The sequence below is a fragment of the Limibacillus sp. MBR-115 genome, assembly GCF_040549425.1.
GTDB lineage: Bacteria > Pseudomonadota > Alphaproteobacteria > Kiloniellales > CECT-8803 > Limibacillus > Limibacillus halophilus.
Window position 1 is genome coordinate 227,702 of the sequence record NZ_JBEPTJ010000005.1, and the last position, 57,671, is coordinate 285,372.

Annotated in this window: 52 protein-coding genes (2 of these 52 running past the window's edge); 40 read left to right on the forward strand and 12 right to left on the reverse strand. The window is 53.5% G+C overall.

The annotated features are described in order from the left end of the window. A protein-coding gene (locus tag ABIE63_RS12350; RefSeq protein ID WP_354504786.1) for a phytoene/squalene synthase family protein crosses the window boundary here: on the forward strand, window positions 1-152 show its end. Its footprint begins 712 nt before the window's first position; only the last 152 of its 864 coding nucleotides appear in the window; its start codon lies off the left edge, out of view; it ends in the stop codon at window positions 150-152. A gap of 1 nt (window position 153) precedes the next feature. Here ABIE63_RS12350 and trmFO read toward each other — a convergent pair whose 3' ends face one another. After that, window positions 154-1,524: a methylenetetrahydrofolate--tRNA-(uracil(54)-C(5))-methyltransferase (FADH(2)-oxidizing) TrmFO gene (gene trmFO / locus ABIE63_RS12355; protein WP_354504788.1), complete on the reverse strand. Its 1,371-nt coding sequence runs from the start codon at window positions 1,522-1,524 to the stop codon at window positions 154-156. A 107-nt stretch (window positions 1,525-1,631) separates the two neighbouring features. On the opposite strand from trmFO, the gene ABIE63_RS12360 reads away from it, so the two are divergent. Then, a complete protein-coding gene (locus ABIE63_RS12360) occupies window positions 1,632-2,888 on the forward strand; it encodes a Zn-dependent hydrolase (protein ID WP_354504790.1) in 1,257 nt (418 codons plus the stop codon). Between the two features lie 96 nt (window positions 2,889-2,984). Beyond that, window positions 2,985-4,157, forward strand: a complete 1,173-nt coding sequence (locus ABIE63_RS12365) for an aromatic ring-hydroxylating dioxygenase subunit alpha (RefSeq protein ID WP_354504792.1) — start codon at window positions 2,985-2,987, stop codon at window positions 4,155-4,157. Here the strand turns inward: ABIE63_RS12365 and ABIE63_RS12370 are convergent. Together ABIE63_RS12370 and uvrA are read right to left on the reverse strand one after the other, a co-directional pair. Beyond that, the gene (locus ABIE63_RS12370; RefSeq protein WP_354504794.1) at window positions 4,154-5,353 is read right to left on the reverse strand and encodes an adenylate/guanylate cyclase domain-containing protein; all 1,200 of its coding nucleotides are present in this window, start codon (window positions 5,351-5,353) and stop codon (window positions 4,154-4,156) included. The two genes, ABIE63_RS12365 and ABIE63_RS12370, sit on opposite strands and share 4 nt — an antisense overlap. Before the next feature lie 55 nt (window positions 5,354-5,408). Then, the gene (uvrA, locus tag ABIE63_RS12375) at window positions 5,409-8,294 is read right to left on the reverse strand and encodes an excinuclease ABC subunit UvrA (RefSeq protein WP_354504795.1); all 2,886 of its coding nucleotides are present in this window, start codon (window positions 8,292-8,294) and stop codon (window positions 5,409-5,411) included. Between the two features lie 216 nt (window positions 8,295-8,510). Between uvrA and ssb the strand changes: the two genes are divergently transcribed. The 8 genes from ssb (at window position 8,511) to ABIE63_RS12415 (ending at window position 16,554) form a co-directional block, all read left to right on the forward strand. After that, window positions 8,511-8,987 carry a single-stranded DNA-binding protein gene (ssb, locus tag ABIE63_RS12380; RefSeq protein ID WP_183416385.1) on the forward strand — a complete coding sequence of 159 codons (477 nt, stop codon included), beginning with the start codon at window positions 8,511-8,513 and terminating at the stop codon, window positions 8,985-8,987. A 15-nt stretch (window positions 8,988-9,002) separates the two neighbouring features. Then, complete coding sequence (locus ABIE63_RS12385; protein WP_354504797.1) at window positions 9,003-9,452, forward strand: GNAT family N-acetyltransferase; 450 nt, start codon at window positions 9,003-9,005, stop codon at window positions 9,450-9,452. A 187-nt stretch (window positions 9,453-9,639) separates the two neighbouring features. Continuing rightward, window positions 9,640-12,450 carry a DNA gyrase subunit A gene (gene gyrA / locus ABIE63_RS12390; protein ID WP_354504799.1) on the forward strand — a complete coding sequence of 937 codons (2,811 nt, stop codon included), beginning with the start codon at window positions 9,640-9,642 and terminating at the stop codon, window positions 12,448-12,450. A gap of 3 nt (window positions 12,451-12,453) precedes the next feature. Further along, window positions 12,454-12,969, forward strand: a complete 516-nt coding sequence (gene coaD, locus ABIE63_RS12395; RefSeq protein WP_183416387.1) for a pantetheine-phosphate adenylyltransferase — start codon at window positions 12,454-12,456, stop codon at window positions 12,967-12,969. A gap of 768 nt (window positions 12,970-13,737) precedes the next feature. Beyond that, window positions 13,738-14,259, forward strand: coding sequence for a TadE/TadG family type IV pilus assembly protein (locus ABIE63_RS12400; protein ID WP_183416388.1), 522 nt, complete (start codon window positions 13,738-13,740; stop codon window positions 14,257-14,259). Next, on the forward strand, window positions 14,256-14,705 hold the full coding sequence (locus tag ABIE63_RS12405; protein WP_183416389.1) for a TadE/TadG family type IV pilus assembly protein: 450 nt from the start codon (window positions 14,256-14,258) through the stop codon (window positions 14,703-14,705). Before ABIE63_RS12400 ends, ABIE63_RS12405 begins: the two co-directional genes overlap by 4 nt. Next, entirely contained in the window at window positions 14,686-16,167 is a 1,482-nt protein-coding gene (locus ABIE63_RS12410) for a pilus assembly protein TadG-related protein (protein WP_354504800.1), read from the forward strand. The genes ABIE63_RS12405 and ABIE63_RS12410 overlap by 20 nt, the downstream gene beginning before the upstream one ends. A gap of 174 nt (window positions 16,168-16,341) precedes the next feature. Continuing rightward, the gene (locus ABIE63_RS12415; RefSeq protein ID WP_183416391.1) at window positions 16,342-16,554 is read left to right on the forward strand and encodes a hypothetical protein; all 213 of its coding nucleotides are present in this window, start codon (window positions 16,342-16,344) and stop codon (window positions 16,552-16,554) included. Window positions 16,555-16,583: 29 nt separating this feature from the next. Here ABIE63_RS12415 and ABIE63_RS12420 read toward each other — a convergent pair whose 3' ends face one another. The 3 genes from ABIE63_RS12420 to ABIE63_RS12430 form a co-directional block, all read right to left on the reverse strand. Further along, a complete protein-coding gene (locus ABIE63_RS12420; protein ID WP_354504801.1) occupies window positions 16,584-17,777 on the reverse strand; it encodes an MFS transporter in 1,194 nt (397 codons plus the stop codon). Between the two features lie 124 nt (window positions 17,778-17,901). Continuing rightward, window positions 17,902-18,762, reverse strand: a complete 861-nt coding sequence (locus ABIE63_RS12425) for a D-amino-acid transaminase (protein ID WP_183416393.1) — start codon at window positions 18,760-18,762, stop codon at window positions 17,902-17,904. A gap of 92 nt (window positions 18,763-18,854) precedes the next feature. Then, window positions 18,855-19,568 (reverse strand): S24 family peptidase, encoded by a 714-nt coding sequence (locus tag ABIE63_RS12430; protein WP_354504803.1) that lies wholly within the window; start codon window positions 19,566-19,568, stop codon window positions 18,855-18,857. Window positions 19,569-19,692: 124 nt separating this feature from the next. On the opposite strand from ABIE63_RS12430, the gene ABIE63_RS12435 reads away from it, so the two are divergent. The 23 genes from ABIE63_RS12435 to ABIE63_RS12545 all read left to right on the forward strand — a co-directional run bounded on the left by ABIE63_RS12435 (window position 19,693) and on the right by ABIE63_RS12545 (window position 40,746). After that, window positions 19,693-20,073: a hypothetical protein gene (locus ABIE63_RS12435; RefSeq protein WP_354504804.1), complete on the forward strand. Its 381-nt coding sequence runs from the start codon at window positions 19,693-19,695 to the stop codon at window positions 20,071-20,073. Beyond that, window positions 20,073-20,876 (forward strand): hypothetical protein, encoded by an 804-nt coding sequence (locus ABIE63_RS12440; protein ID WP_354504806.1) that lies wholly within the window; start codon window positions 20,073-20,075, stop codon window positions 20,874-20,876. The genes ABIE63_RS12435 and ABIE63_RS12440 overlap by 1 nt, the downstream gene beginning before the upstream one ends. A 400-nt stretch (window positions 20,877-21,276) precedes the next feature. Continuing rightward, window positions 21,277-21,399 (forward strand): hypothetical protein, encoded by a 123-nt coding sequence (locus tag ABIE63_RS12445; RefSeq protein WP_354504808.1) that lies wholly within the window; start codon window positions 21,277-21,279, stop codon window positions 21,397-21,399. Next, complete coding sequence (locus tag ABIE63_RS12450) at window positions 21,396-22,967, forward strand: hypothetical protein (RefSeq protein WP_354504810.1); 1,572 nt, start codon at window positions 21,396-21,398, stop codon at window positions 22,965-22,967. Before ABIE63_RS12445 ends, ABIE63_RS12450 begins: the two co-directional genes overlap by 4 nt. A gap of 22 nt (window positions 22,968-22,989) precedes the next feature. Further along, a complete protein-coding gene (locus tag ABIE63_RS12455; protein WP_183416399.1) occupies window positions 22,990-23,196 on the forward strand; it encodes a hypothetical protein in 207 nt (68 codons plus the stop codon). 135 nt (window positions 23,197-23,331) lie between these two features. Then, window positions 23,332-24,948 carry a portal protein gene (locus ABIE63_RS12460; protein ID WP_354504812.1) on the forward strand — a complete coding sequence of 539 codons (1,617 nt, stop codon included), beginning with the start codon at window positions 23,332-23,334 and terminating at the stop codon, window positions 24,946-24,948. Further along, the gene (locus ABIE63_RS12465) at window positions 24,941-25,234 is read left to right on the forward strand and encodes a hypothetical protein (protein WP_183416401.1); all 294 of its coding nucleotides are present in this window, start codon (window positions 24,941-24,943) and stop codon (window positions 25,232-25,234) included. Before ABIE63_RS12460 ends, ABIE63_RS12465 begins: the two co-directional genes overlap by 8 nt. After that, complete coding sequence (locus ABIE63_RS12470) at window positions 25,224-26,060, forward strand: hypothetical protein (RefSeq protein ID WP_354504814.1); 837 nt, start codon at window positions 25,224-25,226, stop codon at window positions 26,058-26,060. Before ABIE63_RS12465 ends, ABIE63_RS12470 begins: the two co-directional genes overlap by 11 nt. 394 nt (window positions 26,061-26,454) lie before the next feature. After that, window positions 26,455-27,333 (forward strand): phage capsid protein, encoded by an 879-nt coding sequence (locus tag ABIE63_RS12475; RefSeq protein WP_183416403.1) that lies wholly within the window; start codon window positions 26,455-26,457, stop codon window positions 27,331-27,333. A gap of 93 nt (window positions 27,334-27,426) precedes the next feature. After that, window positions 27,427-27,636, forward strand: a complete 210-nt coding sequence (locus tag ABIE63_RS12480) for a hypothetical protein (protein ID WP_354504816.1) — start codon at window positions 27,427-27,429, stop codon at window positions 27,634-27,636. Window positions 27,637-27,677: 41 nt separating this feature from the next. Beyond that, window positions 27,678-28,235 carry a hypothetical protein gene (locus tag ABIE63_RS12485; protein WP_183416405.1) on the forward strand — a complete coding sequence of 186 codons (558 nt, stop codon included), beginning with the start codon at window positions 27,678-27,680 and terminating at the stop codon, window positions 28,233-28,235. 1 nt (window position 28,236) lies between these two features. Then, window positions 28,237-31,143, forward strand: a complete 2,907-nt coding sequence (locus ABIE63_RS12490; protein ID WP_354504818.1) for a hypothetical protein — start codon at window positions 28,237-28,239, stop codon at window positions 31,141-31,143. A 3-nt stretch (window positions 31,144-31,146) separates the two neighbouring features. Further along, window positions 31,147-31,581: a hypothetical protein gene (locus tag ABIE63_RS12495; RefSeq protein WP_354504820.1), complete on the forward strand. Its 435-nt coding sequence runs from the start codon at window positions 31,147-31,149 to the stop codon at window positions 31,579-31,581. Next, window positions 31,582-32,040, forward strand: a complete 459-nt coding sequence (locus ABIE63_RS12500; protein WP_354504821.1) for a hypothetical protein — start codon at window positions 31,582-31,584, stop codon at window positions 32,038-32,040. Between the two features lie 29 nt (window positions 32,041-32,069). Then, window positions 32,070-32,708: a hypothetical protein gene (locus ABIE63_RS12505; protein ID WP_354504823.1), complete on the forward strand. Its 639-nt coding sequence runs from the start codon at window positions 32,070-32,072 to the stop codon at window positions 32,706-32,708. 4 nt (window positions 32,709-32,712) lie between these two features. Beyond that, window positions 32,713-33,306, forward strand: a complete 594-nt coding sequence (locus tag ABIE63_RS12510) for a hypothetical protein (protein ID WP_354504825.1) — start codon at window positions 32,713-32,715, stop codon at window positions 33,304-33,306. A gap of 39 nt (window positions 33,307-33,345) precedes the next feature. After that, window positions 33,346-35,355 carry a hypothetical protein gene (locus ABIE63_RS12515; protein WP_354504826.1) on the forward strand — a complete coding sequence of 670 codons (2,010 nt, stop codon included), beginning with the start codon at window positions 33,346-33,348 and terminating at the stop codon, window positions 35,353-35,355. Window positions 35,356-35,359: 4 nt separating this feature from the next. Continuing rightward, window positions 35,360-37,342 (forward strand): hypothetical protein, encoded by a 1,983-nt coding sequence (locus ABIE63_RS12520; protein WP_354504827.1) that lies wholly within the window; start codon window positions 35,360-35,362, stop codon window positions 37,340-37,342. Window positions 37,343-37,489: 147 nt separating this feature from the next. Next, window positions 37,490-38,218, forward strand: coding sequence for a hypothetical protein (locus ABIE63_RS12525; RefSeq protein ID WP_354504829.1), 729 nt, complete (start codon window positions 37,490-37,492; stop codon window positions 38,216-38,218). A gap of 76 nt (window positions 38,219-38,294) precedes the next feature. Continuing rightward, entirely contained in the window at window positions 38,295-38,606 is a 312-nt protein-coding gene (locus ABIE63_RS12530) for a hypothetical protein (protein ID WP_354504831.1), read from the forward strand. Continuing rightward, complete coding sequence (locus ABIE63_RS12535) at window positions 38,557-39,039, forward strand: D-Ala-D-Ala carboxypeptidase family metallohydrolase (RefSeq protein WP_354504833.1); 483 nt, start codon at window positions 38,557-38,559, stop codon at window positions 39,037-39,039. Before ABIE63_RS12530 ends, ABIE63_RS12535 begins: the two co-directional genes overlap by 50 nt. Continuing rightward, entirely contained in the window at window positions 38,987-39,487 is a 501-nt protein-coding gene (locus ABIE63_RS12540) for a 3TM-type holin (protein ID WP_354504835.1), read from the forward strand. Before ABIE63_RS12535 ends, ABIE63_RS12540 begins: the two co-directional genes overlap by 53 nt. Before the next feature lie 290 nt (window positions 39,488-39,777). After that, complete coding sequence (locus ABIE63_RS12545) at window positions 39,778-40,746, forward strand: crotonase/enoyl-CoA hydratase family protein (protein WP_354504837.1); 969 nt, start codon at window positions 39,778-39,780, stop codon at window positions 40,744-40,746. Between the two features lie 48 nt (window positions 40,747-40,794). On the opposite strand, the gene ABIE63_RS12550 is transcribed toward ABIE63_RS12545, so the two are convergent. The 4 genes from ABIE63_RS12550 to gpmA form a co-directional block, all read right to left on the reverse strand. Then, window positions 40,795-43,530: an ATP-binding protein gene (locus ABIE63_RS12550; RefSeq protein ID WP_354504838.1), complete on the reverse strand. Its 2,736-nt coding sequence runs from the start codon at window positions 43,528-43,530 to the stop codon at window positions 40,795-40,797. Window positions 43,531-43,741: 211 nt separating this feature from the next. Then, the gene (locus ABIE63_RS12555; RefSeq protein ID WP_354504839.1) at window positions 43,742-45,325 is read right to left on the reverse strand and encodes an ATP-binding protein; all 1,584 of its coding nucleotides are present in this window, start codon (window positions 45,323-45,325) and stop codon (window positions 43,742-43,744) included. Between the two features lie 239 nt (window positions 45,326-45,564). Beyond that, the gene (locus ABIE63_RS12560) at window positions 45,565-45,843 is read right to left on the reverse strand and encodes a hypothetical protein (protein WP_354504841.1); all 279 of its coding nucleotides are present in this window, start codon (window positions 45,841-45,843) and stop codon (window positions 45,565-45,567) included. Next, window positions 45,836-46,591, reverse strand: coding sequence for a 2,3-diphosphoglycerate-dependent phosphoglycerate mutase (gene gpmA, locus ABIE63_RS12565; RefSeq protein ID WP_354504842.1), 756 nt, complete (start codon window positions 46,589-46,591; stop codon window positions 45,836-45,838). The genes ABIE63_RS12560 and gpmA overlap by 8 nt, the downstream gene beginning before the upstream one ends. 192 nt (window positions 46,592-46,783) lie before the next feature. On the opposite strand from gpmA, the gene ABIE63_RS12570 reads away from it, so the two are divergent. After that, the gene (locus ABIE63_RS12570) at window positions 46,784-47,659 is read left to right on the forward strand and encodes an alpha/beta hydrolase (RefSeq protein WP_354504844.1); all 876 of its coding nucleotides are present in this window, start codon (window positions 46,784-46,786) and stop codon (window positions 47,657-47,659) included. A gap of 69 nt (window positions 47,660-47,728) precedes the next feature. Next, window positions 47,729-49,207: a DUF502 domain-containing protein gene (locus ABIE63_RS12575; RefSeq protein ID WP_354504846.1), complete on the forward strand. Its 1,479-nt coding sequence runs from the start codon at window positions 47,729-47,731 to the stop codon at window positions 49,205-49,207. 9 nt (window positions 49,208-49,216) lie between these two features. Here the strand turns inward: ABIE63_RS12575 and recG are convergent, their stop codons facing one another. Next, window positions 49,217-51,298 (reverse strand): ATP-dependent DNA helicase RecG, encoded by a 2,082-nt coding sequence (gene recG, locus ABIE63_RS12580; RefSeq protein WP_354504848.1) that lies wholly within the window; start codon window positions 51,296-51,298, stop codon window positions 49,217-49,219. A gap of 85 nt (window positions 51,299-51,383) precedes the next feature. Between recG and ABIE63_RS12585 the strand changes: the two genes are divergently transcribed. Continuing rightward, on the forward strand, window positions 51,384-51,665 hold the full coding sequence (locus ABIE63_RS12585; RefSeq protein ID WP_354504849.1) for a succinate dehydrogenase assembly factor 2: 282 nt from the start codon (window positions 51,384-51,386) through the stop codon (window positions 51,663-51,665). A 108-nt stretch (window positions 51,666-51,773) separates the two neighbouring features. After that, window positions 51,774-55,166 (forward strand): transcription-repair coupling factor, encoded by a 3,393-nt coding sequence (gene mfd, locus ABIE63_RS12590; RefSeq protein WP_354504851.1) that lies wholly within the window; start codon window positions 51,774-51,776, stop codon window positions 55,164-55,166. Between the two features lie 4 nt (window positions 55,167-55,170). Here the strand turns inward: mfd and ABIE63_RS12595 are convergent, their stop codons facing one another. Further along, window positions 55,171-55,818 (reverse strand): DsbA family oxidoreductase, encoded by a 648-nt coding sequence (locus ABIE63_RS12595; protein ID WP_354504853.1) that lies wholly within the window; start codon window positions 55,816-55,818, stop codon window positions 55,171-55,173. Window positions 55,819-55,941: 123 nt separating this feature from the next. Here ABIE63_RS12595 and ABIE63_RS12600 point away from each other — a divergent pair, with 123 nt between their 5' ends. Together ABIE63_RS12600 and ABIE63_RS12605 are read left to right on the forward strand one after the other, a co-directional pair. Continuing rightward, complete coding sequence (locus tag ABIE63_RS12600) at window positions 55,942-57,579, forward strand: acyl-CoA synthetase (RefSeq protein WP_354504854.1); 1,638 nt, start codon at window positions 55,942-55,944, stop codon at window positions 57,577-57,579. After that, on the forward strand, window positions 57,576-57,671 hold the beginning of the coding sequence (locus ABIE63_RS12605) for an SDR family NAD(P)-dependent oxidoreductase (RefSeq protein ID WP_354504855.1). 672 nt of this gene lie beyond the right edge of the window; only the first 96 of its 768 coding nucleotides appear in the window; it begins with the start codon at window positions 57,576-57,578; its stop codon lies off the right edge, out of view. Before ABIE63_RS12600 ends, ABIE63_RS12605 begins: the two co-directional genes overlap by 4 nt.

Here is a 57,671-nt window from a genome sequence, read left to right on the forward strand (position 1 = left end):
TGATACAGCAGTTGTCTCTCGCGCGGATCGCGGACTTGCATATCAAGCGTTTCGCACGATACGGCTACGATCCCTTTAATGGCAAACTTCAGATCAATCCACCTAGTCGAGCCTGGCGACTACTGGTGGCCAAATTGTTGAACCGCTTCTGAATTACTCGGCGGCCCTACGATCGCCTGACAGCCATGTGCCGAGGTCTGCCAGGGCACGTTGGCTGTAGGCGCGTTTACGTTCCCGCTTTCCCAGGCGCTTGGCCGTTTGTGGGTCAAGCGGTGGGAATAGGCCGAAATTTACATTCATTGGCTGAAAGCCTTCGGCTTCCGCACCGCCGGTTATATGCTCAAGCAAGGCGCCCAAGGCAGTTGTTGCCGGAGGCTGGGATAGGTCTTGCCCCAGTCTTTCCGATGCTGCGAATCGACCTGTAAGAAGTCCGATCGCAGCGCTCTCTATGTAGCCTTCCACGCCGGTAACCTGGCCGGCAAACCGCAAGCGGGGATCCACCTTCAATCGGCAGGTACCATCAAGCAGCCGTGGTGAGTTGATGAACGTATTGCGATGGATGCCGCCGAGACGCGCAAACTCAGCGTTTTCCAGGCCTGGAATCATCTGAAAAATGCGCACTTGTTCGGCGTACTTCAGCTTGGTTTGGAAGCCCACAAGATTATAGAGGGTTCCCAAGCGGTTATCCTGGCGCAATTGCACGACCGCATAGGGGCGGCGGTCGCGATGGGGATCGGTCAATCCAACCGGCTTCATGGGACCGAAACGCAAGGTCTCTTTGCCACGCTCGGCCATTACTTCGATCGGTAGGCAGCCCTCGAAATAGGGTGTCGATTCCTCCCAATCCTTAAATGCAGTCTTCTCTCCGTCCAGCAATGCCTGGATAAAAGCCTCGTACTGCTCTTTGTCCATGGGGCAGTTGATGTAGTCCTTACCTGTCCCGCCCGGTCCTTCCTTGTCGTAGCGTGATTGGTACCAAGCGCGGGAAAGATCGATACTGTCCTTGTGCACAATCGGTGCAATGGCATCGAAGAAAGAGAGGTAACCCTCGCCGGTGGCATCGCGAATGGCTTCGGCCAGCGCGGGTGAGGTGAGGGGGCCGGTTGCAAGGATTACTGAGTCCCACTCCTGCGGTGGTAGCCCGGCAACCTCTTCACGTTGGATCGACAAAAGAGGCTCCGCCTCCAAGGCCGCGGTCACGGCCTGTGAGAAAACATCCCGATCAACCGCGAGGGCGCCGCCCGCCGGAACCTTCGCAGTCTCAGCAGCGCGCATGATGAGCGAATCGCAACGGCGCATCTCTTCGTGCAACAGGCCCACGGCATTGTACTCGACATCATCCGAACGAAAGGAGTTGGAGCAAACCAGCTCCGCAAGCCCGTCTGTATGATGGGCATCGGTTTTACGGACCGGACGCATTTCATGCAGGATGACGGGGACACCGGCACGGGTCAGCTGCCAGGCAGCTTCGCTGCCAGCAAGTCCGCCGCCTACGACATGAACCGCCTTGGGTGCTTCTTTCATGATGGTCTCCTGTAGCTGCATCCTGTCTCGTGAAGTCCTCATGGAATGAGGATTTCCCGATCAGGGGGCACTTGTTAGCATTGCCCAGCAAAGACTGAAAGGGAGCGATGATGAGCGAGGAAGCTTTGCCCAACAAGAACCTGCGCATAGATGGTACACGACTCTGGCGCAGCCTGATGGAAATGGCGGAAATCGGCGCAACGCCAAAAGGCGGCGTTTGTCGTTTGGCCCTTAGCGACCTGGACAAGCAAGGCCGAGACCTTTTTAGGGAATGGTGCGAAGCAGCAGGATGCAGCGTCACAGTAGACCCCATGGGCAACATGTTCGCGCGGCGTCCAGGATTGGATCCCAAGCGAGCGCCCATTCAAACCGGTAGCCATCTCGATAGTCAGCCGACCGGTGGCAAATTTGACGGCGCCTACGGCGTTCTCGCCGGACTAGAAGTCATCCGTACATTGAATGACAATGGGATTGAAACCGAGGCCCCGTTTGAAGTTGTCGTCTGGACCAATGAGGAAGGAAGTCGGTTTGCACCGGCGATGATTGGATCAGGCGTTTTCTCAGGGACCTTCTCTTTGGAGGAGGGGCACGGAAAGCAAGACAAGGATGGTAAGACCATTGGGGGTGAACTGACCCGCATTGGTTATTTGGGAACGGCGCCGCTTGGTCATCCGGTCGGCGCCTATTTCGAGGCGCACATTGAGCAGGGACCAATTCTGGAAGCCGACAGTAAGCAGATAGGTATTGTTTCCGGAGTGCAGGGGCAGATTTGGTATGAGATCACACTGACCGGTCAGGAATCTCACGCTGGCACAACGCCGATGCCCGTCCGACGAGACGCCCTTGTAGGGGCTGCTGGACTGATTGAGGCGGTAAACCGAATTGGGCAGGCTCATAATCCCGGTGGCTGCGGGACGGTGGGCATGCTTCAGGTTCATCCGAACAGCAGGAACGTTATTCCCGGCAAGGTTTTCCTCACGGTTGATTTCCGTCATCCTTCAGATCAGGCCTTGGCGCTCATGGATCAGGAAATACGAGCAGAATCGCGGGCGATTGCCGACAAGCACTCTTTAGACCTGGATCTGCAAAAAATTTGGTCATTTCCGGCGCTGGAATTCGATCGCGACTGTGTCGCGGCCGTGACGCGGGCCACGACACAATGCGGCTACAGCAATAGAGCGATTGTCAGTGGTGCAGGACACGATGCCGTCTATCTGTCAAAGGTCGCACCCACCGGTATGATCTTCATCCCCTGTGCCGATGGCATCAGCCACAATGAGATTGAAAGTGCAACGCCGGAAGATGCGGAAGCCGGGTGCAATGTGCTGCTGCATGCCATGTTGGCCATGGCGGACCGTGACTAAGGTTCTTTTCGCGACGCGAGTAAGTCGCCCACAAGCAGGACAAGGGGCTGTTCCTAGCCAAGTCTGCAGGAAGATCCTGCGTGACCGGAGGTCGGAATGCCAGATGATGCCTTGCTCTCCAATGATACGGTGGAAGCCTTATTCAGGGCTCCCGAGCTCGCACGCGGATTGCCGAACGCCTGCTACCATGATCGCGAGTACTTCGCTCGAGAGGCTGATAAAATATTTACGCGGCAGTGGGTCTGCGTGGCTGTCGCTTCCGAGGTGCCCGAACCCGGCGACGTGAAGCCGGTCTCCGTCGCCGGAAAACCGCTTGTCGTACTTCGGGACCGCACCGGCGTGGTCCGGGTGTTCCATAACGTATGCAGCCATCGTGGCGTTAAACTCGTCGATGCGCCTTGCAAAGGCGTACCTGCACTTCGCTGCCCCTATCATTCCTGGGCGTATGCCTTGGATGGGCAGCTCAAAGCAACCCCGCATGTGGGGGGCGTTGGGCAAAACCGTGTTGCAGGCTTCAGCCGCGACGATAAGGGTCTCAAGCCGGTTCGCGCCGTTGTCTGGTGGGATATGGTTTTCGTGAACATTTCCGGCGATGCGCCGGAGTTCTCGTCTTTAGCCGCACCGCTGTCGGAACGCTGGAAGCGTTGGGACATGAGGCATTTGCGGTATGGCGGAAGCGAGGATTCATCACTCTCATTGCCAGTCAACACCAACTGGAAACTAGCAGTCGAAAACTATTGTGAGAGCTATCACCTGCCTTGGGTGCATCCTGGATTGAACAGCTACTCCCGCCTTGAAGATCACTATCATATATTCGGTGAAAACTTTTCCGGTCAAGGCAGCACCAAATACGACGCACGCCTGCCGAACGCCTGGAGCCTGCCGAAGTTTCCGGGTTTGACGGAGGAGGAGGAGGCACTGGCTGAGTATGTTGTGTTCTTTCCCAACGTCTTACTCGGCATTCAAGCTGACCATTTTTATGTCATGATCCTTGATGTGGAGGATTCTCAAAAAACTGTGGAGCGTCTGCACATCTATTATTTGCAAGAAGCGTGGGAACAGCCTGACCTCCCTGCAATCAGGGCCTTGACGCGCGATCGCTGGCGTGAGGTCTTTGTCGAAGACATCGATTTGGTCGAGCGTTTACAGCAAGGGCGGGTATCACCAGCCTTTGACGGGGGGTGTTTTTCTCCTGTGATGGATACGCCAACGCTCCACTTTCAGCGGTTGATAGCAAAGGCGGCGGGGCAGGCTCCGGAAAATTTCTAATCAGCAGCGCTAGCGGATTCAGTGGTTAGAATTTCCTTCCAATCACCGATTCCCTTGAGCGGAAACTTGCCTAAACTGCGGTAGTTCACATCGGATTCGCGTTCCGCAAAATCTGCCGACACGACGATGCGGTCCTTGGTTTTCTTGCTGAATGGCTCAATACGGGTAACCATGTTCACCGCTGGGCCTATGACCGTGAAATCCAAACGATCCGTGGTGCCGACATTACCAAAGCGCACATCCCCGACATGAAGCGCTATACCACAAGTCAGATCGAAGTCATCTTCCTCTTTCCGGCGCTTTGCCATGGCCGCTTGAGCCGCCTGAGCAGCCCCCAAGGCCTGTTTGCAAGCGGTGCAGTGATAGGTATGCCCTTCGGGGCAGGGGAAGATAGCCAGAATGCCATCGCCGATAAATTTGAGAATTTCACCGCCGGCGTCCGTCAAACACTTACCGACCGTCTCAAAATAGCGGTCCAATAATTCAATGACGTGCGGCAGGGGTTTGGATTCGGAAAGCGGTGTGAAGTTGCGAAGGTCGCAGTAAAAGAGGACGGCATGCACAGCTTCACTGTCACCTCGAAGAATCGAACCTCGGAGAATCCTTTCGCCGGCATCGTGGCCGACATAGGTGTCTAGAAGGGTTCGCGCCAGACGCCTTGTTTCCTGCAACTCGAGCGCCGTGCCAAAGGCTTTCAAACTCGATTCCAGAATGTCGAGGTGGCGTTGGCTGAAACCATCCGTGTGACGGGTTGCTATCGAAAGCGCCGCGGGCCCTAGAATCCACAAGGGCACAGGTAACATCAGATAATGGACATAGCCCTGGTGCTTCAAGTCCAACAGTACCGGATAATCCTTGGGATCCTTGTGGCGATCGAGTCGCCGTTCAATCACCTTATTCGTATCACCGCCCTCGAAGATATCGCGCACGGGTGAGTGAATGTAATCTTCATGCTTTTCGACGCCGTGACCGCGCTTGACTTCAATGGCACCGCCTGAGTCGCGGCTCCAATGGAAACTTCGAGCCCGCAGCCCTGGGTTCAGCTGTCGCATGTGCAAAGTCATGCGGTCGGCGGGGACCCCGCGCAGTATCAATTGCCGGGCGAAGGCATCGAAAAAGAGGGTCCCGCGGCCAAAGCTGTCATGTTGACTTAGAAGCCAATCACGCAGGTCCTCAGGGTCATCGCTGTGATGCATGATTTTGTCATTCATGGTTGGCATAAAGTAAGGAACGACAAACGGAATACAAGCATCACGCTCGCTTCCTCATGGCATCAGTTCGCGCCTTTTTCGTACCCAGATAGGGAGAGAGATAAGCGCCGGTGTGGCTTTCAGCGGATTTGGCGATTTCCTCAGGCGTGCCACTCGCGATGATGTGACCACCCTTGCTGCCGCCATCAGGTCCAAGATCAACGATCCAATCAGCCGTCTTGATAACCTCCAGATTATGTTCAATCACGACGACGGTATTGCCCTGATTGACAAGTGCTTGAAGGACTTCGAGGAGTTTCCGTATATCCTCAAAATGGAGACCGGTGGTCGGCTCATCCAGAATGTAGAGAGTGCGACCGGTCGCGCGTTTGGAAAGCTCACGGGAAAGCTTGATACGTTGAGCTTCGCCCCCCGACAGTGTTGTGGCTGGCTGACCAACCTTGATGTAACCCAAGCCCACGCGCTCCAAGGTTTCCAACTTAGTCCGAATGCTCGGAACTGCCTTGAAAAACCCTACGCCTTCCTCAACTGTCATATCAAGAACATCTGCTATTGATTTGTTTTTAAATTTTATTTCTAATGTTTCTCGATCATATCTATGTCCCTTACAAACGTCGCACTGAACGTAGATATCCGGGAGGAAGTGCATCTCGATCTTGATAACGCCGTCGCCCTGACATGCTTCACATCGACCCCCCTTTACATTGAACGAAAAGCGACCTGGCTTATAACCCCGGGCCTTGGCTTCAGGCATGCCGGCGAACCATTCCCGTATGGGCGTGAAACAGCCGGTGTAAGTTGCGGGATTGGAGCGAGGGGTGCGCCCGATCGGTGATTGATCGATGTCGATTACCTTGTCGAGGAACTCTAACCCTTCGATAGCATCGTGGACGCCGGGTATCTCCCGTGCACCGTTCAAACGCCTGGCCAACGCCTTATAGAGTGTTTGGATCACCAGTGTTGACTTGCCAGAACCGGAGACACCTGTGACGCAGGTAAAGGTGCCGAGCGGAATCTCTGCGGTTACGGAATGCAGATTATGTTCACGCGCACCCCGTATGAGTATTTTCTGACCTCGGTGCCCTTTGCGGCGTTTTTCGGGTAAGGGAATTTCCTTGATTCCGGTGAGATACTGCGCCGTGAGGCTCCGTTCGGTGCTGTTCATGACCTCTTCCGGCAATCCCTGAGCCACGACTTCGCCGCCGTGAACGCCTGCACCAGGCCCCATGTCCACCAAATAATCGGCGGACCTGATAGCATCCTCGTCGTGCTCAACGACGATCACGGTGTTTCCCAGATCCCGAAGCCGTTTGAGGGTTTCCAATAACCGAGCATTGTCGCGCTGATGGAGTCCGATGGAGGGCTCATCCAACACATAAAGCACCCCTGTCAGCCCCGAACCAATTTGCGAAGCAAGACGGATACGTTGGCTCTCACCGCCCGAAAGTGTTGCCGAAGCCCGGCTTAGGGTTAGGTAATCCAGACCGACGGCTTCAAGGAAAGACAAACGCTCATTGATCTCCTTGAGAATTCGCTCTGCGATTTCCTTTTGTTTAGGCGTCAGGTGGTCGTTTAATCCGCGAAACCAATTGACCGCCTCCGCAACGGCCAGTTCGGCACATTCACCGATGTGGCGATCGCCGATCTTCACGGAAAGAGCTTCTGGTTTCAGTCGGTAACCGCTGCATGTTTCGCAGGCACGATTGGATTGATACTTCGCCAGGTCCTCGCGCACCCAGTCGCTATCGGTCTCTCGCCACCGGCGCTCCATGTTGGGAATAATTCCCTCAAATGGCTTGTTTGTCTCATAGGTGCGCAGCCCATCGTCGTAACGTAGCGTGACTGGATTTCCGCCGGATCCATAGAGGAGGGCGTGCTGTACCGCTTCCGGAAGGTCCTCCCAATTTGTGGTGACTGAAACCTTGTAGTGCTTGGCGAGGCTATCGAGCGTTTGCTTGTAATAGGGAGAGGTGGAGTTCGCCCAGGGCGCGATGGCTCCCTGTCGCAACGAACGATTACCCTCGGGCACCACCATGGAGGGATCGAAGTAGAGCGTGGACCCCAAACCGTCACATGCGGGACAAGCGCCAAAGGGATTGTTAAAGGAAAAGAGGCGGGGCTCAATCTCGTCGATCGTGAAGCCGGAAACCGGGCAGGCAAATTTTGCGGAGTAGGTCACCCTTTCGCCTGAATCCGCATCCTCGGTGAAAGCCAAACCGTCGGCCAGAGTAAGAGCGGTCTCAAAGGAATCCGCCAGTCTGCTTTCTAAACCGTCGCGAACCACCAAGCGATCCACGACGACCTCGATATCGTGCTTGCGCTTCTTATCCAGTTCCGGCGCGTTTTCGATATCGTGGATTTCGCCGTCGATCTTCACACGTTGAAATCCGCGCTTGCGGAGATCCAGAAGTTCCTTGCGATACTCCCCTTTCCGGCCTCGCACGATGGGTGCAAGTAGGTACAAACGGGTTCCTTCCTTCAAGGCCATCACACGGTCAACCATCTGGCTGACTGTTTGGCTTTCAATCGGCAAGCCGGTCGCCGGTGAATAAGGAATGCCAACCCGTGCGTAGAGTAAGCGCAGATAGTCATAAATTTCCGTCACGGTACCCACTGTAGAGCGCGGGTTTTTCGACGTTGTTTTCTGCTCGATCGATATCGCGGGAGAAAGGCCCTCGATAGAATCGACGTCCGGCTTTTGCATAAGTTCCAAAAACTGCCGAGCGTAGGCTGACAAGGATTCTACATAGCGTCTTTGGCCCTCTGCGTAGATCGTGTCAAAAGCCAGGGACGATTTGCCTGATCCCGACAGACCGGTGATGACCACGAGTTTCTCGCGCGGTAAATCAACATTGACGGATTTAAGATTATGTTCGCGGGCCCCTCGCACGGCGATGACGGGGGCAGACGTTGGCTTTTCGCTCAAGGCACCTGGTTCCGATTGCTATAAGGTATGGGTTCGTTGTTAGAGGCAATATGGCGCAAGCAGCGAGGCATTGCCACTCCTGGATGTTCACTTTATTTTCTCGTTGCGCCTTCACGGGTGACAGGGCCCACTTCTCCGGTCTAGAGTGCGCTCTCGGCGAGCCTTTATAGGGCTCGTATTTCTAAGCAATGTGTTTCAAGGGGAGTGCCGTACGTCATGGCCGGAAGCGTCAACAAAGTAATTTTAATCGGGAATCTCGGCCGAGACCCGGAGATCCGTACCACGAACGACGGCACCAAGGTTGCAAACTTCACTCTCGCAACCAACGAAACCTGGCGTGACCGACAGAGCGGAGAACGCCGAGAACGCACAGAATGGCATCGCATCGTGGTCTTCAATGACCGATTGGTGGATGTCATTGAGAAGTACCTCAAGAAGGGCGCGAAGGTTTACTTGGAAGGTCAGTTGCAAACACGTAAATGGACCGGCCAGGATGGTAAGGAAAATTATACGACGGAGATCGTGCTCCAACGGTATCGTGGTGAACTGACGATGCTCGACGGACGCGGCGAGGGCGGCGGTGGCGGAAGCTATAGCGGTGATGATTATGGCAGCGGCTCGTCGGGTGGGGGGTCGTCATCTGCGTCCGGCGGTTCGTCCGGCGGGGACCTTGATGACGAGATTCCATTCTAGAGAATTGCTCGGATCATGTGCTCGCTGCTCTGGCGTGAATTTGCCGAGCTTGAAAAGGAAGAGCTCTACGCACTTTTAAAGCTGCGTGCCGATGTATTCATTTTAGAACAGCGTTCCTTTTTTCAGGATATAGATGGCCAGGATCAGGCTGGGCTTCATCTGCTGTTATTGGATCGGGAAGAGCGCATTATCGGTACGCTGCGCTTGTTGCCCGGCGCACAAGGGCGGTCGGTCACAATTGGCCGGGTCGTTTTAGCCCCGAGCGCACGCGGTCGAGGGTACGGTCGGCGGATGCTGGTTGCGGCCCTTGAGGAGATAGCCCGCCGGTGGGGACGTTCTTCCGTGCACTTGTCCGCGCAGTCGGCGCAGGAAAAATTCTATGCGGGTTTTGGGTTTTCCAGGGTCTCCGATCCCTATGACGATGCCGGAATCGAGCACATCGATATGCGGCTGGATCGCAGTTAGACACGCTTGAAGCGCGTGGGAAAAAACACCTTGCTCCGGATCGCCTTCTGGCGTTGTTGCAGTGCAATGACTCTGCTATATTTTCAGGCGATTTTAAGGAGCGCCTCCTGGGGCCGATTCGGATGCCGTTCCTACCTCCCCGAGGGCCCGCGATTGAGCCTCTAGAACCAGACCGGAAACCAGACCTTTGAGCGACCAGATACCGCAGCGTCCTGCATTCGACATCACGCCCGTCACTATCGAAGACGAGATGAAGCGCTCCTATCTCGATTACGCGATGAGCGTGATTGTAGCGCGCGCCTTGCCCGATGTTCGAGACGGCCTGAAACCTGTTCACCGCCGCATTCTCTATGTGATGAAGGAAGGTGGTTTCGACTGGAACCGTCCCTATCGTAAGTCGGCCCGCATCGTCGGTGATGTGATGGGTAAGTATCACCCACATGGCGATTCTGCGATTTACGACGCAATGGTGCGTATGGCCCAGCCATGGTCAATGCGACAGCTCCTGGTTGACGGACAGGGTAACTTTGGCTCCGTGGACGGCGATCGCCCGGCGGCGATGCGTTACACCGAGGCTAAGCTACAGCGCGTTGCCTCGGAGGCGCTGCTGGAGGACATGGACAAGGAAACGGTGGACTTTGCGCCAAACTACGATGAGTCCACGAGCGAGCCGACGGTTCTACCGGCACGGTTTCCCAATCTTTTGGTCAACGGCGCCGGTGGCATTGCAGTCGGCATGGCGACAAATATTCCTCCCCATAATCTTGGGGAGGTAATTGACGGCTGTTTTGCTTACATAGACGATCCGGATATCTCCGTGGATCGGCTCATGGAATTCATTCCGGGCCCGGATTTCCCGACAGGCGGCATCATTCTTGGGCGCACGGGCATACGCGATGCCTTCCATACCGGACGCGGTTCCGTCGTAACCCGTGGTAAGGCAGAGATCGAGCTGCGCGAACGTGATCGTGAGTCCATCGTTATCACCGAAATTCCCTATCAGGTGAACAAGGCTCGCATGATTGAGCAGATAGCGCAGGCCGTGCGTGCAGGAACGATTGAAGGCGTTGCCGAGTTGCGGGACGAGAGCGATCGCCATGGGATGCGGGTCGTGGTGGACCTCAAGCGCGACGCTATGGGCGATGTGGTCTTGAACCAGCTCTATCGCTTTACGCAGCTCCAGACGTCTTTCGGCGTGAACATGTTGGCCCTCAATGGTGGGCGGCCTGAGTTGATGGGGCTGAAGGACATCGTTGCCGCGTTTGTGGCCTTCCGCGAAGAGGTTATTACGCGCCGCACGATGTATGAGTTGCGCAAGGCTCGCGAACGCGCGCACATCCAACTTGGACTTGCGGTTGCCGTTGCCAACATCGACCCGGTCATCGCCTTGATCCGTGCGGCTGCCGACCCGGAAACCGCCCGTCAGGAATTAATGGCAAAGGACTGGCCGGCCGCTCAGGTTGGCCCGTTGATTGCGCTTGTTGATGAGCCGGGGAGGGCGGTGAGCGATGAAGGCACCTACCGTTTATCGGAGATTCAGGCAAAAGCCATCCTGGAATTGCGCCTGCAGAAACTGACCGGCCTGGAACGGGAAAAGATCGCCGAGGAATTGCAGGGGCTGATCGAGCAGATCAAAGAGTACCTGGCCATCCTGGAATCGCGCGAGAAGCTCCTGGAGGTCCTGCGCGCCGAACTTCAGGATATCAAGGATCGCTACGCCGATCCCCGGCGCACCGAGATCGACGAGCACGCCTTTGATCAAGATGATGAATCCTTAATCCAGCGTGCCGAGATGGTCGTAACAATTACCCATGGGGGTTACATCAAGCGCGTGCCCCTTTCGACCTACCGTGCGCAAAGACGCGGCGGCAAGGGCCGGTCGGGAATGGCGACACGCGACGATGATTTCGTAGCTCAGGTACAGGTCTGTTCTACACATTCACCGCTCTTGTTTTTTACCTCGCGGGGAATGGCATACAAGATGAAGGTCTGGCGGCTGCCGGTTGGCACGCCGCAGGCGCGAGGAAAGGCGCTCGTCAATCTGTTGCCCTTGGAGAAGGGTGAAGCTGTCACGACTTGCTTGGCCTTGCCGGAGGACGAGACGCTCTGGGACGAAATGTCCGTTCTTTTCGCGACCTCCACAGGAACCATTCGACGGAACAAGCTCTCCGATTTTTCCAATATCAGGTCGAACGGCAAAATTGCCATGAAGCTTGATGAAGAGGGTGGCGGATACCTGGTTTCCGTAAAGCTCTGTGAGGATAACGAGGATGTGCTTTTGGCCACGGCCAAAGGAAAGGCTATACGCTTCCATGTTACCGATCTGCGTGTTTTCACGGGCCGCAGTTCGACAGGCGTTCGCGGAATCAAGCTGGGCAAGGATGATGAAGTTATCTCCATGTCAATCCTTGCGAGCAATGCGATCGAAATGGAGGAGCGGACGGCCTATTTGCGTTATGCAGCGGCAAAACGCCGGGCAGATGGCATTGAAGACGACAGCGACACGCCTAGTGTTGATGAGGTGAGCGTTGAATTGGATGCCGACCGAATAGCGGAGCTGGAACAGGCCGAACAATTTGTACTTTCTGTTGCAGCAGATGGATTTGGAAAGCGCACGTCCGCTTATGAATACAGGGTGACAAAGCGCGGCGGGCAAGGGATTGGCAACCTCGACCTTTCCCGAGGGAAAAAACAAACCACAGTTGTTGCTGCTTTCCCGGTCGAACCAGACGATCAGCTAATGCTGGTAACGGACGGTGGCAAGCTAATCCGCATGCCAGTGGAGGGAATAAGGATTGCCGGTCGTACGACACGGGGAGTCACGTTGTTCAGGATTGGTGAAGATGAACGGGTCGTGTCGGTTGCCCGCTTGGGTGAGAGTGGTGAGGAAGAGGATGAAGACGAAACCGAGGATGGTGCCTCACTCGAAGAGATATCCAGTGAATCTGAAGAATTAGCCCCGGAAATCGACGTCGATGAACCTGAGCAGGGGGATTAAGCGATGCAGCGGGAGGAGTTGATAGGAATCTACCCGGGAACGTTCGACCCTATCACGCTCGGGCATCTTGATATTATCAAACGTGGAGCCCGGATGGTTGACCGTTTAATCGTCGGTGTCGCCGGTAACGAGGGAAAAGGGCCCTTGTTTGGGACCGACGATCGCTTGGAAATGGTGCGCCAAGAGCTCGAACAGATTGGCAATGGCAATGCAGTCCTTGAAGTTCGACGCTTCGATAATCTGCTGATGCATTTTTGTCAAAGTGTCGGAGCCAAGCTGATAATCCGCGGGCTGCGTGCCGTATCCGATTTCGAGTACGAGTTCCAGATGGCGGCGATGAACACACGCCTAGACCCGGGAATTGAAACCGTATTTTTAATGGCGTCGGAGCGGCAGCAGTTTATTTCATCCCGCTTCGTTAAGGAAATCGGCAGGCTGGGTGGTGATATCAGAAGTTTTGTCAGCCCGCTTGTTGCAGCACGCCTGGAAGAACGTTTTCGTGGCGATTCTGGGGATTAAGAAACAAGACAGATCCCCGTGTCGATGATTCGTGAGCCAACAAAACGCCTGAATTTCACAATTTTTCCCGTTCAAGCCGTTGATTCAAACCCTCGACTGGTTTACAGACGGCAGGCCTTTTTAGGGCGCGTAGCTCAGTGGTAGAGCAGCTGACTTTTAGTATTGGGAGCCCGTCTTCGGAAACGTAGCGGTGAACAGGCGTCAAATTCGGGGAACCCGTCCGCATTCCAGCAACGGCAATCCCGAGCCAAGCCTCGCAAGAGGAAGGTGTAGAGACTAGACGGCGCCCACCTAAAGCTTCGGCCAAGGTGAAGGGATAGTCCAGACCACGAACCCGAGAGGGGCGGCGAAAGTCGAAGTGGTATGTAATCAGCGGGTCGAAGGTTCGAACCCTTCCGCGCTCACCATATTAAACCCCCGGCATCTTAAGGTGCCGGGGGTTTTTCTTACATGCGAGTGCCAGCTTTCATCCTTGGTTTTTGCTTGAGTGATTTGTGCGGATGATTGTTAAAATATGTAAGATTGTGCTAGAAAAGAGCTACCTGTTGATGACTGCGTTTCGCGAGGCGATTTTGGTTATCGCCTCAGGGAACATTTCCGCGAAACAAAATAAGACCCATCAGGTAATAAAAGTAATTTCTTGAATTCTTTTCGGAGTCGCTGCAATAATCATAGGAATATTGCGTAAAACCTGATGGTTATAGATAAAATTTTATATTTTAGATTATAAGAAAATGGTTAGAAGGTGGTGAGAAACCACCCTAAATCATGAAGATTGAGAAGAGTGACTGTGTGATGCGACTTGGATTAGTCGACCGGTTTCGGAGGCGTGAATCAGGCGCGGTTCTTATCGAACTGTCGCTCGTCGCTCCTATGCTAATCATTACATTTATAGCGATAGCGCAATTTTCTTTCGCTTTTTATGTCGATGCAACTCTGCAGAGCGCCACACGAGCAGCCGTACGATTTGCATCGATGGGGGGCGGCATCACGACTGCCGATACCTATACCACTTGCACGTCGGTAGCCCCAAATTCAGTCGAGAGCAACGCTTGCGACTATATCGCGAACACGAACCTTTTTGGCTTGCTTGGAGATTTTGAAGTAAAAGCCGGGACTTATGCAGGCAATGACGGCGGTACCGGATCGGATACGACGGATGATACGGCCGAAACGGTTCGTGTTTATGCCCGCGTTCTGTTAAGTGACGTGGTTTTCATTGACTTCCGTGGCCTACTGGGGGGCGGTCGCTACATTGAGAGCTTCTCTGCCATGGTGGTGCAGCCATGATGATACGCAAGCTCAAGAGATTCCGTGCCACTTGTCAGGGTGGTGTCATGATAGAGGCGGCCATTGCCGTTCCGCTTTTCATCATCCTGGTATCCAGCATTATCCAGTTAGGCTTCATCGCCAATTCCTATGTGCAAATGCAGGACGCTGTTCGATTTGCCGCACGCGAGATGTCTGTTGGCCGTGTCACGAGTGGCGGTGGCGTTTATACCAACACCTGTGCGTCGGCCAGCGGTCAGGCGGCAACGACTGCGCAGCGAGTTGTTTGTGATCAAGTCAGCGCGCTACCTGGAAATTTCAGTGTGGTGGCCGATCAGAATGCATCGGGTGCATCCCTTGTTCGTTTAACGATCCCGCTAAATGATCTGTTGTTCTTCAACATCAGTTTTCTCGGCGGCGGTGGCACCCTTACAGCGGAGGCTAGCTATGGTAACGAAGAATCCTAACGAGCCGCGGACCTATCCGCGAAGCTTGGCTCGTCGTTTCCTGCGAGGCGATGGCGGGATGGTCCTTATCTGGGTCACGGTACTATTGCCGGTTCTGCTGGGGATTGCCGCGTTGGCGATCGATGCATCCTATATTTTCTCCAACCGCAGCCGCGCACAAGCTGCCGCGGACGCAGCAGCACTCGCCGGCAGCTATCTGGTTGACGGCGGCACGCAAAAAGAAGTTGAGGATGCCGGCTTCGCGGCCGCGCGCGCCAACCTGGCTATTGGCGGCGGATCGGGTATCAACATCGACAGCATCGTGATTGAACGCGGTGTGTGGGATTGCTCGGGTATTGTTTATCCGGCGACCTGCTTCACCGTTACAGGCACGGACCCGACGGCAGTGCGCGCCAGCGTTTCGCTTGGTGACGGTGGCGCCAGCACGGTCCAGCTTTTCTTCGCCAAAGCCATCGGGTTCGGCGATCAGGAGATCAATGTCGACGCCGTGGCCAACGTGATTGGTGGCGGTCCGCCTCAGGATTGCGTGGTTGCCTTGAATGAGCATGATGCCGCAGCTTTCTATATGAACGGCAACAACGACATCAATGCCACAGATTGTAATATTCAGATCGCATCCGACCACCCGACTGCTGCGGCAGAAATCAACGGAGGCGCTTCCAACATTACGATTACCGGCGGTACCTTTAACGTCGATGGTGCTTACAGCGGAAAGACTGGCGTCGTTAACCCGGAGCCAGTTGAAGGCGCTGGTTGCGCACCGAACTGCAATCCCTATTCGGGTCTTAATCCGATCCATGAACTGCTGCAGGATATCGCTTATGCACCGGCAGGGGGGAGCTACGACCAGGTGAGCCCGCCTTCCGGGTTCCAATGTACCTCGGGCTCCGTTGGATCGCCGACCGCTATTACCGGCGGAACAGCGCTGACTCCCGGTGTTTACTGCGGCGGTATAACTGACTTTGGGAGCGGTACCGCCACCATGGCGCCGGGAACCTATGTCATGCTTGATGGTCCGTTGGATACAAACGCCGTCATACTGGACGGCACGGCCGGGGTTACCATCGTCATGGTCGACACCGGTGGCGATGCAGATTCCTACGTTTCCAGCAGTGGTAATGCCGGCTTTAACCTGACGGCGCCGGATGCCGCGAGTGGCAGCCCCTTTGGCGGATTCATTATCTGGGAGGCCATCACGAACCCGAAGAGTGCTGATCCCAATGATTGGAAGATATCCGGGACTCCCAATAGCGATCTGATTGGCGCTATCTATACACCGAATGCCTGGTGGTCTTTCCGGGGTGATGTGAACCAGGGTGCCGGTGGCGCCGATTGCTTCCTCGTAATCTCGGATAAACTTGATTTCCGAGGCGGTACACAAACTGATTTCTCCGCAGCAGGATGCGGTGGGTTTGGCGGAACCCCGCTGTTCACGGATGATCGCTACGCACTCGTCCAGTAGAACCAGCGCTTAATCGTGTGAATGGGGCGGCTCGAGTAATTGGGCCGCCCTTTTTCTGTTCAGGATAAGCGACACAAAATTAAACAACAAAAAGACATTTGTTTAAAATTTTTCGCAAATAAACGATAATCAAACGAACAATAAAGAAGCACTAGACGTGAGTGGGAGGGAAAGATGAAATTCGATTTAGGCTTGGTTGCATTGATCGTGGCTTTTGGCCACATCATCTTCTATGCGATCCACAGCGCTCTTAGCCGCAACAGGACGACCGATGCCTTGGTTCGCTTGCGTGAGCTTGAGAGACGTTTCAAGAATCAGGCAGATCAGTGCAACAGCGACCACGATAAGATTGTTGACCTGGAGATCGAACTCAACAACGTACGCTAGGTCTGTGCCGTTCTCTTTCCCCGGCTGATCTAAAAGCGCCGCGGCAGGTTCCGTACGATCTGAGTCATGCCCAGAGTGTAGAGTCCAAGCAGGACGAAGTAAGCAGGCAAGGGTAGGGCAATCAAAACCAAGCCTGCTGCCGCTGGTGCTACGATATCGGAGACATCACGATAGGTTATGAATATGGGCGTCATGCGTGTCCGCTCGAGTGGCTTCACCATGCGAAGGAATGTCAGGTTTCCATAGATATCAAGCAACACTACGAACAAGGCGCAGAACAACAATAGCGCCATAGCCGAGAAGGGCGAGAACCAGGCCGCGACGCCAGCTGCAATATTGATGATGCCGGTGAACGCATAGGCCAGAATCAGTGCGCGGCGTATGCCAAGATAATTACCAACGCGTTTGAGCACCGGAACAAGAAAAAGAAGGCCATTTGCCGCCGATACCAGAAGCGCGCATGTTTCCGGAGAGAGTCCGGATTCGACGCCGAAAACCGGTAGATAAGTGAAAAAGGAGACCCACCAAACCGAACGGCCGAGCGCTATAAGCCACGCGCGTCGCAAGGGCTTTCTCCGGATGAAGGGAATGATGCTGCCAAAGGGAGTTTCCGGCTTTTGCCGCGCCGGCACGATCACGCTCCCTTCGCGTAGTCTCAAATACCAGAAGTAGGCGAGTTGAATCAGCGCGGCGATACTGCTCAAGATGAATGGAAGCCATTCCATTATGGACCAGAGGTACACCCCCAACCATGGCCCAAGCGTCCAGGCTGCGGCACTGAACAACAACCGGATCGGTTCCATCTCATTCAAAGCCCGCCCCTTTATGTGATCCAATACATAGAGGTTTAGGCAAATCGCGCCGCAGGCAGTGCCAAATATACGAATGAACATGCCAAAACTGACGCCGGTGAACATACTGGTACCGATCAGAAGCGGCGCGGCCGCAAGGCAAATTAACCCGATGGTGTAGGCACCCCGTCTAGAAATGAAGCGGATTAGTGAAACGATGCAAAGGTTGGCCACCAGACCGCTAAGTCCAACAACCAAATACAGATAGGAAAGGTCCGTGGCGCTACCGGTCACCTTGAGCACCTGCAAGGGCAGGATGGTGGAAAGCAGCGCCCGATTTAGCGACTCAAGCGCGAAAATCAACGCAAAGGATTTTGCTCCCGCTTGGCCAAGGGCGTGGATCCAATCGGGGTGTCGTACGTGAAGCGCCACGAAATTCTACCAAAATGGAATAAACATGACCCTAACCTGCTACAGGATGCGAGGGCTTGCTCGTCTCCTGGCGACAAGTTCCTGCCGTTATAGCGGAAAAGGTAGGGCGACAGCCTCGCAACAACTAAGCCGCGTCAATCAGTGCCATTGCGGCTTCGATGTAAAGACCGCGCAGGCGAACAGAGACGGGACCTGGGGCGCCATTGTGCAGAATCCTGCCATCAATCTTAACCACCGGCATAACGAATCCTGTCGCGCTGGTTGAAAAAGCTTCAGCAGCTTCGTAGGCCTCTTCTGGGGTAAAGGCGCGCTCTTCAAGCAACAAACCCTCACGTTCGACTAGCGCTAACACAGCTTTGCGGGTTATGCCGTGAAGAATGTCATTACTGAGATTCCGCGTAATGATTTTCCCGTCTTGCGTAACGATGAAGGCATTGTTGGACGAGCCCTCGGTTACAAATCCGTCTTGCACCATCCAGGCATCATCGGCGCCTTCATCAAGTGCGGCTTGCTTAGCAAGGGATTGGGCCAGCAGACCGACCGTCTTGATATCTCTGCGGCTCCAACGAATGTCTGGCACAGTTATAACCGAGAGACCTTTCTTCGCCTTCGGGCTATCGAGGATGCTAAGCGTTTGAGTGAATAGGACGATGCTCGGCTTTGCGTCTTTCGGAAACGCAAAATCCCGGTCAGCGGCTCCGCGTGTCACTTGAAGGTAGATCATGCCTTCCTGGAGCCGGTTCCTTTCGATCAGTTCGTTCTGGATAGCCACAATCTCGTCAACAGGCATCGGCAAAGAGATACGCAATTCGGAAAGAGATCGCTGCAACCGCACCAAATGCCCGTCGTTGTCAAACATTTGGCCTTTCAAGACCGGGCTGACTTCATAAACGCCGTCGGCAAAAAGAAAACCTCGATCGAAAATCGAAACTGTCGCGGATTCCTCGGGTAAGAACTCACCGTTTACATACACAATCCGGGACACGGGCAAACCTCCGGTGGGGAAGAGTAATAGTCAATTTATACGCGACATAGTGCTTAAAACAGCCGGCAATGCAAGACTGCTTCTACTACGGGCTAATAACCGTAGTAAGCACCAACGACAAGATGCAGGCCAGCAACTCTATCGCGTGGCACCGAAAATGTTTTATCCGGATTCAGTTGGCGAAGAGTCACGTTATCTACTGTGACGGAAACCAGTTCCTTTATGTAAGCTTCATGATCATCGATATCAGATAGCATGACCAAAAGCACATCCGCACCTCGGCGAACCGGTCTTTGCGGATGAATTAGAAGAAGGTCGCCTTGCCGGTAGCGCGGCTCCATCGAATCATTAACCACATACATCGCAAATGCGCTCGGCACACCGGCAAGTGGTGCAGGGCGTTCAATCCATTCGATAGGATCGTAACTCACCATCATACCGTCAGGACCGCCCTGGGCGCTTGCGTAGACAGGAAGATCTCTGCCGCCGCCACCCATTGCTTGCGGGAAAGCAGCGTTACCACGTGGCGCCTCCGACAAACCGCCTAATTCGCCACGGTGAGGCGACATGAGCGGCGTGTCTGAATCGGTGCCAGGCCCCATCACCACTCTGCGACCCTCATGCAACGCAACAGGTTCTAAACCTAAAGCATTTGCTAGTTCCACGAGATAGCGGGGGCGACGAACCTCCCCAGCTTCCATTTGCTGGACAGCTTGGGCGGAGACGCCGACGCGCCGGGCCAGTTGCGGCTGGGATAGACCGATCTCGCGCCGGCGCTGGCGAACGATTTCAGCAAGTTTTGTCATGGCTTCTTTCCTACAACGTTACCTGATGAAAATCTTTACAAAAAACATAGTTAACAAACAACAAGTTTCTTTTATTATATCGGCCAACAATTGCTATAAAACTAGGATAAGGGATTAGCGCCCTATGCATGAATTCAAGAATCTGGGCCTCACATTCGTGTCTGGTACCGAAATATACGCCGGTTTGTTAGTGGATGCCGGATTTGCTTTTGATGTCGGGCATCTACTTAGTGTCGTGCAAAACACACTTGTGCTGCCGGCACCTGCAGAACGCGCTGCTGCTTTAGACAGCGAACCATTCATAGCAACTTGCCAGTGGATTGATGGGGACCCGCATTGGAGCGATACCTGCAAATGCGGTGCGCCTGCGACCGAAGGCACGGCGTGGTGCAAAACCCATCTAAGCCGTGTTTTTGAGCCACTCAAATCAATGAATAAGACCGTCTCACCGTTGCCTGAAGGCTCTATGGCGACAACGGCGTCACAGGCACTGGGGGGCATTTGATGTCCAAGCCACTCTTATATGACACGGAGATAGGTGACTGCTCCTTGGAGCCTTACGTCAGATACTACGCCGAGGATATTGGGAGTTTGCTGGCTATCGCTAACGTGGCCCTGCTACTGAACCTTCCTGGTGTGCAAAAAGAACTAAGAGAGCTTCGTAAGCGATGTCGTGCGCGCGTTTTGGCGAACAGTGAAGTGATAGCTGGGGCCGCTAGTACCAAGGTCGGGATGGATCAATTTCATAAAATTTTGGGAGCAACCGAAAGGCAAGCGAAGCGATTGCTCAAAAGCCCAATATCGCAGCAACCGTGGGGGTCTGGCGACATGCCCACGCCACAAACAAGGTCCAAGCTTCGGCGGGATTGGCTTGCGATGTGGCGGATGTCAGGGCAGGCAAGTGAAGAGGAGGCCAAAGCAATCGATTGTCTCGTGCCCATTTGGTTCAAGGTAAGGAAAGGAATGGCCGGTGCTTCGGTGGATCCTTCGCGGTTGCTGACAGGAAAGGTTCGAAAATCCTATCTGCAACCCTTAGAGCGGCTCGAAGGAAGAGACTCCGTCATTGCGCTGAAGGTGTGGCTACCCTGGATTCGTCTGCTCCAGGAAACACCAGCAATCAGAAGCAATCTTGCAAAAATTACCAAGCTGGAGATCGTCGAAAGTTTTATCTTTGATGGGGCGTCCGCCAGCCAGATTGATCGCCGGTATGGTCTAGTGAAAGGTGGCTCCTTGGTCATTCTACGTCATGCATTACAAGATTTTTACCATGAAGCAACAAAACTGGTTGACAATCTAGATAACCTATAGTACTTTACAAGGCACGGCGAAGAGTGTCCGGAAAATAATTATCGCCTCTAGGCGTTTTATCCTAAGCACCTCCGGATTGTGCCGCTCCAGACACCCCTACATCGATAATCGCAACGGACTCGATTCCAGGGCGGGACAGGGATTTGGCGATCTGTCTGCTTTGTGTGGCTCGGTATATCCATAGCAAGCCGGCGCGTAAACACGAAGATTGCGGCTGAAATGCCCAGCGAGAAATCGCCTTTGTGCGCATAAACCGATGGGACCGGAAATGACCAAATCAAAAAATACCGATAGCCCTACCAGACACATGGACAGGGGCAAGAGAACGACTGTTATCAGTACTAAAGGTGTAACACCGCTCGGCTACATGCTGTCGGTACTATCGGACGAAGGAGCCGACGTGAAACGGCGAGATGATATGGCTAAGGCAGCCGCGCCTTACATCCACCCTCGTTTGGCCAGTCTCGATCACAGTGGCCAGCTTTCGCTATCTCATGAGGAAGCTCTGGATGAACTTTCATGAGCGCAGGATTGGACTCTAAGGAAGCGATCATTCGACGGCGGCTGCGCGATGATCTTTTACATTACGCCAGGCGTTGCTTGAAAATTAGAACCAAAGCCGGTGGCGCGACGGAATTGCAGTTCAACCGGGCCCAACAACTTCTACATAAACACGCTGAGGCGCAATTGGGACGTATCGGACGTGTCCGGCTCCTTGTCTTGAAAGGGCGCCAGATGGGTGTGTCCACCTATATAGAAGCGCGGCTTTACTGGAAAACAAGCCATCGTCGCGGTGTCAGAGCTTTTATCCTCACTCATCGCGATCAGGCAACTCAAAACCTGTTCACGATGGCAAAACGGTTTCATGCAAGTTGCCCACGGCCGGTTCGTCCCCGCACCGGGGCTTCAAACCTTCATGAACTGGTTTTTAAGGACCTAGATAGCGGATATCGGGTTGCGACGGCCAAAGCGCCTGGAGTAGGGCGCTCGGACACCATCCAGTACTTCCATGGTTCCGAAGTTGCGTTCTGGCCCAACGCAGAGGAGCACATGGCAGGCGCCCTACAGGCTGTTCCTGAAGTCAATGACTCTGAGATTTGGCTGGAAAGCACTGCAAACGGCAGTGGGGGCTTGTTCTATGATCTTTGCCGATCGGCCGAGAAGGGCCTTGGCGACTATGAGTTGGTGTTCTTGCCCTGGTATCTCGATCCTTTCTATCGTCGGGTGCCACCGAAGAATTGGCGACCGCCAACGGCTTTCGAAAGCTATGGGCAACGCCATCAACTGTCACCAGATCAGATTTATTGGGCCTACTGCAAGAATGCAGAACTCGCAATGGCAACCCGAACCTCGCCGGAGACCTTCTGCTGGAAATTCAAACAGGAATATCCGGGTTCAATCCAAGAAGCGTTCCAGAGCGATAGCGGGGCGTCTTTCATATCCTCCGAAATCGTTGAGAAGGCACGTTTGGCACAGCTTCCGGAACCGGGCCCAGTGGTTCCCTTAGTGCTTGGGGTGGACGTTGCCAGGGGCGGTGGTGATTTCACCCGAGTCATAGATCGACACGGTCGGCGTTATGGACATCGGATAAATCAAAGAATCGATAGCCGGGATCTGATGCAAATAGCCGGTATAGTTGCTCGGCAGATTGAGCGGATCCAACCGGATCGAGTCTTCATCGATGCAACAGGTGGTTATGGCTCAGCGGTTGTAGATCGCCTCTGTGAACTGGGATTTGGTGACGTTGTGCTTGGTGTCGAGTTCGCAGGCCGGGCCAATGATGATTCGGTGTACGCAAACAAGCGCGCTGAAATTTGGGGGCGGCTGCGCGACCACCTCAATGAGCCCGGGGGCTGTGATCTTGCCGATGACGAGGAATTGCATCGGCATATCTGTGCACCCGGCCATCGCTTTGATTCATCGGGACGTCTTCTCCTTGAAGGAAAAGATAAAATCAAATCGCGCCTTGGGTTCTCACCCGACGCCGGGGATGCCGCCGCGCTTACCCATGCCGAACCAGTCCGCAAGTTCAAGCCACGTTTTAGCGCCGCAAGAACTGCGGAAATCGATGAACGTGTTTTCTCAGACTGAAGCAGAATGAAAGGATCATATAATGTCCGGCCTTTTCTCGAAGCCAAAGACTCCGCCGACGCCGCCACTACCACCAGCCCCGCCGGTACGCACCAATGAAGAAGCACGGCAGGCGGGGTCGGATGAACGCCGTCGCAGACTCCTTGCTGGCGGACGCCAAAGCACTATTCTGACGAGCGGCCTGGGCGTAACAGGGGGCGGGAACGGCAAGGACCTCCTGGGACAGTAGTAAGCGGTCGCCTGTATCTGCCGCCAGGCGCACATAAAAAACAAAAATCGAGACACAAGGCCGCTTCCAACCGGAACGCGGCCATTTCTCTGCCGATCAACCCGGCACCAGTAAGACACAAAGAAGGAAGCGAAGATGGCAGTGACGGCACAAGCCCTCATAGCGCGCCATGATATTTTGGCCGCGGAGAGAGAAAATTGGGAGAGCCTTTGGCAGGAAATCGCCGAACGTGTGCTTCCCAGACAAGCGGACTTCAGCATCCGTCGATCACCCGGAACTAAGAGAACTGAAAAGATCCTTGACGCTACGGCACCGCTTGCATTGGAGAGATTTGCCGCCGCGATGGAGGCGATGCTGACACCACGAGGTGCCCGATGGCATAGACTTCAAGCAAATGACGACTCTTTAAATCGAAACCCCAGCGTTCGCCGTTGGTACGACCAAGCCGCAGATACCCTATTCCGGGAGCGCTACAGCCCAAGCGCAAACTATGCAAGCCAGCAGCACGAAGTTTATATGAGCCTGGGCGCATTCGGCACAGGTGTACTCAACGTCGAAGAGGGATTGGGCGGCGGCCTTTCTTACCGCGCTTTGCATCTTGGAGAATGTTTGATTGCCGAAAACCACCAAGGTCGCGTGGATACGCTGTTCCGTAATTTTGAAATGACGGCGCGGCAAGCGCGGCAACGGTGGCAGGATTCGCATCTTCCAGAAAGTTTGTTGCGTTCGGCGGAAATGGACCCAGACCGGCGTTTCACGTTCTTACATGCCGTTTATCCTCGAGAAGAACGTGATCCCAAGCGGCAGGACAAACTGCATATGCCTTTTGCGAGCGTAGTGCTGCTTCGTGAGCCGCAACACATTGTCTCGGAGGGAGGATTTGAGGAATTCCCATTCATGGTGAGCCGATACGTGACAGCTCCACGTGAGACATACGGCCGGTCGCCAGCGATGCTCGCCCTACCTGATATCAAGATGTTGAATGAAATGGAGAAGACGAATGCGCGGGCCGCTCACCGGCTAGTGGATCCTCCATTGCTGCTCCATGACGACAACCTTCTCAGCCGCTTTAGCCTGCGGCCCGGGGCACTAAAACTTGGCGGCGTTGATGGCCAGGGACGGCAGCTGGTTCACCCTCTCACGACCGGTTCTCAACCTCAGTTTAGCTTGCAAATGACCGAACAAAAGCGGGGTGTGATAAACGACGCCTTCCTGGTGACGCTGTTTCAGATACTGGTCGATGCACCAAGAATGACGGCAACGGAAGTTCTCCAACGTGCACAGGAAAAAGGGGCGCTTCTGGGGCCTGCTGTTGGACGCCAACAGTCGGAAGCGCTGGGTCCCATGATCGAGCGAGAGCTCGCAATACTTCAGCGCACCGGCAAACTTCCCCCACTGCCGCCTGCGCTGATCGAAGCGCAAGGCGAGTACCGCATTGAGTATGATGGCCCCTTGAGCAGGGCACAGCGGGCGGAAGAAGGAGTGGCAATTGCCAGAACCGCGGAGGCGTTGCTACCCATGGTGCAGTTTGCGCCAGATATCATGGACAACTTTGACGGCGATGAGATTAGCCGGGTTATTGCCGAGGCCAACGGTGTATCCGCAAAGGTCATTCGGTCTGTCGAATCGCGTGAATCGCTGCGCGCGCAGCGCAAGCAAGCCACAGAGCTACAAGAAGTGGTAACCGCGGCGCCAGGCACTGCGTCGGCTTTGGAGAAAATCTCTCGCCTTCAGGGAGGTTCAAATGCCTGATCTGTCGAATGTTCTGGCGCAATTGCTTTTCCGTAGGCGCAGATCCTATCGGGCACTGTTCTTGACGGAGGGCGGCAGCTACACCCGAAACGCTCGACAGGTGCTGGCGGACCTTCGTCGTTTTTGCAGAGCAACCGACACTCCCTTTGCGGCAAGCCAAGCGGAGACTCTTAGAAATGTGGGGCGATTGGAAGTTCTCAATCGGATCCTCAGCCATTGCGAAGCCAGCGAAGAGGATATCTACAGGATGGTTGAAACCATTGAAGGGCAGGAACATGACGGATAGCGCCAGAAACCCGGTAGACAATGGTGTAGATTCTTCTGACATTGAAGAGAGCCTTTTAGAGCGGTCTCCCGCCAGTGGCGATAACTGGCGAAACGGAGTTCCAGAGAACATCAGGGATGAACCATGTCTATCGCGGTTCAAGGATGTGGCTGCGCTAGCAAAATCCTATGTGGCCGCCCAAAAGCTCATTGGAGCTGAAAGGATTGCAGTCCCGAAAGGAGAAGACGAGGCTTCCTGGGAGCAACTTTACGACCGGTTAGGACGACCAGCTACGCCGGAGGAATACAAACTAAACGCCGAAACGACAGTTAAAATAGACCCCCACACAGAGATGTGGTTTCGGAACACCGCTCATCAGATCGGCCTTAGCGAAAAGCAAGCCGTACGTTTGAAGTCCGCTTGGGAAGAAATGGTTCAAGCACGTGGCCAAGAGCAGGCAATCAGCCAGGAAGAGGCCCAAAAACTACTCGACCACGAGATGCGTCAGGAATGGGGGAGCGTGTTTGAGCAAAAACATCGCGCTGCCATGAGAGCTGTTCACCGGTTCGCTGATGGAGAGGTTGTTAGTCACCTTGAGACCCTGATGGGATCTAAATCAGCGCTAAAGTTTTTCTCCGCTGTTGGCGAAGCCATCAGTGAGGATCGCGTTGAAGGTAGTGGCAAGCCGGGATTCAAGCCTGATCCCGCAGAGGCAAGGGCTCAATTGGACTCACTGCATCGTGACACCCAAGCAACGGAGGCGTTGCTGGACCGTGATCACCCGCGTCACACCGAATACCGGGACCTTCGCAGGAAGCTCTATCGCCATGCCTATCCGGAGGAGTGATCTTAATGGGAGAAATCTGCAGCTACGGTACAGGCGGAGGATGCCAAGGTCATAATCCTTGCCGTCAAAGCCGAGCTGTGAAAACGAGCAAACACAAAGCCATCGGCTATTTGATCAAAGTAAAACCGATACGGTTTCTAGCCGTTGGATAACCCTTTCACGAACTCTGTCGGAGAATTCCTGATCCACGGGAAACCGGCCTGACGGCGGGAAAGACCGCGGGCCTGATGGCTGCCCCTCAAAGCCTTAGGAGTGATCCAACCTGAACAAACGCGAAATAGCGCGCAGTGAACGCTCGTTCACTCGTTCCCATGCCATGTCTCCAGGTACCTGGGCAATCCTCCGATTCTAAGTATCAAAAAAGCAATTCGACGAGGTAGGAGAACAAGGACAGATGTCGAACCAAGTAAATAAATCCTTTGTGCAAGACTACAAGGATGCAGTCCAGTTTCTACTCCAGCAGAGGGGAAGTAAGCTTCGCAAAGCAGTGACGACCGATTCCTATCGGGGCAAGACCGGCCGCGTTGCCACGCAGCTTGGTCAGGTGAGCGCCCAGCTTAGGACCCAGCGTCATGGCAACACACCTTTGGTGGAAACGCCGCATGAATCGCGGTGGGTTTTCCCAAAGGATTATGAATGGGCCGATCTGATCGACGATCAGGATAAGTTAAAAACGATTGGTGACTTTCAGTCTGCCTACGCCATCAACGGTGCAATGGCGCTTGGGCGTGCTATGGATGATGAAATCATCAGCGCATTCTTCGCGACGTCAAAAACCGGCGAAGACGGTGATGTGGACGTGACTTTTCCTTCGTCGCAGGCCCTTGACGTGAAGATCGGTGCAGCCAGCGCAACAGGCATGAATGTGGCCAAGCTACGAGCCGCAAGGCGGCTGCTAATGGCGAATGAGGTTGATGTCGAGAATGAAAAACTGTACCTGGCAATGACGGCCCAACAGCATGATGAACTACTGAATGAAGTTCAGGTAGCTTCGACGGATTTCAATAGCAAGCCAGTGTTGGTCGATGGCCATATCAGCCATTTTATGGGCTTTCATTTCATTCATACCGAACGTCTTCCAGTTAATGCCAGCGGCCATCGCCGCTGCGCCGCGTGGTCGCGCACAGGTATGCATCTTGGTGTCTGGAACGATATCGAGACTCGGATCACCGAGCGCGACGATAAATCCTATGCCACACAGGTTTATGCCAAAGGTAGTTTTGGCGCGACCCGGCTGGAAGAAGGCCGTGTGGTTGAGGTTCCCTGTCTCTGATTCAAACGGACGGGAAAAGACTTGATGCACTGAAAGGAGCGCCCAGGTGGCGCTCCTTTTTTCATTAGATGTGATTCTAGAAAGGCTCTGAACATGGCTCTCCTAACCTACCGTATCTTCGAGGGAGCACCTCACTTCAGTATAATTGTTCAGGATTTTGATGCCGGGGATTTTGATCTCAAGCTACAGCTTGATTCAGAGGTCCTTACGCGTGAAGCCGTTTTCCTGATGCTCGAGAATTTCAAGAAGCTCTTGCTCGAACAACCCTGGCCACCCATCCCCGAGACCGAACAATCGGTTTGACGCCAAAAATACGGCGCCCTTAGTCCAGGAAAGGCGGAACGATGACCTCACCGGTGGAAATCTGCAATCGGGCCCTCACTAAGCTTGGAGATCGCCCAATCCTCACCCTGTCTGATGACAACGAGCGCGCCCGTGCCTGCGCGCGCCTTTATGAAGTGTCCAGAGATGCGGTCTTGCGGGATCATCCGTGGAACTTCGCAGTGCAACGCGCAGAACTGGCTGCACTGGAGGAGAAGCCAGTCTGGGGCTTTAAATCCCAATTCGAACTACCCACCGATTGCCTCCGGGTGCTTTGGGTCGATGGCAACTATCCGTGGCGAATCGAAGGGCGTCGCGTTCTTAGCAATTTTGAGGGGGCATTGCGCATCAGTTACGTCCGACGCGTGGAGGATCCGAATGTATTCGATAGCCTCTTTCAAGAAGCACTAGCCGCTCGCTTGGCTCTGGAACTTGCAGAAGCACTGACGCAATCAAACAGCAAACGGCAAGCGGCGGGTGAGGGGTACCAATTGGCGCTCATCAGGGCCCGAAGTATCGATGCACAGGAAAATCCAGCGGAAGAAGCCGAGTGCGATCCCTGGATACGCGCGAGGTTCTGATATGCCAAAAGCATCTTTTGCCTTCACCAATTTCACCGCCGGCGAATGGGGTCCGCAGCTTGACGGGCGAGCAGACCTTGCCAAGTACCGCAATGCGGTGCGATTGATGGAAAACTTTATTATTAGGCCGCAAGGCCCCGCAACGCATCGTCCTGGTACGCGCTTTGTCGGTTTAACGAAGGCGAATCAAGTAGCGCGGCTCATTCCCTTCCGATTTGCGGCCGATGAATCCTTGATGCTCGAACTCAGTGCGACGGCGCTCCGGTTTTACTGCAACAATCCGGCGTTGTGTCCCCTGCCAGTTGATCCAGACAACCCTTACGCAAGAATAGACCTGCCGGCTGCCGCCGCAACATTGTCCAACGGTGATTTTGCTTCCGGACTGGATGGTTGGGAGGTTGTGCTGGAGGAGGGCGCCGTTGCCGAGGCTATACCTGGTGGTGGCTTGAGGTTGCTCGGCGGGAAAACCAGTGACGGGGATCTGACTGTTGGAGCCGTCTCTCAAACGGTCGAATCAAAGGATCCCTCGGGATTACATCTGCTTGATGTGGCGTTAGAAGGTGGTCCGGAATCACGCCTTGCACTTCAAGTCATGAATGCGGACGACGGTGTTTCGCTTCTTCGGCGTGTGCTGGCACCCGGTAGCCATCTCATTGAAATTCCACAGCCTGATAGCGGTCAATATCCACCCTTGTTGCAGATTCTCTTCGAAACCGTCGGTACGAAGGAAATCGTGGTCCGCAGTGTAGATTTTACCGGTAATAAGCCCCTTGAGGTACCGCTACCATTTGAAGAAAGCGAACTTGAACGTGTACAGTTCGTGCAGTCCGCTGACGTGGTTTACTTCACGCATGCAAAACACCAGCCATTACTTCTAAAACGGTTTGGTCGACTAAGCTGGTCCGTTGAACCCTACGTATCGGTTTTGGGTCCTTTCCTCCCGTCCAACAACAGCGATACAACCCTCTTGGCTGACGGTCGTTTCGGTAGGGTTACAATTACAGCTTCTTCCAAGGATGGCATTAACAACGGAAATGGATTTTTGAATGGCGATGAAGGTCGCCTGATACGCCTGCATGATGGCTTTGTCAGAATTGTTGAGGTTGTCGACTCACAAACAGTTACCGGCGACGTCCAGAAACTCGAGGATGGGCGCCAGGAATTGATGCCGTTCTACAATCTATCCGACGGCAAAGTGAAATTCGTCGAAGGCAATCCGGACAACGTCGATCAACCACATAGTGACCGCCTCTATGACCGCAGCAATAAATTCCTAGAGAAGGGATTTCGAGGTGGGATGAAGTTGACGCTTCATCTGCCGATAGAACCTTCGCCACCGCTACCTCCTGACGGTGGCGACAACACCAGAGGCCTTTCGATTGGCGAAGTTCCCGATGGCTATGGGCAGCACGGCGACCCCTTTCTGTTGGCGCAGGTATCCGAAGACACCATGGTCCTTTCAGAAGGCGCGGACGTTCGAAAGCCCGTTACTGGCCTTTGGCCTGATATCGCTGATGGGTTTTTAGTCGGGGAACTAGAGGCCAGCACCGACTGGGCTCTGGGACTTTGGTCTAAGACAACCGGATATCCTTCTACTCTGACGTTCTTTGAAGATCGTCTTTTCTTTGGAGGTGTGCCGGTTCTACCACAACGCATCGACGGATCAAGAACCGGCGACTACGGTAACTTTCTTGATCGCGATCCCGACCTCGTTGTCCTGGCCGACCATGCCGTTGCGTTCACATTGAGTGCCGAGCAGATCAATGAAATTCTCTGGCTCCGCTCATCGGACAAAGGGCTCTTGATCGGCACAACAGGTGGGGAGTGGGTAATGCGCCCTTCCGATCTCAATGAGGCACTGTCTCCATCCAACGTTGTGGCCAAGCGCACCTCGACATATGGCAGTGCCCCGGTACCGCCAGAAATGGTGGCGAATGTTGCACTGTTCCTGCAGCGTGATCGGCGAAAACTGAGAGAAATGGCGTTCGTATTTGAAGCAGATGGTTTCAAGGCGCCAGATATGACGATTCTGGCCGAACATGTGACAGAAAGTGGCATTCAGGCCATGGCTTACAGCCAATCGCCAGACTCAGTCCTTTGGGCAGTGCGCAATGATGGTGCGCTGCTGGGATTCACCTATTTGCGGGACCAGGAAGTCCTGGGGTGGCATCGCCACACTCTTGGCGGACACGCAGATGCCGAGGGGATCAAACCCGCCGTTGTGGAGAGCGTTGCGGTTATCCCATCAGTCGATGGCTCGTTTGATGAAGTCTGGCTGGTGGTCCGGCGCACGATTAATGGAGAATTACGCCGGCACGTCGAAGTCCTGGGACGACCTTGGCCCGGCGGAAACAACCTTACCGGTGCACTGTTCAGCGATAGCGGGCGTTCGTTGCGCGTTCAATCGAATGAGCCGGTCAATTGGGTGGGGGGACTGGACCATTTAGAGGGCCAGACCGTAAGTCTATTGATTGACGGCGCCCTCCATCCACAACGGCAAGTGACTGGCGGGACCGTCGAACTCGAACGCCCAATTACCGATGCGGTCATACAAGCTGGGCTGCCGCGTATCGCGCGACTGGAAACCTTACGCCTTGAGGCGGGGGCGGCGGATGGAACCGCTCAAGGTAAGACCAAACGGATTACCAAGGTTGTGTTTCGGTTATTCGAAACGAGTGGCGGGAAGGCTGGACCATCCGCCGAAGTTCTGGACCCGGTACCAATCAGCAACTATCGAAACCCCAGTACCGCGATGAACAGCCCGGCAACACCATTCACAGGCGATAGCCAGGCTATGATTTGGCCGGGCGGGTATGAAACCGAGGGGCACGTGCATTTCCAGCAACACTTGCCCTTGCCTGCAACAGTCGTTGCCATCTTCCCACAGGTCGTCACGCAGGACAGATAGTCCGTGGAAATCGTCGAGTTTGAAAGTTGGCACCTGGAGCATCTGCAGCTTCAGGAGGCACAAAGCTACATGATTTCCTATTTCACACCAGAGTATGGAGCGCTGTTGGAAAAGGCGGGACCATCCTTCACGGCGTTGCACCAAGGAACACCAAAAGCGGCGGCGGGAATTGTGATGTGCCATCCCCATCGCGCACTCGCATGGGCGTTGCTCAGCGCGATGGGGCCACGGCACTTTCTACCCCTACATCGTGCGGTTCAGGCTTTCCTTGACCGCCAGACAATCCGCCGCATCGAAGCAAATGTCGATGTTTCCTTCCAACAAGGTCACCGTTGGATCCGCGCGCTTGGCTTTGAACTGGAGGCGGCAAGGATGCGTGCCTATTCGCCGGAAGGACGAGACTACGCACTCTATTCACGCATATACAAGGAGGTGTAAATGGTAGAAATTGTGCCGATAATAGCGGCGGGTCTAAGCGCAGCCAGTTCGGCAGTAGGTGCTATTTCCCAAGCCCAACAGGCCAGCGCACAGGCTGGTTTTCAGGAACATCAAGCCAAGATCGAGAAGCAAAATGCCTTCCTGGCACGGGAGGCCGCTGGGTTTGCTGCAGTCGGACAGCGAGAGCAAGGCCGCCGGGCGTTGGCGAGACAGCGATCTAGCATCGGGCGTAGTGGGTTGCAGCTTGCCGGCACACCATTGGCCGTTATCGAAGACCTGGCGGTGGCGGCTGAAACAGAAGCGCTCACGAAAGAATTTGAAGGAGAGATAAACGCACGTGGCGCTGAATTGCGTGCGCAAGAGGCCTTGTTTCGCGCCAATCAAACCAAAAGCGGGATCGGGGCAGGTCTACTCGGGGATTTTCTCCAGATCGGGAGCGGTGTCGCCGGCGCTTTGTGAATCGTACATTCTATAATGGGATTGCCTAAATGAACTCAAAAAGCAGAACCAGCAACGGCTTAGAACCTTGGGCCAGAGTTATCAAAGAACAGCAAGAGTCGCTGGAAAGCTTGCAGCGGTCTTTGGGGTTGCTCCGTGAAGAAGAAAATCGCTTAGCGGCTAAGGTAGCAGTTGAAGCACAGGAGGGACTTAATCTTGCATTATCACGGCTCCGCGAAGACATCAGGAGTAATTTAGAACAGCAGCAACTAGCCGAAAGGACCCTTGACGGCGCTGCAATCCTTGAACGGGAGCAGGACGAGCAGGCTGCGCTCAGCAAAAGAAAACAACAGTTCAAACAGGCTCGGCGCCTGGCACAGCAACGCGAATCTCTGGCCGGTGACATAGAACGCGGCGTTGCCGCAATCGCCAAAAGCTACAGAAAATTAGAAGAGCTCGGCCGGAAGCTTGCCGAGGTAACTCCAGAGCAACCTGGATGGCTTCGCGCTAGCCACCCTGCTTACGGCGATCCACTTCTGCGTCACTTACGGCTCGCGTTTTTGCAAGTCGGTTTGAAGCTCGACAGCAGTCATTTCGTGGATAGCGGCCAGCTTGCCCATGAGCTCAAGTTTCGCGCCCGCGTTGTTGGCGACGATCGCGCCTATCTGAATATTGAGAAGGAGTACTAGGTTCATGACCTTTCGGTTTGATAGCGACGAGGACAACGAGCGGGCAGTCTTCGATGCCTATAAGACGGCTCAACGCTTGAAGCGTAGCCAAAATGAAGCGACGGAATCTGAGATGTCTGAGGAGGAATCTCCGGCATTTTTGAAACACGAGCTCGTAAGCGACCCCAATAAAACTGATATGGGCCAATCTCCAGAAGAGAACCCTGTTGCAGAACCGGCAGCACCAGGCAGTCCCGACGAGTATCTGATTTCCTTTGGAGATCATCATGACTCCAATCTGGAGAAGAAAGCCCGCGAGTGGTTTTATCAAGTAGGGTTACCCATCGGTACAGCCAAAGCGATCTCCTCTCTCCATAACTTGCGTATGGAACAAGAACTCTCAGCCATAGAACTAGAGCAAGAACGTCTGTCTGTTGAACGGCGCTTGCGCGGTGAGTGGGGTGATCAAGGTTTTGAAAAGCGGATTGGAATGGTCCGTGAACTACTCCGCAAAGTGAGCCCGGAAGCGATTACCCTCCTGGAACAGAGCGGCCTGGGTAACGATGAACACATGATTCGCCGCCTCGTACGCTTTGCGGAGTCCAAGGTCGTACGTTAGGCGTTCGATCCCATGCAACCCATCAAAGGAAATTCAGCAATGCCGTCGATCCCTATAAAGGGGGCCGGCGCAGCTTTAGCGTCGCCACCAAACCGAGACCCCGCACGTGGAGGTGAGCGCACGCACAGCCGCCGCCTTCCAATTCTCAAATCGGCACCACTAAACAATGTTGATGTAAAGCGGCAAGCCAGAACGTTAGATGCCATTGAAAGGCTCGAACAGGCGGGCTTCATGGCAGAGGTGCTCAGCAGATTACGCAATTCCTTCACCGATCGCCTTCGACGCGATATAGCCGAAGGCCGCACAAATGGCGCGGTCGAGCGACTGCTCGAGGCGTTTGATCAGGAAGTCAGCGATATACAGGACGGCGCCATCGATCAGAATGAGCGCGTCGAACTGCCCTCTCTGTCGCGGCTCCGAGAAGCCTTGTCCGCGCAAGCAAGAATGGCAATCTCTCGAAGCCGAATCAGCGCGAGGCTTGATCAAGTCGCTGCCATCCTAAAGCAGCAAGGCGATTTAAGTAGAGAAACACCAGAAGAGCTCGCCAGCATTCTGAGTGAGTTTGAGGCGCTCACCGAGAGTATGGGCCTAACAGCCACGGAAACCGCACGCTTCCTAAACAGTGGCAGGGTGCAGATCGCGCTTGCTGCCGCGTTGGCGCTGATTGAACGAGCACCCCGGACGGCCGTCAACGCCATTATGTCGGGACCGTTGAAGGCTATACTCCCGTCGCCATTGCGGCAGAATCTTTATGCCGCGGCTACGAGCCGAGTTGAGGAAGAAGAGCATCGAGCCAAAGCCTTCGCACGCAGGGGCGAGGCCGCAGTTGACGACGTAGACGCCCTGCTCGTCAATCCCTCCCTTGAGGATGCGCAATCGCTTGATGCTGAACCGGTTCGATTCGTCGCGAGTGCGAGAGCTTTTCTCTCTCAACCGCTTGATAGTCAGAGCGCGGCGCTGCGGCGCAAACTTGCTCAGACAAGTCAGACCCAAAAGCAGCGAAGCGAATTAGTCAAACAGCTGCGATTACATCACCGACTTCGAGAGCGTTTGGAAAACCAACCGCTCGAGGCGGCGGCACTGATGGGTTTAGAAGAGTCACCAAAGCCATTGGACTTCACGTCGCCTGAATCCCTCCGGGAACGGGGAGATATAATTGACCGTCTCGGCGCAATCCTTGAGATCGAGCTGACGCCGCTTGATGGCACTGAAATCTGGCAGCTCATAGAATTGCTGAGCACCGCTGATGCCAAAGCGCTTCATGCCACGTTGACAGCGCTTCGCATTGGCTTCGGTGAGTCAATGACCGCTCGCATTGCCAATCGGATGTTCATAATCCGACCGGCGCTCGCTGTGGCCCTGGCCCGTCTTGAGTTACAGCCCGCAACGTCACTAGCGATAGTCAGAGGTCTTCAAGATACTTCCGGCGCAAGCAAGGCGATTCTGAAGCTTCCAAAGCTGGATCAAGAGGACGCGCCTGAGATTACGGCCATTTCTGAGAAGGCCCCAGCGCTGATGGAAGCTCACTGGATAGCAGCAGCGGCGTTGCTATCTCAGGATACAGCTTTCGGCCTGGAAGGCGTTTCACCAGCAAGGATGGTGGCTGCCCTTCATCAAGTGTCAGGTGCGATTGGGCCCGACGGCATAGGTATCTTTCTATTCCGTGGCCATCCCATCATTACTCCACGAGGCGGACTGAGCGCCGAAACGCTAGATCATTTTTTAAAAGATTTAGACGAGTCCGACTTGGCCGCTTTCGGAAACGGTAGCCCGCAACAAGAAAATGACGAACCCGCTTCTGCCAAGGAAATCCTGGAGAAATCGCCTGTAGCAAATCGTGGCTTCGGCTATCTCGGGTTTTTCGGCTCTCAGGGGCAACTTCTGCTACGCGGAAACAGACAGGATAGAAGCACATTCCCGCGGGAACCCTTTGAATTTGATGCCATCAGAGCAATCCGATCTAGGGGATTAAGTCAAATGTCGGGCGACAAGTCCAAATCTAAAGCCACCTTCGAATCGGCTCCGGAAATCGTCACCACCCAGGAGTAAAGGCATGTCGGTTACAACCGAAACAAACAAGATTTTTTATGAAGGTAACGGAATCACCGATACCTTCTTTTTCCCCTTTCCTGTACTGGAAGCTGAACATCTTAAAGTCAATCTGAGAGCACCTGACGGAACTGAAACCGAATCACTGTTAGATGCTACGGATGGTCACTTTGTGCTTCTAGAAATGCAGGGTGAGGCAGGCGCATCAGTTACATTTACGAGCCCCCCGCAAGACGAACACCTCGTGCTTATCCGTCGGATTGTACCTTTGACACAAGATGCGGAGTACACAGCCGGAGACCCTTTCCCCGCTGAGTCACATGAACGAGTGTTAGACCACAGAGCGATGGCTGAGCAACAACTTCAAGAGCAGTTAAGCCGTGTCATTAAGGTTCCAGAGACCGATCAAAGCGAAGATCTGCTGCTGCCAAATGAAATCGTTAGGGCAAATAAACTTTTTGGATTTGATGACCTGGGTGCGCCAGAGGCCGTAACGAAAGAATCGCTGATCACCGACGTCTTATCAGTACATGACGATGCAAGCTTCGTAGGTACGATCGGCGTCAACAAGCCGCTCAATTTTGCTTCGAATCTTAGTGCCACTCTCGATGCATCAGGAGGGGTCGCGGTTGCGGTGGAAGGCGGGCAAGGATCGGGGCTTGATGCTGATCTCTTCGATGGACGTGACAGTGCTGACTTCGCCAAGCTAGGAGCGGCGGATGCAAACCTCTTCCTAGGGGAACAGACCTTCAATCACAATGTCACCTTTAAAGCAGATCAAGCGATTGTCAGATTTAATGGTGGCGCGGGATCAAGCAACACCGACTGGAACCTGCGGCTTATAGACGAAGGTGAGACCGGGCCGGTCCCCCCAACCTTAATGCTTGGTTATGAGACTGGTACCAGCAGCAATTGGGCCCTTCAGATCACACCGTCGGCGAAGATCCTCCGTTCAGATTCGGACGGGCTTTTTTATGATGGCAAGCTTTTAGCATTTGATACCGGGAACCCCGGAAACGTGCCTGATGCAAGCACGACGGAGAAGGGGATTATAGAAATTGCAACGCAAGCTGAGGTGGATAGTGGAAGCGATAGCGAACGCGCGGTAACCCCCACGACACTAAATGCCTGGGCTGCTGGTGCCTCGGGATTCTTACCCGTGACCGGTGGGACATTAACCGGGAATCTTAGGTTGGCGAACGACAATGGAATCATAGAAATTGCCCGTGGCGACGGCACTGTTGCCGCAAGTTGGTGGACACCTGTAGGGGAGCCGGAAAAGCCGCGGTTCAGGGTGCATGATCCGGCGGACCCAAACAATTGGACCGCTATGCGATTGGAACATCAAGGGGACCTTTTCTGGCGTGGGTTAAAACTTTGGGGTCAACACAATGACGGTAGCGGTTCAGGATTGGATGCTGATTTACTGCATGGATTCATCCAAAGTGATCAACCGACCGCGAACACGCTAGCGCGCCGTCAAAACGACGGATCGCTACTTGCGCTAACGGAAATTAGCGCACAGGCGCCGGTCGCCAATGGAGAGAGCGCTTTTGTCTTGCGTGGCGGTGGCGGTGCTGTGCGAAGTGAAATTCGGTATGACGGCGCTACGGAAGGGCTATCCCTGCGGCTCTTTGGAGGCGCCGGAACATTGCGTAACGAGATTTCGCTGAACGCGGATGGCTCTATTTCCATAAATGGCCAACCCCTGTTGACCGGGGGAGAAGGTGTGCTCGCCGATCCGGGGTATCAAGTCTTCGGCAACGGATTGATTTTGCAGTGGCTGAACGCCGCTGCGGGCCGAGGCGTTCCAAAATTCGCGGCGTTCCCGATGACATTCCCCAATGCCGTGTTTGGAGTGGTAACAGGTGAAACTGGCGGCGATGCGGTAGTTGCCGCAGTAACTGCATCTGGCGTTTCCCTGCAGGGTCCTGCAGGCGCGGAAGCCCCAAACACAAGCGCCTTTTGCCTTTCAATAGGATACTGAGGAGGAAAAATGTCCAGGTACTACGCTCGAGTAGACACGGTAGGGCGCGTCATCGGATTCTATTCAGATGATGTGCACGGCCCCCGTCGGATCAAAATTGTAGACCCATCGTTCAATAAAGCGACGACGCCGGAGGGTGATTGGCCGGTGGTCGCGGTAATCGACCATGGATTTGATCCTCGTCCCCAACCGAAAGGTGATTGGCCAACGGTTCAAGCACCTAATCCCGGATATGAACCCAACCAGCCAGTTGGTCCGCAGAATCAGAAAACAATCCTCATAGCCGACCCGAACTTCGAACCCCCAACCGTCATCGTGCGGGATGAAAATTTCGAACCTCCATACACCGAGATCAGCAATCCTGAAACGAAGATTCCTGCTGAGGCTTTCGAAATCAACGTGTCAACTTGGCAAGCCTGGCTCGCCGATACCGCTAACCAAGTTTGGGATTTTAGTCTCAATGCCGGGTCAGGAGATCTAGTTCAGCGTGAGATTCCGTTGGAGGAGCGGCGCAACACTAAAATCGTAGCCATTCATGCTTTGCGAGAGGCAAAGGCAAAACCAGGTACGATCTCAATCGATGTAGGTTCAGGCCGTTCAATTCCTGTCGATGTTCGCGGGGAACGTGACTTCCGAAATATTCTAGGGTTGGTCACAGCGGCTCAAAACGGTGCTGGTCCATTCCTGTTTCGTGATGCGATGGATCATGTCCACACCATCGATACCGGGGAAATGGTGCGGCTCGGGCTTGCGGTGCAGCGTCATGTTTCGGCTGTTTATGAAGCATCCTGGCGGCACAAAGACAATCTTGCTGCTCTGGATGACATTACATCCATCGACGCCTATGACATCGAGCCCGGTTGGCCCATTCCCTAAATGCTCAAACATCGGCCGTCTAAACCGACCAAAGCATGCCGCTATTCCAGAGCGGCATTTTTTATGGAGATTTTCTATGAAACCATCGCAGCTTGAGGCACCAAGCGGCGCGACGCAGCGATCAAACTTTGAGCGACACGCTCAGACACTGCTGGCTTCGATCCTGGTAGGCCTGGTCGGATGGGTCGGCCTTACTGTAACCCAGGGACGAGAGGAAACAATTCGCCTACAGGAGCGGGTCGAATACCTAGCCGAACAACTGGGGGAGTTGAGAAACAAGCTGGAGCAGGGTGTTTCGCGCACTGAACTATCCGCCCTTCGACAGAACCTAGCCGATCATGAAACGCGACTTCGCAGTTTGGAACAAAGGGGGGCGTCCGTTGATTGATCTAACATCCTGGATTGATGCAGACCCAATCGAATGGCGATGGCCTCATTTTTCACCTCGGGAACTCGCCGAGCGTTCCTCAAAATGGGAAGAGGGACGAAGCCCTCTAAGGATTGACGAGAATTTCTTGGACCACCTGGAAGCCTTAAGAATGGCCTTCGGCAGGCCCCTAATCGTGACTTCCGGTTACCGCAGCCCGGAACACAACAAGCGGGTTTCCAGCACCGGAAATAGTGGGCCGCACACAACAGGGCGCGCTGTCGATGTCCACATTTATGGGAGTGCGGCCTTTGACTTGCTGGATGCGTCTTTAGCCCATGGCTTTACCGGTATAGGCCTCCAACAAAAGGGACCTGTGTCGAGCAGATTCATTCACCTAGATGACCTACCAGGCAATGACACACGCAAACGGCCTTGGATTTGGAGCTACTAGAAAAGGACTAGAGGAAGAAATGATACCAGCGCTACTCGTAGGCCCCCTCGCAAAACTGGCTGGCGACTTAATTGATAACCTATTTGAAACCGAAGAAGAAAAAGCCGCAGCTCATGCAAAACTAATTCAGTTGGATCAAAAAGGCCGGTTACAGGATATGCAGATTCAGTTATCCGCGATTTTGGCCGAAGCAAGAAGTGATGACCCCTGGACCAGCCGAGCACGCCCAACCTTCCTCTACCTCATGTATGCTGTGCTTGTGTTCCTGATCTTTTTTGGCGCGCCATTGAGTGTGTTCTACCCGAAAGAGGTTATGGCTGCAGCCAAGGCGGTTTCTGAACTGCTCAATGCCATTCCTGAGCCGGTGTGGTGGCTTTTTGGAACAGGTTACCTTGGATACACCAGTGCACGAACCTTGGATAAATGGAAACGGCCAACGCCCAAATGAGGAAGGGTTCAGGCACCGAACTCCGGTAATCCAATCACGCATCCGCGCATCGGTCTCTATAATACTCCCGAAAATCTTGGTGTTACTTTTGGTGAGGTACCGAAAGGTCGTCGAATCAAGAACAGTTTGATTTTAGAATAGTTAATAAAATATTAAATTTTGGAAAAGTCTTAACAAAACTGTTAAGGCTTTAGTAATAAGTATTAATCTTATCTAAAACTATTTGTACAATCTTATTTTTTCTCTTAACCTACGATTAACAACAACCCGTACCGGGAGTATTCTGGGCAATGGAAGCACCCGCTGAAAAGCATCAGGGGTTCAAACGTGAGTTGCGAGAAGAACCTCGAATAGTATCCGATCAGGCAACTCAGAGGATTGAATCGGCAAAAGCTTGGCCTCGGATGATTGGCTGGCTTGCCAAGACCAAGGATTACGAACAGGTCGAAGTCGATTTGGACGAAGAGAGTCAAATCCTCTGGTGTTATATGTCACCTAAGGGTCGCCCGAGCGTTACGCCCGGCTTAGCCAATGAAGCAAGACAACTGCAAGAAGGCATTCGCCACTGTTATCAACGCGGCGACGCTTCCTCCATTCCGTTCAAGTACATGGTTTGGGGATCAAGCGTACCGGGTGTGTTCAACTTGGGTGGTGACTTGAAGCTTTTCGCACAGTTGATTAGAGAGGGTCGAAGAGGCGATCTCCTTGCTTATGCAACAAACTGCGTAGATGTGGTTTATGCGAATGCGGTGAATCTCGAACTTCCTGTCATTACGATTTCCCTCATTCAGGGAGACGCATTGGGTGGTGGGTTCGAAGCAGCAATCTCTGGCAACGTTGTCATTGCGGAAAAGAGTGCAAAGTTTGGTCTTCCAGAAGTCTTGTTTAATCTCTTCCCTGGAATGGGCGCCTACAGCCTAATTTCCAGGCGGATTGGACCAGCGCAAGCTGAGCGCATGATCTTCAGCGGCAAGGTTTACAGTGCAGAAGAGCTTTATGAACTGGGCCTTGTCGACATGATCGTTGAGGATGGAACAGGGCAAACGGCCGTAATGGACTACGTGAGCCGTAACGTTCGTCGGCACAATGCAAATATTGCGGTCTACCGCGCACGCCAACGGATCAATCCCTTATCGTATGAAGAACTCTATGAGATCACAGTGGACTGGGTCGACGCTGCACTTACGTTGACCGACTCAGACCTTCGCCGTATGGAGCGCTTGGCAGGAGCCCAAGACAAACGCCGCCTCGGCAGATGAGGGCATAAAGGATAACCGTTAAAAAGGGTCGCATGCAGCGGCCCTTTTTTAATCCTCAAACCGCTCTACAAAAGCTTGAATTTCCGCTCGTGCAGCTTGGAAATCTAGGGATATTTGCTCGGCTAGCCCAACACAACGTGATTCAAACTGTCGTGGTGTCAGGCGCCGAATATCCTCGAGGCGCTTCGTAAGTGTGATAGCGCCGACGCTGCGCGCCGTTTCGTGCAAATGCCCCGTCAATTCCATGAACTTTTTGTACTGCTGACTTTGGGCTGCAAGCTTGATACGGGTCACCAGACGTTTCCCATCAGCATCAAATGCATCAGACAACTCAATCACCAAAGAACGGCCCTCTTCATCGTCAACTAGGCGTTCCAGTATCTCGTTGTCTAGTACAGGCAACTCTTCGCGCCCATTGAATCGCGGATGCGTTACAATCTTACCGGTTAGCATTTCCGGCGCACCCAGTGGTCGCTCCTCGCCATCCTCGGGCAAGGCATACTCTTCTATCGCTCTGACAAGCCGAGAAGGCTCAATGGGCTTAGTGAGACACGCATTCATCCCAGCTTCCAACGCCGCATTCCGCGCCTCTGACGTAGCATCAGCGGTGATTCCCAAAATCGGAATTTGACGGCCGCCCAATCGTTCCATTCGGAGCATCTTAGCCGCTTCAATCCCGCTCATCCCGGGCATATGCATATCCATGAGAATGATATCAAACTTACTGTTATCGACTGCCTCAAGGGCCTCTTCACCATTGCCTACCAATGTCGTTTTGAAGCCAGCCCGCTCCAACGTCATGCCAATGACCCGTTGGTTGATGGGGTTATCTTCGGCAACCAGAATCGAAAGCTGCCGCCTTGGAGCGTCGGCGACAGGCTGGTTGACCGTAGGAGATACGCCACTTGTGCTGTTGTTCTTTGTACCAGTGGCTTGTTGATTAGAAGTTTGGTTCTGTCCCACGTTCGCAAACGAAGCGGTAGCGGTTCTTTGACCCAACTGCGCCTGTTCAACCGCACCCGTGGGTTCCAAGAAGGCTTCCGTCTTGCGGTCTGCACTCAGGCCCGCATGAATCGCATTCCTCAGGATGATTCTGTCTTCCGGGGTCGCGATCACCGCAATAAACTGACGCTTGACGGCAAGAGAGCGCAAGCTATCCATCTCCCTTGCAATCAAGACCTTTGGCACGCTGACTCCTACTGCACGTCCCGCAGCTATTGCTGATACAGCGTTACCCGGCATCTTCCGAGCATCAAGGACCAATACCTGCGGGAGTCGATTATCGCCAGCCCAACCTTCTGATAGGTGCTCTGCAGCAACCTTCGGATCCTGACATTGTGTTACGGCCAACCCGAGAGACCGTAACTGTGTTGCTAAGCCGGAAGTCGCCCGAGAGAAGGATAGCAGGACCGCATGACCACGCAGGGTCAAATCAGCGTCTTCCTCTTCGATCCCGGATAGTTCGAACGGCAACTCGAACCAGAAGGTACTGCCCTTGCCGACAACACTATCGACGCCAATTTCGCCGCCCATCAGTTCGACAAGCTGGCGAGAAATTGCCAATCCTAAACCTGTGCCACCGTAGCGGCGCGTGGTTGTATCATCTGCTTGCGTGAAGGTTTCAAAAATTCGACTGCGCGCTTCCGGTGGCAAGCCAATGCCGGTATCGGAAACCTCGAAGCGCAAATGCACCCGCTTATCGTTACCTCCCAAAAGGCGAACCTCGGCAAGCACGCCGCCTTGGTCGGTAAACTTTATCGCGTTGGACGACAAATTGATGAGGATCTGACGCAGGTACTGAGCATCACCGCGTAACGCAAAGGGAATACGGGGGTCTATATGAACTTCAAAGAAAATACCCTTGCTGCGCGCTTGATTGTCGATGATCTCATACACTGCGTTAAACACGCTGTGGAGGTCGATGTTCTCAACGTTTACCGAAGCTTTCGCCGATTCAATCCGGGAGATGTCCAGAATATCGTCAATAAGTGCAAGCAACGATTGTCCTGCCGTTGTGACAGAACGGACCATCTCTTTTTGTTCCTGGTCCAGATTAGTACTACGCAACAACTCGCTCATGCCAATGATAGCATTTAGCGGTGTTCGTAGTTCGTGGCTCGTGTTTGCCAGAAATCGGCTCTTGGCACGGCTAGCTTCTTCTGCTTGTGCTTTCGCGCGACGTAACTTCGCCATCAAGGTGGACGCGTAAGCCGGCAATATAATCAGCGCCAACCATAGTCCGGCAGCCAACTCTGGTTGCGCCAACCAGTAATCCGACATGCCGATGACAAAGGAGAAACCAACCAGGCTGCTAATTGTCGAAACCAGCAGATACTGCTCGCCGTACCTAAAACCATTTCCAAAGGCGACCCAAAGATAAATTGGGTACCAAAAAGCTGTAAAAGCGCCACCCGTAATCAGAAATGCGGTCAGTGACACCATGTCGCTAACCATGCCGCAGTAACGCCGAACCGGGGAGGGGGCAGGCTTCCAAACAATGTGTGCGAAAATGGCGATCGTTACGACCATGCCTGTGCTGGCAATGATCATCGGGTATCGCACTTCGGGGACGTAAGGCGGAGACATTCCAAGCGCCAGCACGATGCCGCCGCAGTAGGCAATCGTCACAAAGCCAAACACAACACGAATCAGCGCTTGCTCGTGCTCGCTGTCAGCACGATTGCTTAGCCGCTTAACCAGCCAACTGATTAGCCCATCATGAAACGGGTCGCTTGACGGCATAATGCGCTCGGCGGTCTCCAACTCTATATCTTGGCGTGCCATTCGCCGATGGCTTTACCACTATGTATATAGACCACACTAGGTCTTAAGATCGTGTTACAAAGCGGTGGTTTATTGCCTCGTAATCACCCGCGATCTTGGGCTGTTGCAAAGAGTCGTGTAAAGTATCTTTCAACATATAGCGAGTGCTTCGCCGATCTTTGCTCTATATAGTGATTGTGATAACTAATGCTGGCTAGCGTCGGCAGCGTTTTCAGTGAGATTCATCGAGCAGCCTTGTTAGCTCTTTTTGCAAACTGAGGCGGTCAATTGGTTTTTCGAACATAGCGCGAATTCCCACCGATTTCCATATTGAGGGGAAAGTGACGGCCATATCTCCGGTCACAAGGACTATGTAGATAGATTGGTCGATGCTTTGTATCTGCGCCGCGATTTCAAGGCCGTTTGAATCCGGTAAGTTCTGATCAAGCAATAACACGTCGTAGTGTTTAGTTTTTATTTTTCTAAGACCGCCTTTACCAGTTGACGCAAAGTCGATTTGTGCGGTGAGTTGTTTCGCAATGAAGCCGTAAACGCGCCTAGTGAAGGGATCGTCATCAACAACAAGAATTTTTCGGGTTTTGACAAGGGGCCGGGGCTTCAAAACGAATAGGTTTTTGCTAGTGCCCCCATCACCTTCAATTCCCGTGGGCTTTTTCGATAGGGGTAGGTCGATCTCGAACGCGGTGCCTTGACCAAGCATACTATCTACCTTCAGTTCACCGCCCATGATCGCTATAGTTTCTCGGCAAAGCGCGAGCCCGAGACCATGCCCCGCCGGGTGCTGACAGTGGTGTTCTTTAGCCTGTACATACCGCTCGAACACCTTTTTTTGCGACCTATGAGAAATTCCGATCCCGGAATCTTTCACGTTAAAGCGAAGAATGGATTCATGGCACCTACCGCGCGCTCCAGACTTCTTCAGGCTAACGGTTAAGGATACAGACCCGTGGTCGGTGAACTTGACGGCATTGGCAATAAGATTAATCAAGATCTGATCAAGCTTTGTACCATCACCGAACCAGATCTTGGGAACCTCAGGCGCAATGTAGGAGACAAAGTTGAGCCCTTTCTCCAACGACAGCGCATGGCCAACATCTGTAATATCCTTGAGCCGTGAACGTAGATCGTCATTAGTTCGATCGATTGTCAGGCTTGAGTTCAAAAGGCGATCTCCATCAAGTACCTGATCCGCACAGGTTCTAAGGACCCTGCAGGAAGCCTTTAACAACCGCAGAAGTTGCCTTTGTTCGTCGCTGATTTCTGTGGCTTGCAAAACCTCGACAGTGCTGATTATACCGCCGAGGGGCGCCTTAAGGTCATGAGATGCAGTGACAATTTGTTCTTGTACCACTGATGACCGTGGGACGGGCGTTTTGTCACCTGTGTCCTGTTCCAGCCGCACCTTTATCCAGAATAAGCGTGAAGACCAAAGTACCCAGGGTACAAGTACCAAGCCAACCACTGGCGAGAGAAGGGGTATAAAAAGCGTAGTTGAGGTGTCGAGGAATAAGGCGGCCGCTTGCCGAAACCTACCATTGTTTGGACGACAAACGAGATGGAGAAACACGGACTGAGCGCCAAGATGAAAGCCGAATGCTATCGATGTAAAGGCGCTGAGCGCTAGTGGATCGCCTTTGAATGCCGTCTCGAAATGTTGCGATGAAACAACGAAGAAAAAGCTTAGGACAATACGAATGAGCGCGTCGTGATAATCATCACGATAGTCCCGCCGCAGTCTTCCAAACGTCTCACCAAGGAAAAAGCCGAATGATCTGCTTACGGTCGTATCAATCATAACGCCCCGAGGCGAGCTTGTTTTTTGTACCTTTGAATTGGATGGTTGGTTCCATTAGCAACGCCCCCATACCCAGGCTTTCTTGATAACTCGGTTCTTCGCAGCGCAATTTGAGCCACTCATGCCGAGATGAAACGAAAAGGGTAAAAGGCGCTACTTCACAAAACTATCGTTGAATTGCTCAATTTTGTATTTTGAATCTACTAAAAATAGCATAGTAATTTTGTAGTTCGTGTTTACTAGCGGTCGTTGTCCTCGTTCTTAGACGACGGCATCCCGGCCACAATATCGTCATGCCCGCTTCGGTTGCTCACAAACACCAAAACCATGAGTCCGCCGCCTACGAGGAGTGTTAGAATACTGCCGCCGATCAATGCAATGAACCCGTGAGTGCTCATCTCGCCGCCGTCCATCGAGACCCAAATCCGATATGCCCCCACGACGGAAACGACAAGCAAGATGCCCAGCGTGAGAGCCAGAGCAATTGACTTAAAAGATATTCTGCGTTCTTTACTCATTGTTTGCTTTACCTTGATTGGCAACGGCTAAAGCGGCGGCTTCTATTGCCGCTGTATCCCCAAGGTAACGCTTATCCAAGACGGTCAAAGCTTCACCAAATCGGTAAACCAATGGAACCGCTGTTGGAATATTCAGGCCTGTTATCTCTTCCTCGGACATGCCGTCTAGATGTTTGACGATCGCACGGATGCTGTTTCCATGTGCCGCAACGAGTATGGTCTCTCCTGCAGCTAGGTGTGGTTCAATCTGGGCGCGCCAGTAGGGCAACACACGATCAAGAGTCATCGACAAACTTTCACCGACAGGCAGTTTCTCAATCGGTATATTCTTGTAGCGTCTATCCTTTCCAGGATGTCCGTCATCGTTCTCTGCCATCATCGGAGGCGGTGTATCAAAACTGCGACGCCAAATCAGAACTTGATCTTCACCGTACTTAGCTGCTGTTTCAGGCTTGTTTAGTCCTTGCAATGCGCCGTAGTGACGTTCGTTAAGCTTCCAACTATGCTCGACGGGCACCCACATCTGGTCCATTTCGTCGAGTGTGATCCAAAGCGTCCTAATGGCGCGCTTTAAGACGGAAACGAAAGCTCGATCGATCTGAATTCCTTGTTCCAACAAGAGCTTACCCGCCGCTTCGGCCTCCAAACGCCCTTGTGGTGTAATATCCACATCGACCCAACCGGTGAATCGGTTCTCAAGGTTCCATTGGCTTTGTCCGTGGCGTAGCAGTATCAGAGTCCCAGTCACTAAGTGAGCCTCCCGGTGTGATCAAAGAAATCCTTATGGAACATGGTCGGACCCGCATTTCAAGCGCCCATTGGTCGCAGATGCTGTTAGCCTGCACTAAAACCGGCGTCACAACGCTTCATTTGACGTGTGGCGACAATTCTATGCGACGATTTCAGTTAACCCGTCTTCGTAGCGGTGAGAGCAAATCTGATGTTCGAAAGTTTCTCTGAGCAAGTAGTCAATACCGATGGAGCGGATATTCTGGTCCGTTTGGGTGGCTCAGGCCCACCGTTGTTACTTTTGCACGGCTATCCACAGACAGGTGCAATGTGGGCAAAAATAGCCTCTGATCTTGCCAGTAGTTTTACGGTCGTTGTACCCGATCTTCGCGGTTATGGACGATCATCAAAACCAGCCAGCGCGGACGATCACAGCCCTTATGCCAAGCGGGCCATGGCTGCGGATCTGGCCGAGGTCATGACTTACCTTAATTTTGAAACTTTTAATTTAGCCGGACACGATCGCGGAGCGAGAGTCGCCCACCGGCTTACCTTGGATTTTCCGAGCCGAGTTAAAAAACTTGCCGTGTTGGATATTGCTCCGACGCTCACCATGTATGAACGAACGGACATGGCATTTGCCACAGCTTATTATCATTGGTTCTTCCTTATCCAACCATTTGATTTTCCCGAACGTATGATTGGCGCCGATCCTGAGTATTATCTCGAGAAGAAACTCGGTCAGTGGTGTAGAACCGAAGGGACTTTCTCAGGCCCGGCTTTGGCAGAGTACAAGCGCTGTTTCTCCGATCCACGCACAATTCACGCGAGCTGTGAAGACTATCGAGCGGCAGCTACAATTGACCTTGAGCATGATAAAGCCGATATCCAGCGTAAAATCACCTGCCCATTGCTTGTCCTTTGGGGGGCGAAAGGAGTTGTGGCGCGGACTTATGATGTTCTGGGAGTTTGGAGCGAACGCGCGGACGATGTCCGAGGATACGCGCTCGAATGTGGTCATTTTGTTCCGGAAGAGGCTCCCGGTGGAACGCTTCAAGCGTTTCAGCATTTTTTTGGACCAGCGTGAATTTGCTTGGAACACAAAGACGTCAATCACAATATCAAGCGCATCCTTTTTTTAAGGTGAAAAGACGTAATGACCTCGCCTCGTGATACTCAACGAGATACCAAGAGCAAGCGCCGATCGCGCCCGGTAAAGGCGAGCAATCCGCTTGTTGTCCGTTTGCGCCGTTACTTACTTGCGGGCGTCCTGGTGACAGCGCCGATCGGCATTACGCTCTGGCTTATCTGGCAGTTCATCTCCTTTGTGGATGATAAGATCGAGCCGTTGGTTCCTGCGCGCTGGGATCCACAAACATACCTCGTCGAGTTTTTCAATTTACCCTTCGACATTCCCGGGTTTGGCGTCCTTTTTGCGCTGCTTGGGCTGACTTTTATCGGCTTCCTTGCTGCCAACTACATTGGCCGGCACATCATGAGGTTCGGTGAAAATTTGCTCAATCGAGTTCCCGTTGTTCGTAGTATCTACGGCTCCATCAAGCAGGTGCTTGAAACTCTGATTAATCAGGAAACCTCTGCTTTTAGGCGCGTTGTCTTGGTTGAGTATCCGCGTGAAGGAAGTTGGGCAGTCGGCTTTGTAACCGGTGAAACCGAGGGGGAAGTTCAACGATTAACTGATGCGACCACCATCAACGTCTTTATTCCGGCCACCCCAAACCCCACGACGGGATTCTTACTGTTCATCCCAAAAGGCGAGGTTCATGACCTTGATATGTCCGTAGAGGCCGGTGTTAAGCTTGTAGTGTCGGGCGGCATCGTCATGCCACCTGCCAGCGCAAAGAACTCAAAACAAGCAGACCTGCGTCTTTCCAAAGAAATGCTGAAGCCTGAAGTGACTGAGGTGCGCAGGAGCGGGCTTTTGACACGGCTGCGAAACTATTTCCTAACCGGTATCTTGGTCACTGTTCCATTCGGCATTACAGCTTGGCTTGGGTGGGAGTTTCTCGGGTTTATAGACAGCAGAGTTGTACCTCTCATACCGGCAAACTGGAACCCGGAACATTACTTACCGTTCTCCATTCCCGGTCTTGGAGTCATTGTACTTCTCACCGGATTGATATTGGTTGGCATGACCGCCGCCGGGTTCCTTGGTCGAGTAATGGTCCGGACCGCCGACCGCATGCTAGGAACATTGCCGGTTGCCCGTTCGATTTACGGAGCGACAAAGCAAATTATTGAAACCATCATTGCCCAGCAGTCCAATGCCTTTCGCGATACGGTGCTAATTGAGTATCCAAGGCGCGGGTCTTGGGCAATCGGCTTCATTACGGGCCAAACCGAAGGCCACGTTCAGGACGTGACACAAACGGAAATGGCCAATGTCTTCCTGCCTACAACACCAAACCCAACCTCTGGATTTTTGCTGTTCATTCCCAGAGAGGAAACCATTCTCCTGGATATGAGCGTTGAAGAAGGTCTGAAAATGGTGATTTCGGGGGGAATCATCACACCTGCCGACCATGGAGCCGATGATGACGGGGACGATGAACCAGATATGTCATCGGACGCACCCCAAGAAGCTCAAACAACCTCCAGTGCCCGCAAGCGGGCGTAAAACAATCGCTCAACCTGATCGTATATAGCGTACCGCAGCATCGCGCTCAAAGAGATAGAGGAGGGTGCGTAATGCTGCTCCGCGCTTGCTGTCCATCCAGCTGTCATTCTCGACAATTAACTTGGCATCGCTTCTGGCAATCGCAAGTAAATCATCGTGCTGTGTCAGATCGGCGACACGGAACGAAGGCATGCCGCTCTGTCGGGTGCCCAATACCTCTCCTGCACCTCTTAGTCTCAAATCTTCCTCTGAAATGACAAAACCATCTTCGGTTTCACGCATGATCTCGAGGCGCCTGTGCGCAGTTTCTCCTAAAGGCTTTTGATACAATAACAGGCAAACTGACTGATCACCGCCGCGTCCAACCCTGCCGCGCATTTGATGCAACTGAGAAAGCCCAAATCGCTCAGCGTGCTCTATGACCATGACTGTTGCATTCGGTACGTCGACGCCCACTTCAATCACAGTTGTAGCAACAAGGACAGCCAACGACCCAGCTTTGAAGTCGGCCATGATCGAGTCTTTCTCCGCGCTTTTCATCCTCCCGTGAACCAGTCCTACTCGGTCTCCAAAAACCTTTCGGAGCGTCTCATAACGCTGATCAACCGCGGCCAGATCGCTGGTTTCGGATTCCTCAACGAGCGGACAAACCCAATACGCCTGCGCACCGCTCTCTACTGCCCGTCGTAAACCATCTACGACTTCAGATAGTCGCTCTATATCCAAGGTTCTCGTATCGACCGGTTTACGTCCAGCCGGCTTTTCTAGAAGACGTGAGGTGTCCATATCACCATAAGCAGTCAACATAAGGGTTCGCGGAATTGGTGTTGCTGTCATGACGAGGACATCCACATCCTTCCCCTTGCCGGCAAGCATCAAGCGTTGATGAACGCCAAACCGATGTTGCTCGTCGATCACGGCCACCGCGAGCTTGCTGAAATCTACGCCGTCTTGAAACAAAGCGTGGGTGCCAACCGCGATTGCTGCCCGGCCAGACGCAATTGCTTCAAGTGTTTGCCGCCGGTCTTTCGCCTTGTCCTTACCGGTCAAGAGAACAACCTCAATTCCAAGGTGCGCAGTGAGTGGACGCAGGGTTTCATAATGTTGGCGCGCCAATATTTCCGTTGGCGCCATCAAGGCGGCCTGCTGCCCGGCCTCGACGGCGATGAGCATCGCTAAAAGCGCAACCACGGTCTTGCCGCTACCAACATCACCCTGGAGCAACCGCAGCATCCTCGATGGTTTGGCAAGATCTCGCTCGATCTCCATAACCGCTTCCGCTTGTGATCGGGTGAGCGAGAAGGGTAACGCTTCCTTTACGGATGATCGGAGCGACCCGTCTCCCTTCAAAGATTTGCCGGGTGTGCGCCGTGCAGCTTTTCGTACGATCAAAAGCGCCAGTTGGTTGGCAAGAAGTTCGTCGTAAGCCAATCGTTGCCGGGCGCGCGAACCTGGCTCTACATCGCTGCTGTTCTCTGGATTATGAGCTTGGAGCAAAGCATCGGACCAACTCGGCCAATTTCGCTTCTGAACAAATACCGGATCAAGCCACTCAGGAAGAACGGGTACATGCCGTAGAGCCATCCTGATGGCCTTGGTCACAGTTTTTTGAGGTAGCCCAGCGGTGAGGGGATAAATCGGTTCCAAGCGAAGCAGTTGTCCAACCTCATCCGGTTTAACCACATGATCCGGGTGAGTCATTTGCGCCTGGTGATTGAAAAGCTCAAACCTGCCGGATACCGCAACTTCTTTGCCGGTAGGAAGAATCCGTTCCAAATAATCCGGGCGGGCATGAAAGAAAATCAACTCAACACGACCGGTTTCATCTTCGCAGACAACTTTGTAAGGCTGGCGTCGGCTTGCGCCGGGACGATGCTCACATACACGAACCAGCAAGGTGGCAACGCGCCCGGGTTCAGCCTCGCCAATTTTTGGGCTGTACCGACGATCAATTACATTAATGGGAAGGTGCCAGCACAGGTCCAGCACTTTTGGCCCGGCTAGTTGCTCAAAAAGTTTAGCGAACCGAGGACCGATTCCCGGTAGGTTGGTAAGGGGTACGAAAAGCGGATAAAGCGGTTCAGGTCGCAAGATACTTCCTCATCGGCGCAGATTGAACGCTGACAGCGTAACGCTATCGCTTTATATCCTAGCCCGAGATGAGGACTGAGCGACAATGACTGATGCAGACTTTCGCCATGACGACATAGATACGCGACGCAAAAGGCTTCGCTACCGTGCTTGGCATCGTGGAACCAAAGAAGCTGATTTGCTGATTGGCCCTTTTGCCGATAACGAATTAGCCAACATGGATCACAGCCAAATGGATGACTTCGAGGCTGTCCTTCGCTTGCCTGACCCGGCTTTAGTTCGATGGTTAACAGGTCAAGAAGCGATCCCCGATGATGCCAACTCACCAGTCATGAAGTGGCTGCTAGCCTTCCAGACAAAAAGTTGATCTAGGATGCCCAAAGATTTTCTTACGCCGGGTGTCGCATGGATACTCGAACATGCACTCGAAGGCCCTGATGCCTGGTTTCTAGCCGGAGAAAGCCCGTTAGTACCGGTGGAGGGTGTTCAATTTCATGTTGCGCGAGACGATGCGCGATTAGCCCGCCTTGCTGAGTTAATCAGGTTCTTTGCACCAAACAGGGAGGTTATAGAGTTTCCTGCGTGGGACTGTCTCCCCTATGACCGTGCTGGTCCGCACAAAGACATCGTCGCGCAGCGGTTATCAGCTCTTTCGCGATTAAAGGCCCTTTGCTCGGACAGCAATTTAGTTGTTTTGACCACGGTCAACGCCGTAATGCAACGCGTCGCACCTCCAAGCCTGTTTGATGGACGCCTCCTTCATTTGAAAAAGGGGAGCCGGATTGGAACCAACGATCTTCAGAGCTTTCTGACAGAAAACGGATTTCTAAGGGTCGATACGGTAGGCGAACCCGGGGAGTTTGCGGTTCGAGGGGGCATTCTGGATATATACCCGTCCAACGCAGCGTTGCCGCTTAGGTTGGATTTCTTTGGTGATGAACTAGAACGGATACGGCCTTTCGATCCTTTGACGCAGATTTCGGAAGGTAACTGTCCGGAATTTACCCTGATGCCAGTCAACGAACTTATTCTAGACGAAGCTAGCAAAGGGCGCTTTCGCACGCGATATCGAGAAATTTTTGCAACGACGGGCATTGGTGACCCCTTATACGAAGCGGTTTCGGAAGGGCGACTGTACCAAGGGATGGAACACTGGCTGCCACTGTTTCACGAGCGGATGGATACGGTCTTTGACTACTTGCCAGATACTGCGGTAATCACGTTGGATCCACGCTTTGATGAAGTTCGGGAAACACGCTTGGAAACAATTTCTGATTTCTACCAAGCGCGACAGCAAACACCGGTGATTGAAACGAAAGCCTCCGCCGATTCCGGCCGCTACCATGCGCTTCCACCGAATTCTTTGTACCTAAGCGATGCAGAAGTTCGCGACAGGTTGGCACAGTTTTCCTGCGGACAACTTTACGAGTTTGCGGCACCGGATACAGATGAACATGTGAAAGTATCGCTCGGTGGCAGCCCCTGCATGAACTTTGCTGAAGAGCGTGCACTCGGCTCCACCGCGGTTTATGAACGTTTAAAAAGGGAACAGCGGGTCGCTGCTGGTTCCGGCCACCAACTGGTGGTGACGGCATCCACACCGGGGCGCCGAGAACGCTTAGCCGGATTGCTTCACGAACATAACCTTACTTCTGTGGTGTCGATTGATACTTGGCAAGAGGTGAAGGATCTTCCAAAGGGCGCCATTGCTGCTATTCCATTGGGGAACGAGCATGGCTTTGAAATTGATGGCAAGCTGTTTATTAGCGAACAAGACTTGCTTGGCGAGCGAATCGGTCGTTCCGGGCTTCAGAAGCGCAGAGCCGACAATTTCCTTCGAGAAGTTTCAAGTATTTCCGAAGGCGACCTCGTGGTTCATATGGATCATGGAATTGGGCGCTACGAAGGCTTGGTCACTCTGGATGTAACCGGAGCCCCACATGATTGCCTGAAAGTGGTGTATCACGGCGGTGATAGGTTGTTTGTTCCGGTCGAGAACATTGATGTCCTGTCACGCTATGGTTCGGATGGCGCGCAAATTGAACTGGACCGATTAGGCCAGGGTCAGTGGCAGGCGAGGCGCGCTCAGGTAAAAAAACGACTTTTGGAAATAGCAAAAGAGCTAATGTCTGTCGCGGCGAAGCGCGCCCTGCATCACGTAGATCCCGTCCAAATTCCGGCTGGAGCTTATGAAGATTTCTGCGCGCGTTTTCCCTACCCGGAAACTGATGACCAACTATCTGCGATAGCTGCAGTTGCCGAAGATCTCGCCTCTGGCAAGCCCATGGATCGTTTAATTTGCGGCGATGTTGGTTTCGGCAAGACAGAAGTAGCCCTAAGAGCAGCTTTCTTAGTTGCATTGTCGGGCCAACAAGTTGCCATCGTTGCGCCAACTACGCTTCTGGCGCGTCAACATTATCGCACTTTCCTTGAGCGCTTTGCAGGCTACCCGGTTCGCATAGGAATGCTTTCACGATTGACAAGTCAACGCGATGCGACACTGGTTAAAGATGAATTGGCAAAAGGGACATTGGATATCGTTATCGGCACCCATGCCCTCTTAGCAAAGTCGATAGCAATTCCACGGTTAGGGCTGGTTATCGTTGATGAGGAGCAGCACTTCGGCGTCAAACAGAAGGAGCGGATGAAGCAGTTACGCGCGGATGTCCATGTATTGACGCTGACGGCTACACCCATTCCCCGAACCCTTCAACTGGCTATGTCCGGTTTGCGGGAAATGAGCTTGATCGCAACACCGCCCGTCGACCGCCTTGCAGTCCGAACCTTCGTTTTGCCTTATGACAACGTCATCATTCGAGAGGCAATTCTGCGAGAGCACAATCGCGGCGGGCAGGTTTTTTATGTTTGCCCAAGAATTGAAGACCTCCAGCAACTAGCCGATGGCCTGGATAAGTTAGTTCCCGAGGTTCGTTTGGCTGTTGCCCACGGACGCATGAGCGCGACAGAACTAGAAGCCGTAATGAGTGGCTTTTACGAGGGTCGCTTCAATGTCCTTTTATCGACAAACATCGTTGAATCGGGACTGGACATACCGACAGCCAATACACTCGTCATTCACCGTGCCGATATGTTTGGCTTAGCCCAGCTCTACCAATTACGGGGCCGGGTAGGGCGTGGAAAGCTGCGCGGTTATGCCTACCTTACACTTCCAGCTAGTCGCCTCTTAAACAAAACCTCAGAGCGGCGCTTGCACGTCATGCAGACACTCGATCATCTTGGGGCTGGCTTCACGCTGGCCAGTCACGACATGGATATCAGAGGTGGCGGCAATTTACTGGGAGAAGAACAGTCTGGGCATGTTCGGGAAGTGGGCGTGGAGCTTTATCAACAGATGCTTGAGGAAGCCGTAGCCACAGTGAAAGACGAAGGCTTTAGATCGCTGGATGGCGAGGTTACCTGGAGTCCGCAGATCAATGTCGGCACGTCCGTACTTATCCCAGATAGTTACGTTTCCGACTTGGATGTGCGCTTGGGACTTTATCGCCGCCTTTCCGAGTTACAAAACACGCCAGAGGTCGAAACATTTGCAGCGGAACTAATCGACCGGTTCGGTCCTATTCCCGAGGAAGTCGAGAACTTGCTCGAAATCATGCAAATCAAACAACTCTGCAGACACGCCGCCGTAGCAAAGGTGGATGCTGGCCCAAAAGGTGCTGTGCTGTCGTTCCACCAAGATAGTTTCGCAAATCCCGGCGGCTTGATCGATTTTATTTCCAAACAGGTGGGAACCGTTCAATTGCGCCCCGACCACAAGCTCGTATATCGGCGAGGTTGGCCGGGTGCACGGGAGCGCCTCCGGGGTGTACGCAACCTCATTAGCCAACTAGCTGCCCTAGTTGCAGCCTAACCTACTATTCGCTGGCTGATTGTTCGGCAGCAGCGGCGTTCAGGCTATCCATTACCTTCATCAATACCTCGGGATCCTGAGCGCCTGAGACAGCGTAGCGGCCGTCGAAGATAAAGCAGGGGACGCCTTGAATTCCTTGCTGGCGGGCAAACAGGTCCTCAGCGAGGATTTCTTCCTTCAGATCTTCACCTGCCAAAAACTCTTCAACCTCGGCACGGTCTAGCCCAACTTCAACAGCAATCTCGGCCAACTGCTTCCGGTCACCAATGTTGGCTCCCTCAGTGAAATAGGCCTGGAAAAGCCTTTCAACCAGTTCTTCCTGCTTCCCAATGTTAGTCGCAAAGCGAACCAAACGATGGGAATCCACGGTGTTCGGAGTTCGTGAAATTCGGTCAAAGGCAAAATCCAGAGCTTCCGAACGACCGACTTCTTCTATTCGGCTGTAAACTTGTGATGCGCCCTCTGGCCCTCCGAACTTTCTCTCAAGATACTCCGTCCGATCCATCCCGGCGGAAGGCATTTCCGGATTTAACTGAAAAGCGCGCCAATGAATCTCAATTTCTTCTCCTCGTGATTTAATTGCCTTCTCCAGCCTACGCTTTCCGATAAAGCACCAAGGGCATATCGTGTCGGAGAAGATATCGATTCGCATCGTCGCATCCTTTCAATTGCCCGCATTGGACTGTGGCGTCTGCGTTGCTATTTGTTACACACTCTAAGGCAATTACAAGCCGACCTATCGGCAATGTTATCGCAAGATCGTTGGAGAAAGTTCATGAGCGCAGGACCAGGCGAAAGTATTTTTGAGCAGCAGTTGCCACAAAACAGCGCAAACTTTACTGCACTATCGCCACTTTCGTTTCTCCGACGGGCCGCAATGATCTATCCCGACAAGGCAGCGGTGATCCACGGCGAAATTACCATTAGCTATAGTGAGTTCGAAAAGCGCTGCATTCGACTTGCTGCCGCATTGAAAAGCCGCGGAATAAAGCGTGGAGACTGCGTTGCGGTTATGGCGCCCAACATTCCAGCATTACTCGAGGCGCATTATGGCGTCCCCATGGCAGGCGCCGTATTGAACGCTTTGAACGTCCGCCTGGATGCACAGAGTATTGCGTTCATTTTGGAACACGGTGAAGCAAAGCTTCTTATTGCGGACCGCGAATTTAGCCCTGTCATCAGCAAGGCACTCGCATTGATGAGCAATCCGCCCGCTGTAGTAGATATCGAGGATTCACATGCCGAAGGCGGAGCGCCGCTTAGCGACGTGGAGTATGAAGAATTCCTAACAGAAGGTGCAACTGATGCGGCCTTTCCGCTGCTGGAAAGTGAATGGCAGGGTATTGCACTCAACTACACATCCGGCACTACCGGTAACCCAAAGGGTGTGGTTTATCATCATCGCGGCGCCTACTTGAATGCCATTGGAAACCTCATCAGTTTCAATTTGACCTCGGACACAGTCTACCTTTGGACTTTGCCAATGTTCCATTGCAACGGGTGGACTTATACATGGGCGGTAACAGCCGCTTGTGGCACACATGTGTGCCTGCGCCGTGTAGACCCAGCACTTATTTATCCTCTCATCGGAAAGCACAAGGTAACCCATATGTGTGGCGCTCCGATTGTTCTGACGCTATTGGCTCATGCGGATGAGTCCTTGAAACGCCTCTTTTCTCACAATGTTAAGATAGCGACGGGCGGCGCGGCTCCACCGAGCGCTGTAATTGAGCGCATGGAGGAAGCCGGGTTTAATGTGCTTCATCTTTATGGGCTGACGGAATGCTACGGTCCGGCCACGCTTTGCGCCTGGCAAGATAATTGGAACAGTTTGGACCTGCGTGGGCGCTCTGAAAAAATGGCGCGTCAAGGTGTAAAGTACGTCACTCTGGAGGATGCACAGATTCGGGATCCGGACACGCTTGAACCGACGCCTTGGGACGGCGAGACTATCGGCGAGCTCATGTTACGGGGCAACACCGTGATGAAAGGCTACTTGAAGAACCCTTCGGCTACCGAACAGGCCCTGCGGGGAGGTTGGTTTCATACAGGTGACCTCGGTGTGCAGCACCCCGATGGGTACATCGAAATCAAGGATCGTTCCAAAGACATCATCATCTCAGGTGGCGAGAACATTTCCAGCCTGGAAGTAGAAGAAGTTTTGTACCGCCATCCGCTCGTGCTTGAAGCCGCCGTGGTCGCTCAGCCTGATGAAAAATGGGGTGAAACGCCTTGTGCGTTCGTAACGCTCCAGACGGGAGCGGCCGCGACTGCCGATGATATCATCGCCTTTTGCCGTGACCATCTTGCCCGATACAAAGTACCAAAAAGTGTTGTTTTTGGCCCTTTGCCTAAGACCTCAACAGGGAAAATTCAGAAATTCGAACTCCGTGAAAGGGCTGCAGCCTTATGATCAATCCTTTGTGGAACCTGCAAGGGCGTGTGGCATTGGTTACTGGTGCATCCCGTGGATTGGGGACATATTTTGCGGAGGCACTTGCCAAA

Coding starts and splice junctions, on each gene's coding strand:
- ABIE63_RS12510 (WP_354504825.1), top strand. CDS start 32,713: ATGACCTTTCGGTTTGATAGCGACGAGGACAACGAGCGGGCAGTCTTC.
- ABIE63_RS12450 (WP_354504810.1), top strand. CDS start 21,396: ATGAGCGCAGGATTGGACTCTAAGGAAGCGATCATTCGACGGCGGCTG.
- ABIE63_RS12480 (WP_354504816.1), top strand. CDS start 27,427: ATGGCTCTCCTAACCTACCGTATCTTCGAGGGAGCACCTCACTTCAGT.
- ABIE63_RS12365 (WP_354504792.1), top strand. CDS start 2,985: ATGCCAGATGATGCCTTGCTCTCCAATGATACGGTGGAAGCCTTATTC.
- ABIE63_RS12475 (WP_183416403.1), top strand. CDS start 26,455: ATGTCGAACCAAGTAAATAAATCCTTTGTGCAAGACTACAAGGATGCA.
- trmFO (WP_354504788.1), bottom strand. CDS start 1,524: ATGAAAGAAGCACCCAAGGCGGTTCATGTCGTAGGCGGCGGACTTGCT.
- ABIE63_RS12545 (WP_354504837.1), top strand. CDS start 39,778: ATGGAAGCACCCGCTGAAAAGCATCAGGGGTTCAAACGTGAGTTGCGA.
- ABIE63_RS12575 (WP_354504846.1), top strand. CDS start 47,729: ATGACCTCGCCTCGTGATACTCAACGAGATACCAAGAGCAAGCGCCGA.
- ABIE63_RS12505 (WP_354504823.1), top strand. CDS start 32,070: ATGAACTCAAAAAGCAGAACCAGCAACGGCTTAGAACCTTGGGCCAGA.
- ssb (WP_183416385.1), top strand. CDS start 8,511: ATGGCCGGAAGCGTCAACAAAGTAATTTTAATCGGGAATCTCGGCCGA.
- ABIE63_RS12385 (WP_354504797.1), top strand. CDS start 9,003: ATGTGCTCGCTGCTCTGGCGTGAATTTGCCGAGCTTGAAAAGGAAGAG.
- ABIE63_RS12540 (WP_354504835.1), top strand. CDS start 38,987: ATGACCTACCAGGCAATGACACACGCAAACGGCCTTGGATTTGGAGCT.
- ABIE63_RS12455 (WP_183416399.1), top strand. CDS start 22,990: ATGTCCGGCCTTTTCTCGAAGCCAAAGACTCCGCCGACGCCGCCACTA.
- ABIE63_RS12415 (WP_183416391.1), top strand. CDS start 16,342: ATGAAATTCGATTTAGGCTTGGTTGCATTGATCGTGGCTTTTGGCCAC.
- ABIE63_RS12530 (WP_354504831.1), top strand. CDS start 38,295: ATGAAACCATCGCAGCTTGAGGCACCAAGCGGCGCGACGCAGCGATCA.
- ABIE63_RS12440 (WP_354504806.1), top strand. CDS start 20,073: ATGTCCAAGCCACTCTTATATGACACGGAGATAGGTGACTGCTCCTTG.
- ABIE63_RS12490 (WP_354504818.1), top strand. CDS start 28,237: ATGCCAAAAGCATCTTTTGCCTTCACCAATTTCACCGCCGGCGAATGG.
- ABIE63_RS12535 (WP_354504833.1), top strand. CDS start 38,557: ATGAAACGCGACTTCGCAGTTTGGAACAAAGGGGGGCGTCCGTTGATT.
- ABIE63_RS12550 (WP_354504838.1), bottom strand. CDS start 43,530: ATGGCACGCCAAGATATAGAGTTGGAGACCGCCGAGCGCATTATGCCG.
- ABIE63_RS12370 (WP_354504794.1), bottom strand. CDS start 5,353: ATGCATCACAGCGATGACCCTGAGGACCTGCGTGATTGGCTTCTAAGT.
- ABIE63_RS12560 (WP_354504841.1), bottom strand. CDS start 45,843: ATGAGTAAAGAACGCAGAATATCTTTTAAGTCAATTGCTCTGGCTCTC.
- ABIE63_RS12465 (WP_183416401.1), top strand. CDS start 24,941: ATGCCTGATCTGTCGAATGTTCTGGCGCAATTGCTTTTCCGTAGGCGC.
- ABIE63_RS12470 (WP_354504814.1), top strand. CDS start 25,224: ATGACGGATAGCGCCAGAAACCCGGTAGACAATGGTGTAGATTCTTCT.
- ABIE63_RS12405 (WP_183416389.1), top strand. CDS start 14,256: ATGATGATACGCAAGCTCAAGAGATTCCGTGCCACTTGTCAGGGTGGT.
- ABIE63_RS12460 (WP_354504812.1), top strand. CDS start 23,332: ATGGCAGTGACGGCACAAGCCCTCATAGCGCGCCATGATATTTTGGCC.
- ABIE63_RS12520 (WP_354504827.1), top strand. CDS start 35,360: ATGTCGGTTACAACCGAAACAAACAAGATTTTTTATGAAGGTAACGGA.
- ABIE63_RS12435 (WP_354504804.1), top strand. CDS start 19,693: ATGCATGAATTCAAGAATCTGGGCCTCACATTCGTGTCTGGTACCGAA.
- ABIE63_RS12485 (WP_183416405.1), top strand. CDS start 27,678: ATGACCTCACCGGTGGAAATCTGCAATCGGGCCCTCACTAAGCTTGGA.
- ABIE63_RS12430 (WP_354504803.1), bottom strand. CDS start 19,568: ATGACAAAACTTGCTGAAATCGTTCGCCAGCGCCGGCGCGAGATCGGT.
- ABIE63_RS12515 (WP_354504826.1), top strand. CDS start 33,346: ATGCCGTCGATCCCTATAAAGGGGGCCGGCGCAGCTTTAGCGTCGCCA.
- ABIE63_RS12360 (WP_354504790.1), top strand. CDS start 1,632: ATGATGAGCGAGGAAGCTTTGCCCAACAAGAACCTGCGCATAGATGGT.
- ABIE63_RS12600 (WP_354504854.1), top strand. CDS start 55,942: ATGAGCGCAGGACCAGGCGAAAGTATTTTTGAGCAGCAGTTGCCACAA.
- ABIE63_RS12400 (WP_183416388.1), top strand. CDS start 13,738: ATGAAGATTGAGAAGAGTGACTGTGTGATGCGACTTGGATTAGTCGAC.
- coaD (WP_183416387.1), top strand. CDS start 12,454: ATGCAGCGGGAGGAGTTGATAGGAATCTACCCGGGAACGTTCGACCCT.
- ABIE63_RS12595 (WP_354504853.1), bottom strand. CDS start 55,818: ATGCGAATCGATATCTTCTCCGACACGATATGCCCTTGGTGCTTTATC.
- ABIE63_RS12410 (WP_354504800.1), top strand. CDS start 14,686: ATGGTAACGAAGAATCCTAACGAGCCGCGGACCTATCCGCGAAGCTTG.
- ABIE63_RS12500 (WP_354504821.1), top strand. CDS start 31,582: ATGGTAGAAATTGTGCCGATAATAGCGGCGGGTCTAAGCGCAGCCAGT.
- ABIE63_RS12555 (WP_354504839.1), bottom strand. CDS start 45,325: ATGATTGATACGACCGTAAGCAGATCATTCGGCTTTTTCCTTGGTGAG.
- ABIE63_RS12585 (WP_354504849.1), top strand. CDS start 51,384: ATGACTGATGCAGACTTTCGCCATGACGACATAGATACGCGACGCAAA.
- ABIE63_RS12570 (WP_354504844.1), top strand. CDS start 46,784: ATGTTCGAAAGTTTCTCTGAGCAAGTAGTCAATACCGATGGAGCGGAT.